This window comes from Cupriavidus sp. MPR-AND1C (genome assembly GCF_058809705.1).
Window position 1 is genome coordinate 1 of sequence record NZ_JBXASU010000014.1, and the last position, 56,250, is coordinate 56,250.

At 65.7% G+C, this 56,250-nt stretch carries 52 protein-coding genes, 1 tRNA gene and 1 other RNA gene (1 of these 54 only partly in view); 32 read left to right on the top strand and 22 right to left on the bottom strand.

Annotated elements, in window-relative coordinates:
- The 3 genes from AC1RWI_RS10615 to AC1RWI_RS10625 all read left to right on the top strand — a co-directional run.
- Positions 1-1,459, top strand: a 1,459-nt coding sequence (locus AC1RWI_RS10615) for an NAD-dependent succinate-semialdehyde dehydrogenase (RefSeq protein ID WP_492866227.1), incomplete at its 5' end; no start/stop codon positions are given.
- Positions 1,460-1,505: 46 nt separating this feature from the next.
- Positions 1,506-2,309 (top strand): 4-hydroxy-2-oxoheptanedioate aldolase, encoded by an 804-nt coding sequence (gene hpaI / locus AC1RWI_RS10620; protein WP_043354412.1) that lies wholly within the window; start codon positions 1,506-1,508, stop codon positions 2,307-2,309.
- A gap of 123 nt (positions 2,310-2,432) precedes the next feature.
- Positions 2,433-3,833, top strand: coding sequence for an FAD-binding oxidoreductase (locus AC1RWI_RS10625; RefSeq protein ID WP_492866356.1), 1,401 nt, complete (start codon positions 2,433-2,435; stop codon positions 3,831-3,833).
- A gap of 161 nt (positions 3,834-3,994) precedes the next feature.
- Here the strand turns inward: AC1RWI_RS10625 and AC1RWI_RS10630 are convergent, their stop codons facing one another.
- A complete protein-coding gene (locus tag AC1RWI_RS10630) occupies positions 3,995-5,314 on the bottom strand; it encodes an MFS transporter (RefSeq protein ID WP_492866229.1) in 1,320 nt (439 codons plus the stop codon).
- Between AC1RWI_RS10630 and AC1RWI_RS10635 the strand changes: the two genes are divergently transcribed.
- From AC1RWI_RS10635 to AC1RWI_RS10675, 9 genes are all read left to right on the top strand, one after another.
- A complete protein-coding gene (locus AC1RWI_RS10635) occupies positions 5,231-6,043 on the top strand; it encodes an aminotransferase-like domain-containing protein (RefSeq protein WP_492866358.1) in 813 nt (270 codons plus the stop codon). The genes AC1RWI_RS10630 and AC1RWI_RS10635 overlap by 84 nt on opposite strands.
- A 13-nt stretch (positions 6,044-6,056) precedes the next feature.
- A complete protein-coding gene (locus AC1RWI_RS10640; RefSeq protein WP_492866231.1) occupies positions 6,057-6,695 on the top strand; it encodes a DUF1697 domain-containing protein in 639 nt (212 codons plus the stop codon).
- Positions 6,696-6,733: 38 nt separating this feature from the next.
- A complete protein-coding gene (locus AC1RWI_RS10645; RefSeq protein ID WP_492866233.1) occupies positions 6,734-7,327 on the top strand; it encodes a thioredoxin domain-containing protein in 594 nt (197 codons plus the stop codon).
- A gap of 69 nt (positions 7,328-7,396) precedes the next feature.
- Positions 7,397-8,206 carry a YbaY family lipoprotein gene (locus AC1RWI_RS10650; RefSeq protein ID WP_492866235.1) on the top strand — a complete coding sequence of 270 codons (810 nt, stop codon included), beginning with the start codon at positions 7,397-7,399 and terminating at the stop codon, positions 8,204-8,206.
- Between the two features lie 116 nt (positions 8,207-8,322).
- Positions 8,323-8,634, top strand: a complete 312-nt coding sequence (locus tag AC1RWI_RS10655) for a hypothetical protein (RefSeq protein ID WP_043354404.1) — start codon at positions 8,323-8,325, stop codon at positions 8,632-8,634.
- A 538-nt stretch (positions 8,635-9,172) separates the two neighbouring features.
- Positions 9,173-9,625 (top strand): hypothetical protein, encoded by a 453-nt coding sequence (locus tag AC1RWI_RS10660; RefSeq protein WP_043354402.1) that lies wholly within the window; start codon positions 9,173-9,175, stop codon positions 9,623-9,625.
- A gap of 163 nt (positions 9,626-9,788) precedes the next feature.
- The gene (locus AC1RWI_RS10665) at positions 9,789-11,678 is read left to right on the top strand and encodes a Fic family protein (protein WP_492866237.1); all 1,890 of its coding nucleotides are present in this window, start codon (positions 9,789-9,791) and stop codon (positions 11,676-11,678) included.
- A gap of 142 nt (positions 11,679-11,820) precedes the next feature.
- Positions 11,821-12,195, top strand: coding sequence for a DUF2946 domain-containing protein (locus tag AC1RWI_RS10670; RefSeq protein WP_492866239.1), 375 nt, complete (start codon positions 11,821-11,823; stop codon positions 12,193-12,195).
- Between the two features lie 84 nt (positions 12,196-12,279).
- Positions 12,280-14,598 carry a TonB-dependent receptor gene (locus AC1RWI_RS10675; protein ID WP_492866241.1) on the top strand — a complete coding sequence of 773 codons (2,319 nt, stop codon included), beginning with the start codon at positions 12,280-12,282 and terminating at the stop codon, positions 14,596-14,598.
- A gap of 150 nt (positions 14,599-14,748) precedes the next feature.
- On the opposite strand, the gene ssrA is transcribed toward AC1RWI_RS10675, so the two are convergent.
- Both ssrA and AC1RWI_RS10685 read right to left on the bottom strand, forming a co-directional pair.
- Positions 14,749-15,107: a transfer-messenger RNA gene (gene ssrA, locus AC1RWI_RS10680) on the bottom strand.
- Between the two features lie 175 nt (positions 15,108-15,282).
- Positions 15,283-16,185 carry a LysR family transcriptional regulator gene (locus AC1RWI_RS10685; protein ID WP_492866243.1) on the bottom strand — a complete coding sequence of 301 codons (903 nt, stop codon included), beginning with the start codon at positions 16,183-16,185 and terminating at the stop codon, positions 15,283-15,285.
- Positions 16,186-16,334: 149 nt separating this feature from the next.
- Here AC1RWI_RS10685 and AC1RWI_RS10690 point away from each other — a divergent pair, with 149 nt between their 5' ends.
- The gene (locus AC1RWI_RS10690) at positions 16,335-17,510 is read left to right on the top strand and encodes a serine hydrolase domain-containing protein (protein WP_492866245.1); all 1,176 of its coding nucleotides are present in this window, start codon (positions 16,335-16,337) and stop codon (positions 17,508-17,510) included.
- 135 nt (positions 17,511-17,645) lie between these two features.
- Here AC1RWI_RS10690 and AC1RWI_RS10695 read toward each other — a convergent pair whose 3' ends face one another.
- Entirely contained in the window at positions 17,646-18,452 is an 807-nt protein-coding gene (locus tag AC1RWI_RS10695) for a 5'-3' exonuclease (protein ID WP_043354389.1), read from the bottom strand.
- 166 nt (positions 18,453-18,618) lie between these two features.
- Between AC1RWI_RS10695 and AC1RWI_RS10700 the strand changes: the two genes are divergently transcribed.
- A complete protein-coding gene (locus AC1RWI_RS10700) occupies positions 18,619-18,858 on the top strand; it encodes a hypothetical protein (RefSeq protein ID WP_043354387.1) in 240 nt (79 codons plus the stop codon).
- 269 nt (positions 18,859-19,127) lie between these two features.
- Positions 19,128-19,203 (top strand) — tRNA-Met (locus tag AC1RWI_RS10705).
- A gap of 235 nt (positions 19,204-19,438) precedes the next feature.
- Here AC1RWI_RS10705 and AC1RWI_RS10710 read toward each other — a convergent pair.
- The 5 genes from AC1RWI_RS10710 to AC1RWI_RS10730 all read right to left on the bottom strand — a co-directional run bounded on the left by AC1RWI_RS10710 (position 19,439) and on the right by AC1RWI_RS10730 (position 24,168).
- Positions 19,439-20,383: an SMP-30/gluconolactonase/LRE family protein gene (locus AC1RWI_RS10710; protein ID WP_043354386.1), complete on the bottom strand. Its 945-nt coding sequence runs from the start codon at positions 20,381-20,383 to the stop codon at positions 19,439-19,441.
- 3 nt (positions 20,384-20,386) lie between these two features.
- Positions 20,387-21,370 (bottom strand): Bug family tripartite tricarboxylate transporter substrate binding protein, encoded by a 984-nt coding sequence (locus AC1RWI_RS10715; RefSeq protein WP_492866248.1) that lies wholly within the window; start codon positions 21,368-21,370, stop codon positions 20,387-20,389.
- Positions 21,371-21,459: 89 nt separating this feature from the next.
- Positions 21,460-22,395 (bottom strand): NAD(P)-dependent oxidoreductase, encoded by a 936-nt coding sequence (locus AC1RWI_RS10720; protein WP_043354382.1) that lies wholly within the window; start codon positions 22,393-22,395, stop codon positions 21,460-21,462.
- Positions 22,392-23,075: an RraA family protein gene (locus tag AC1RWI_RS10725; RefSeq protein ID WP_492866250.1), complete on the bottom strand. Its 684-nt coding sequence runs from the start codon at positions 23,073-23,075 to the stop codon at positions 22,392-22,394. Before AC1RWI_RS10725 ends, AC1RWI_RS10720 begins: the two co-directional genes overlap by 4 nt.
- Before the next feature lie 118 nt (positions 23,076-23,193).
- Entirely contained in the window at positions 23,194-24,168 is a 975-nt protein-coding gene (locus tag AC1RWI_RS10730) for a Bug family tripartite tricarboxylate transporter substrate binding protein (RefSeq protein WP_043354379.1), read from the bottom strand.
- A gap of 106 nt (positions 24,169-24,274) precedes the next feature.
- Here AC1RWI_RS10730 and AC1RWI_RS10735 point away from each other — a divergent pair, with 106 nt between their 5' ends.
- Together AC1RWI_RS10735 and AC1RWI_RS10740 are read left to right on the top strand one after the other, a co-directional pair.
- Positions 24,275-25,051, top strand: coding sequence for an IclR family transcriptional regulator (locus tag AC1RWI_RS10735; protein ID WP_043354378.1), 777 nt, complete (start codon positions 24,275-24,277; stop codon positions 25,049-25,051).
- A gap of 201 nt (positions 25,052-25,252) precedes the next feature.
- Positions 25,253-25,879, top strand: coding sequence for a LysE family translocator (locus tag AC1RWI_RS10740; protein ID WP_043354377.1), 627 nt, complete (start codon positions 25,253-25,255; stop codon positions 25,877-25,879).
- A 650-nt stretch (positions 25,880-26,529) separates the two neighbouring features.
- Here the strand turns inward: AC1RWI_RS10740 and AC1RWI_RS10745 are convergent.
- Complete coding sequence (locus AC1RWI_RS10745) at positions 26,530-26,853, bottom strand: hypothetical protein (protein ID WP_144409960.1); 324 nt, start codon at positions 26,851-26,853, stop codon at positions 26,530-26,532.
- A gap of 554 nt (positions 26,854-27,407) precedes the next feature.
- Between AC1RWI_RS10745 and AC1RWI_RS10750 the strand changes: the two genes are divergently transcribed.
- Both AC1RWI_RS10750 and AC1RWI_RS10755 read left to right on the top strand, forming a co-directional pair.
- Complete coding sequence (locus tag AC1RWI_RS10750) at positions 27,408-28,208, top strand: OmpA family protein (protein WP_492866253.1); 801 nt, start codon at positions 27,408-27,410, stop codon at positions 28,206-28,208.
- A gap of 33 nt (positions 28,209-28,241) precedes the next feature.
- Positions 28,242-28,601, top strand: coding sequence for a hypothetical protein (locus AC1RWI_RS10755; RefSeq protein ID WP_492866255.1), 360 nt, complete (start codon positions 28,242-28,244; stop codon positions 28,599-28,601).
- Positions 28,602-28,713: 112 nt separating this feature from the next.
- Here the strand turns inward: AC1RWI_RS10755 and AC1RWI_RS10760 are convergent, their stop codons facing one another.
- The 8 genes from AC1RWI_RS10760 to AC1RWI_RS10795 form a co-directional block, all read right to left on the bottom strand.
- Positions 28,714-29,883 carry a xanthine dehydrogenase family Fe-S subunit gene (locus AC1RWI_RS10760; protein WP_492866257.1) on the bottom strand — a complete coding sequence of 390 codons (1,170 nt, stop codon included), beginning with the start codon at positions 29,881-29,883 and terminating at the stop codon, positions 28,714-28,716.
- A gap of 8 nt (positions 29,884-29,891) precedes the next feature.
- Positions 29,892-30,719, bottom strand: a complete 828-nt coding sequence (locus tag AC1RWI_RS10765; RefSeq protein WP_043354371.1) for an FAD binding domain-containing protein — start codon at positions 30,717-30,719, stop codon at positions 29,892-29,894.
- A gap of 6 nt (positions 30,720-30,725) precedes the next feature.
- Positions 30,726-33,134 carry a xanthine dehydrogenase family protein molybdopterin-binding subunit gene (locus AC1RWI_RS10770; RefSeq protein ID WP_492866260.1) on the bottom strand — a complete coding sequence of 803 codons (2,409 nt, stop codon included), beginning with the start codon at positions 33,132-33,134 and terminating at the stop codon, positions 30,726-30,728.
- A 252-nt stretch (positions 33,135-33,386) separates the two neighbouring features.
- A complete protein-coding gene (locus AC1RWI_RS10775; RefSeq protein WP_492866262.1) occupies positions 33,387-34,016 on the bottom strand; it encodes an isochorismatase family protein in 630 nt (209 codons plus the stop codon).
- On the bottom strand, positions 34,013-35,059 hold the full coding sequence (locus tag AC1RWI_RS10780; protein WP_492866264.1) for a 2,5-dihydroxypyridine 5,6-dioxygenase NicX family protein: 1,047 nt from the start codon (positions 35,057-35,059) through the stop codon (positions 34,013-34,015). Before AC1RWI_RS10780 ends, AC1RWI_RS10775 begins: the two co-directional genes overlap by 4 nt.
- 39 nt (positions 35,060-35,098) lie before the next feature.
- The gene (locus tag AC1RWI_RS10785) at positions 35,099-35,944 is read right to left on the bottom strand and encodes an alpha/beta fold hydrolase (RefSeq protein ID WP_043354362.1); all 846 of its coding nucleotides are present in this window, start codon (positions 35,942-35,944) and stop codon (positions 35,099-35,101) included.
- A 1-nt stretch (position 35,945) separates the two neighbouring features.
- Positions 35,946-36,698, bottom strand: coding sequence for a maleate cis-trans isomerase family protein (locus AC1RWI_RS10790; protein ID WP_043357979.1), 753 nt, complete (start codon positions 36,696-36,698; stop codon positions 35,946-35,948).
- Positions 36,699-36,721: 23 nt separating this feature from the next.
- Positions 36,722-37,684, bottom strand: coding sequence for an amidohydrolase family protein (locus tag AC1RWI_RS10795; protein WP_492866266.1), 963 nt, complete (start codon positions 37,682-37,684; stop codon positions 36,722-36,724).
- Positions 37,685-37,939: 255 nt separating this feature from the next.
- Here AC1RWI_RS10795 and AC1RWI_RS10800 point away from each other — a divergent pair, with 255 nt between their 5' ends.
- From AC1RWI_RS10800 to AC1RWI_RS10845, 10 genes are all read left to right on the top strand, one after another.
- Positions 37,940-39,544, top strand: coding sequence for an MFS transporter (locus AC1RWI_RS10800; RefSeq protein WP_492866268.1), 1,605 nt, complete (start codon positions 37,940-37,942; stop codon positions 39,542-39,544).
- 258 nt (positions 39,545-39,802) lie between these two features.
- Positions 39,803-40,975, top strand: a complete 1,173-nt coding sequence (locus tag AC1RWI_RS10805) for an ABC transporter substrate-binding protein (RefSeq protein ID WP_492866360.1) — start codon at positions 39,803-39,805, stop codon at positions 40,973-40,975.
- A gap of 46 nt (positions 40,976-41,021) precedes the next feature.
- Complete coding sequence (locus AC1RWI_RS10810) at positions 41,022-41,798, top strand: ABC transporter ATP-binding protein (protein WP_492866270.1); 777 nt, start codon at positions 41,022-41,024, stop codon at positions 41,796-41,798.
- Positions 41,798-42,553 (top strand): ABC transporter ATP-binding protein, encoded by a 756-nt coding sequence (locus AC1RWI_RS10815; protein WP_492866362.1) that lies wholly within the window; start codon positions 41,798-41,800, stop codon positions 42,551-42,553. The genes AC1RWI_RS10810 and AC1RWI_RS10815 overlap by 1 nt, the downstream gene beginning before the upstream one ends.
- A gap of 12 nt (positions 42,554-42,565) precedes the next feature.
- Positions 42,566-43,450, top strand: coding sequence for a branched-chain amino acid ABC transporter permease (locus AC1RWI_RS10820; RefSeq protein ID WP_043354354.1), 885 nt, complete (start codon positions 42,566-42,568; stop codon positions 43,448-43,450).
- The gene (locus tag AC1RWI_RS10825; protein ID WP_492866272.1) at positions 43,450-44,508 is read left to right on the top strand and encodes a branched-chain amino acid ABC transporter permease; all 1,059 of its coding nucleotides are present in this window, start codon (positions 43,450-43,452) and stop codon (positions 44,506-44,508) included. Before AC1RWI_RS10820 ends, AC1RWI_RS10825 begins: the two co-directional genes overlap by 1 nt.
- 74 nt (positions 44,509-44,582) lie before the next feature.
- A complete protein-coding gene (locus AC1RWI_RS10830; protein WP_492866274.1) occupies positions 44,583-44,900 on the top strand; it encodes a non-heme iron oxygenase ferredoxin subunit in 318 nt (105 codons plus the stop codon).
- 9 nt (positions 44,901-44,909) lie between these two features.
- Positions 44,910-46,196: an NAD(P)/FAD-dependent oxidoreductase gene (locus AC1RWI_RS10835; protein ID WP_492866276.1), complete on the top strand. Its 1,287-nt coding sequence runs from the start codon at positions 44,910-44,912 to the stop codon at positions 46,194-46,196.
- A 14-nt stretch (positions 46,197-46,210) separates the two neighbouring features.
- Complete coding sequence (locus AC1RWI_RS10840) at positions 46,211-47,500, top strand: aromatic ring-hydroxylating dioxygenase subunit alpha (protein WP_043354349.1); 1,290 nt, start codon at positions 46,211-46,213, stop codon at positions 47,498-47,500.
- Positions 47,501-47,538: 38 nt separating this feature from the next.
- Positions 47,539-48,054 (top strand): aromatic-ring-hydroxylating dioxygenase subunit beta, encoded by a 516-nt coding sequence (locus tag AC1RWI_RS10845; RefSeq protein ID WP_043354347.1) that lies wholly within the window; start codon positions 47,539-47,541, stop codon positions 48,052-48,054.
- A 43-nt stretch (positions 48,055-48,097) separates the two neighbouring features.
- Here AC1RWI_RS10845 and AC1RWI_RS10850 read toward each other — a convergent pair whose 3' ends face one another.
- The 4 genes from AC1RWI_RS10850 to AC1RWI_RS10865 all read right to left on the bottom strand — a co-directional run bounded on the left by AC1RWI_RS10850 (position 48,098) and on the right by AC1RWI_RS10865 (position 51,461).
- Entirely contained in the window at positions 48,098-48,628 is a 531-nt protein-coding gene (locus tag AC1RWI_RS10850; protein ID WP_492866278.1) for a MarR family winged helix-turn-helix transcriptional regulator, read from the bottom strand.
- 74 nt (positions 48,629-48,702) lie between these two features.
- Positions 48,703-49,908 (bottom strand): glycosyltransferase family 4 protein, encoded by a 1,206-nt coding sequence (locus AC1RWI_RS10855; protein WP_492866280.1) that lies wholly within the window; start codon positions 49,906-49,908, stop codon positions 48,703-48,705.
- The gene (locus tag AC1RWI_RS10860) at positions 49,905-50,645 is read right to left on the bottom strand and encodes a polysaccharide deacetylase family protein (protein WP_492866282.1); all 741 of its coding nucleotides are present in this window, start codon (positions 50,643-50,645) and stop codon (positions 49,905-49,907) included. The genes AC1RWI_RS10855 and AC1RWI_RS10860 overlap by 4 nt, the downstream gene beginning before the upstream one ends.
- A 54-nt stretch (positions 50,646-50,699) precedes the next feature.
- Positions 50,700-51,461, bottom strand: a complete 762-nt coding sequence (locus AC1RWI_RS10865; protein WP_492866284.1) for a MipA/OmpV family protein — start codon at positions 51,459-51,461, stop codon at positions 50,700-50,702.
- Between the two features lie 504 nt (positions 51,462-51,965).
- Between AC1RWI_RS10865 and macA the strand changes: the two genes are divergently transcribed.
- The 3 genes in view from macA to AC1RWI_RS10880 are tightly spaced (each overlapping or abutting the next) and all read left to right on the top strand, a layout consistent with a single transcriptional unit that may run on beyond the window.
- The gene (gene macA, locus AC1RWI_RS10870) at positions 51,966-53,099 is read left to right on the top strand and encodes a macrolide transporter subunit MacA (RefSeq protein WP_492866286.1); all 1,134 of its coding nucleotides are present in this window, start codon (positions 51,966-51,968) and stop codon (positions 53,097-53,099) included.
- Positions 53,096-55,096, top strand: a complete 2,001-nt coding sequence (locus AC1RWI_RS10875) for a MacB family efflux pump subunit (RefSeq protein ID WP_492866288.1) — start codon at positions 53,096-53,098, stop codon at positions 55,094-55,096. The genes macA and AC1RWI_RS10875 overlap by 4 nt, the downstream gene beginning before the upstream one ends.
- Positions 55,089-56,250 carry the 5' portion of an efflux transporter outer membrane subunit gene (locus AC1RWI_RS10880; RefSeq protein ID WP_492866290.1) on the top strand. 263 nt of this gene lie beyond the right edge of the window, so only the first 1,162 of its 1,425 coding nucleotides appear in the window; it begins with the start codon at positions 55,089-55,091; its stop codon lies beyond the right edge, outside the window. The genes AC1RWI_RS10875 and AC1RWI_RS10880 overlap by 8 nt, the downstream gene beginning before the upstream one ends.

The window sequence follows — 56,250 nt, forward strand, 5'->3', positions numbered from 1 at the left end:
CCACCCAGCCCTGCTCCGCACCAGCAACCTGATCGGCCAAGCGTGGTCAGCCGCCCACACCGGCCACCGCCTGGATGTCACCAACCCTGCCACCAACACCGTCTTCGCCTGCGTGCCCGACAGCGACGCCCGGGACGCCAGCCAGGCAACCGATGCCGCAGCGACAGCCTTCCCAGCCTGGAGCCGCCGCACCGCGCGCGACCGCGCGCAGATCATCAAGCGCTGGCACGCCCTGATCCTCGAACACCAGGAAGACCTGGCCCGGATCATCTCCACCGAACAGGGCAAGCCCATCAAGGAGGCCCGCGGCGAAGTGCTGTACGGCGCCTCCTACGTAGAGTGGTTCGCAGAGGAAGCCACCCGCATCAGCGGCGAGATCGTCGCCGAGTCCGTCCCCGGGCGCAAGATGCTGGTGCTCAAGGAACCGGTTGGCGTGGTAGCCGCCATCACGCCGTGGAACTTCCCGCTCGCCATGATCGCGCGCAAGATCGCGCCCGCGCTGGCCGCCGGCTGCACCGTGGTGGCCAAGCCGGCGGAAGACACGCCGCTGACCGCGCTGGCGCTGGTCTACCTGGCACAGCAAGCCGGCCTGCCCGCCGGTGTACTGAACATCGTCACCGCCTCGCGCGCCAAAACACCCGCCGTGGTCGATGCCTGGCTGGCCGATAGCCGCGTGCGCAAGATCACCTTCACCGGCTCCACCCCGGTGGGCAAGCACCTGGCCCGCGAATCCGCCGGCACGCTGAAGAAGCTGTCGCTGGAGCTCGGTGGCAATGCGCCGTTCATCGTGTTCGACGACGCGGACATCGATGCCGCCGTCGATGGGCTGATGGCCTCCAAGTTCCGCAACGGGGGCCAGACCTGCGTCTGCCCGAACCGCGTCTATGTACAGGCTGGCGTGCACGACTATTTCGTCGCACGCCTGTCGCAGCGGGTGGCCGCGCTGCAGGTCGGGCCTGCCACCGAGGACGCATCGCAGATCGGCCCCATGATCAACGCGCGCGCCGTGGAAAAGATCGCCCGCCATGTGGCGGACGCCGTCGCCAAGGGCGCCGTGGTGATGACCGGCGGCGAACGCGTGCGCCTGGCAGACGGCCCGCATTACTACGCGCCCACGGTGCTCACCAACGCCACGCCGCAAATGGCGCTGTCGTGCGAGGAAACGTTTGGCCCGGTAGCCGCCGTGTTCCGATTCACCGATGAAGCCGAGGTGATCCGCGACGCCAACGACACGCCCTTCGGCCTGGCCGCCTACTTCTACTCCAATGACGTGCGCCGCATCTGGCGCGTGGCGCAGGCGCTGGAAACGGGCATTGTCGGCGTCAATGAAGGGGCCATCGCCTCGGAGGCCGCGCCCTTCGGCGGCGTCAAGGAATCCGGCTACGGGCGCGAGGGCTCGCGCCACGGGCTGGACGACTACATGCACACCAAATATATTTGCCAGGGCCTGCTCGGCTAAGACCCGGCGGCATCCCACCCACGCCCACGACATTCTTCGGAACACCATGCCCGCACAAAACGCATTCAAGGCCGCGCTGGCGGCCAGCCAGCCCCAGATCGGCCTGTGGCTCTCGATGGCATCGCCTTATCTCGCCGAAGTCTCGGCCACGGCCGGCTTCGACTGGCTGCTGATCGACGGCGAGCACGCGCCCAACGACCTGCGCGGCACGCTAAATGCGCTGCAGGCGATCGCCCCGTACCGCTCACAACCGGTGGTGCGCTGCGTGGCCGGCGAAGTCCCGCTGATCAAGCAGTTGCTGGATATCGGCGCGAAGAACCTGCTGGTGCCCATGGTGGATACCGCCGAGCAAGCCGCCGCGCTGGTATGCGCCACCCGCTACCCGCCGCAGGGCATTCGCGGTGTGGGCAGCGCCGTGGGCCGTGCCTCGCAATGGAGCGCACGCGCCGATTACCTGGATGTGGCCGACGATGAGATCTGCCTGCTGGTGCAGGCCGAAACCGTGAAGGCCCTGGCAAACCTGGATGCCATCTGCGCTGTCGACGGCGTCGACGGCGTCTTTATCGGCCCCGCCGACCTGGCCGCCTCCATGGGCCATCGCGGCAATCCGGGCCACCCCGAGGTGCAGGCCGCCATCGAAGGCGCCATGCGCACCATCGCCGCCAGCGGCAAGGCCGCGGGCACGCTGACATCCGACCCCAAGCTGGCGCGCCGCTACCTGGATCTGGGCTGCACCTTCGTGGCGACAGGCGTGGATGTGCTGCTCTATGCCAGCGCGGCACGCCGGCTGGCCGCGGACTTCATCGGCACCGGCACCGCGCCCGCGGCAGGGCCATCTGCCGCATACTGATGCCCGCCACCGCAATCGCAATCGCAATCGCAGAACACGACAAAGCACGCCAACATGCCGACTGATTCCCACACCGCCCCTGCCACCAGCCCCACCAGCGCCACCAACGCCACCCTGGCCGCGATGCAAGCCATCGTCGGCGCCGGCGCCTGCCTGAGCGGCGACGCCGACACCGAGTCCTACGTCACGGACTACCGCCGCATCTACCGCGGCAAGGCCCAGGTGGTGGTCATGCCCTCCACGACCGAACAGGTCAGCCAGGTCATGGCCTGGTGCCACGCGCATGATGTGCCGGTGGTGCCGCAAGGCGGCAATACCTCGCTGATGGGCGGCGCGGTGCCCGACGACAGCGGCACCGCGGTGCTGCTCAGCCTGGGCCGCATGAACCGCGTGCTGGCCGTGGACACCATCAACGACACCATGACGGTGCAGGCCGGCGTCACGCTCAACGCGGCCCGTACCGCCGCCGAGCAGGAGCAGCGCCTGTTTGCGCTGCGCATCGGCTCGGAAGGTTCCTGCCAGATTGGCGGCAACCTGGCCACCAACGCAGGCGGCACCGCCGTGCTGCGCTACGGCAATATGCGCGACCTGGTGCTGGGCATCGAGGCCGTGCTGCCCGATGGCCGCATCTACTCGTCGCTGCGCGGCCTGCGCAAGGACAACACCGGCTACGACCTCAAGCAACTCTTCGTCGGCTCCGAAGGCACGCTCGGCATCATCACGGCGGCCGTGCTCAAGCTGATGCCGCAGCCGCGCGCCAATGCCGTGGCCTTCGTGGCCGTGCAAAGCCCCGAAGCCGCCGTGCGCCTGCTCGGCGTGGCCAAGCAGCATGGCGGCCAGGCTGTCACCGCGTTCGAGCTGATCTCGGCGCCCGCGCTGGAACTGGTGCTCGAATACCTGGGCGATGTGACCTCGCCGCTGCCCGCGCGCCACGACTGGATGGTGCTGATCGAGCTGACCTCCGGCGGCAGCGACGAAAGCCTCAACGCCACGCTGATGGAAATCCTCGAAGCCGGGCTGGCGCAGGAACTGGTGCTGGACGCCGCGGTGGCTGCCAGCCTGGCCGACGCCCAGCGCTTCTGGCGCATCCGCGAGGAAATCTCGGACGCGCAGACCCGTACCGGCGGCAGCATCAAGTGCGACGTGTCGGTGCCGTTGTCGCGCATCGCCGCGTTTATCGGCGACGCCTCGGCCAAGGTACTGGCACTGGAGCCCGCAGCGCGCATGGTGATCTACGGCCATATGGGCGACGGCAACGTGCACTTCAACCCGCTGCGCCCCAAGGACCGCAGCGCCGCGGACTTCCTCGGCCAGTGGTACGCACCGATCTCCGAGGCGGTGGACAACCTGGCCCACGCGGAGAACGGCTCGATCTCCGCCGAGCACGGCATTGGCGTAGCCAAGCGCGACGACCTGAAGCGCTACAAATCGCCGGTGGAGCTGGAGCTGATGTGGCAGGTCAAGCGGGCCCTGGATCCGAAGAACCTGCTCAATCCCGCCAAGATGCTGCCAAGGCTGGACTGACGCGCGCCGACGCAAAGCGAGAACCGGGGGCCCACCGCCATGCACTGGCACTTGCCGGTGCGGCACGCATTGCGGTGGTCGGCGCGAAGTTCTCGCGCGCCACTCCCCTTCCATAGACAGCAAGGCCGCGCAACGACGCCAGGATCTTTTTGAAATGGCCCCTAGATCGTCCGATATCTCCTGATAGACGATCGCAGCACCATCGACAGCGCGAGCAAAGCGGTCGCCACAAGGATTGCGCCGTCGAAGATCCAGAGGGCCGAATGCACGCCGACCCGATCCGCCAGCGCACCACTCGCGATGACCGGCACGCTGAATCCGAAATAGGCGAAGAGGAAATAGCCGGACGTTGCCCGAGCCCGGTTGGCGTCGGTGGAACAGGTTGAATTCGCGGCGAGGCCTGCGAGATAGGTAAAGCCGTAGCAAGCCGCGCTCGCGAGCATCGCGCCTGACAGCAGCAAGGGCAACGACGAGTAGACGACACCCGCGATCAATACGGTGAAACCGCAGGGTACGAGCAGCATGCCCAGGCGCAACGACCGCGCAGGCGATAGCTTGCGCGCCACGGGCTGGACAATGAGTCCGGTTGAAATCACGAAGAACGTGGAGAACCCCGTCCACGCATCGTGCCCATGCGCGGCGAGCGCCACCGGGACCAGCGCGATCACCATCCCGACAGTCGACCAGGCAATGAGAATCGCAACGCCATAGATGAGCGTCTGCCTGGGAAAGACGGGCATGCGAAGCCACGCCGACGAACGCGGGAACGACGGCTCCCGGATCATGGCGAGCAAAACCACCCCGCAAGCGGCGCAAAATAGGTAGGCACCGTAGGTCGCGGGGGTCTGTTGATACGGCGCCGCCAGCAGACAGAGGCCGGTCGCCAGCGCGCCGCAGCCGAAGCCCAGCGAGGTGGCGGCCGCGACGATGCGCGCGGCCCGCGCGGCCGCCGCTGGCCGCGGCCCGATCAATTCGACAAGGAACTGCGTGCCGCTTCCAGCCATCAGCCCGGTCGCGATGCCGCACAATCCGCGTGCCGCTGCTAGCGCCTCCAGCCGGGGCCACATCATCGGCAACGCGGTTGCCGCGGATGTCAGCAGCAGCGCGCCGATCAAAGGCAATTTCCGCCCTGCGCGATCCGATAGCCCGCCAAGGAAAACCAGCGTGGGCACCAATCCGGCCACGTAACAAGCAAAGGCAAGCGTCTGCGCCCCAGCGCCCATCTGGCTTGCCCGTGCGTAAGTCGTGTAAAGCGGCGCCTGCAGATTCACCGCACCGGTAATCAGGAACAGCGTCAGGGCCACCACCCGGACGGGCCAGGGGAAAGCCTTGTCACGCGGCGTGATCTGGTTGCCGTGGAATCCCTGACTTACCCCGGTTTCAAGAGCGCCGCAAATCTGTTGGGCGTCCCCCTGGTCGGCGTTCCGATCGACGACGATGGCATCATGCCGGACGCGCTTGACGCGGCTTGCCGCAAGCATGCAGGCCGGGGGCGCATCGTCTACACCATGCCCACGGTTCACAACCCCACCGGGGGCGTGATGCCACTCGCGCGCAGGCTCGCCTTGATCGAGGTCGCGCGTCGCCACGACTTGCTACTGGTCGATGACAGCGTGTACGGCTTTCTCGAAGCTTCTCCTCCGCCAACGCTGCGCAGCCTGGCGCCAGATTGCGTGATCGAAATTCACAGCCTGTCGAAGAGCGCGGCCCCCGGGTTGCGAGTGGGCTATATGGTCGCGCCCGAGCGGTTCAGGGAACGGCTCCACGAGGGACTTCGCGCCACCGTGTGGTCCGCAAGCGCCATGACAGCCGCACTGGCCACAGCATGGATGCGGGATGGCACACTGGCGCACTGGATCGTGGCAAAGCGCGACGAGGCGCGATTGCGGCAAGCGCTCGCGCGGCGCATCCTCGGGGCGTGGCCCATCAAGGCGCACCACACCAGCTTCCATCTTCTGCTCGACCTGCCGAAACGCTGGAGACCCGATGACCTCGTTTTCGCGTTGGCACGGCAGGGCGTGACAATCCCCCCCCTGGCCGCCTTTGCCGCGCCCGATGTGCCGGCAAGCCGTACGATAAGAATCGCCATGGCGGCGCCTGCCACAATCCGGCAACTGGAGGCCGGGCTCGTGGCCGTGGCGCAGACGTTGAACGGACCACGCCAGCGTGACGCGTTGCAGACGGCCAGGAACGCACGCCCCAGCCCTTGACGCGGGCCTCGATGTGATAGCGCTCGGTCAGCCGGGCCACTATGGTTGGCTCCTACATGGAAGCGACGCAGTCTATACTTGGCGTTTAGCAGCCGAGACATTCACGATGGCGTCGAACCATGAAGACAAGATCATTCTGTTGCGCGGTGTGATGCCGACGGGAAAGAACAAGGTGCTCATGGCACCGCTGCGCGCGGCCCTGGAAGAAGCGGGGCTGCGCAACGTGAGAACCTACATCCAGAGCGGCAACGTCATGGCTTCCACGAACCTGAACCAGTCCGCCATCGAGGATCTGGTTCACGATGTCATCAAGGAACGGTTTGGCGGCGATATCAAGGTCCTGGCAAGGTCGGCGCCGTACTTCAACGAAGCGATGGAGAACAACCCGTTCAAGGGCGCCGATCCCGCCAAGCTCTATTTCACGCTGCTTGCGTCCGGGCCTGAAGATGCGTTGCTCGAAGCGTTCCATGCGCTTGGACATGCGCCAGACCAGGTGCAGGTGGTCGGCGACATGGCGTATGTCTTGTGCGCCACGAAATACAGTGACCTGAAGGCCAACAACAATTTCATCGAGAGAAAGCTCAAGGTGGCCGCGACGACTCGCAATTTCAATACGATCTCGAAGCTCATTGCGCTCGGTGCTATCGGCTGACGGCTATCTTGCTGAATCCTACTTGAAACGATATCCATATGAAAAGAACGTTACTGCTGCCGATCTGCGCAGCGCTCATCGTCCAGATTTATGGTTGTGGAGAGAAAGCCAAAGTCGATGCGAATCCCGCGCCGTCTGGCGTCGTCCAGCAACCGGCTGTCACGCTGTCGATCGAGTCCGTGGCAAGCAACACGCACGGGTTCAATGCCGGCAATGTGCTCAGCGCCAGGAAGATCTATATCTTCTTTGATCCGCAGTGCCCCCATTGCGGTGAGCTCTGGAAGGCAGCGAAGCCACTGCTGTCGTCCGCGCATTTCATCTGGATCCCAATCGGACTGCTGACCCCGGAAAAATCCGCGCAGCAGGGCGCCTACCTGCTCGGTAGCCAGAACGCCGTCAGGGAAATGGACAATCATGAAGCCTTGCTCGATGCTCGCAAAGGCGGGCTTGAGGTCTCCGCCGCGCAGACCCCGGAAAATGCCGTGAGCCAGGTCAAGGCCAACACCGAGTACTTTCTACGCTTGAAGCTGGACAGCGTGCCATTTGCCGTATATCAGGGCCCTGGGGGCGAGATGTTGACGTTTTCGGGGGCGCTGACTACCGATGCACTCAAAGAGCGGCTTGGCATATAGTCAGCCGTTGTTTCCCAGCCTGGCAAACTACCTGATCGCGATGGCGCGAACGCTTCACGATTGCACCCAATGAACCTGAGAACGGACAAGACCATGTGGAAGAACCCCGCACGCCAAACCCTTGCCGCATTCGCTGCCACCCTGGCGTTACCTGCGCTGGCCGGTATCGTGACGGGCACGGCGACCTATCGCGAGCGTATCGCGCTGCCTCCCGATGCCGTGTTCGAAGTCACGCTGCAAGATGTGTCGCGCGCTGGCGCGCCAGCCCTGGTTATCGGCCGGTCCACGCTGGATCCGGCGGGCCAGCCGCCCTTCCATTTCGGGGTTGCCTACCAGGACCAGGCGATCGAGCCTGGCCATCGATACGCCGTGCGGGCGGTGATCCGGCAGCATGGCCGGTTGCTGTTTACCACCGACACGCATGTCCCGGCGCTGGACGGCAACAACGCGCCGCTCCAGTTGCGGCTGGTATCGGCTTCCAGGGGCGAGGGGAAGGCATCGGAGAAGCCAACGGCACAGGTGCCTGACAGCCCGTTGCGCGGGACCTACTGGAAGCTCACGCGGCTGGGCGATGCGCCGGTCAGCGTGGCGGAGCGCCAGCGCGAACCGCACCTGATCCTCGCCACGAACGAAGCGCGGCTGTCAGGCAACGGCGGCTGTAACAGCCTGATGGGCGGCTATGAAGCCGATGGCGACCAGCTTCGCTTCAAAGGCCTGGCCGGCACCATGATGGCCTGCGCGCAGGGCATGGCCCAGGAAACGCAGTTCCTGCACGCTCTGGAAACGGTACGGCGCTACCGCATTACGGGCCGCCAGCTCGACCTGCTCGGCGCCGGCGATGCCGTGGTGGCGAGCTTCAAGGCGGTAGCGCTGCGGTAGAAGAGCGCTGTCCATCGAAAAGTTCGGATTCGTTAAATATTGCTGAATTTACAATTTTTGACGATTTACCGACAGAAAATTGGGTAGATTGCTGAATTCCGGCCGATGCGCAAGTCATGGGCGGTACGCTCAATGCCCACATACGCATGGATCCCACTCTTTACTTCGTTCTCGTTGTTCCTATTTTTGCAGGTATCCTCGCCGGCTTTCTGATCAAAGGGGCGGCCCATCCAATCATCGAATCCATTGGTCTGTCTGCAGTGTGTGCGAGCCTCCCTGTTCTTTGGTGCGTGACACCGAACTGGGCACACTCCGGCGGCTGGGATCTCGGCGACTTGTGGCCCGTGATTTTTCTGGGCATCTTCGTGCCGATGAGCGTGACGTCTGTCCTGACCGGCTGGTTTATCCGGCGTGCGTCCCGGGGGTAACTTCCGTGCTCCCGGCAATTTCCGGGAGTTGCACACCCTGACGCAGCGCGATCCATTGCTCGCCCGAGTGTTGCCATGCAGGACTCACGCTGAAGTCCAGGCCTGGCTTGCGCGCAGGTGACTGCGGCCGCCTCGCAGCGGATACGGGCCTGACCGGTGCTGGGCGCGCTGCGCGACCTGCCGCGCGCCGTGGTGGCGACGGACGATGAGGTCGACCGGATGATTGGCGGCCAGCGCACTAGCCACTGATCGGCGCCCCCCCCGCCGAGAACCATCAAGAAAACGCCCCTTTTTGCAGACAAGCCACACAGCCCAGGGGTAAAGTGCATCTTTCGCCGCGTGTTACCACGCCACGTGCCGCTCGCATCACCCATCACCCCGTCAACCGGATCGGCGGATTGCCGTCGTGGGCGGTAGCGCTCAGCTCTCACTCAAACAAGCTTTCCGGCCTGCTTTCCGACCTGTTACCTGTTACCTGTTACCTGTTACCTGTTACCTGTTACCTGTTACCTGTTACCTGTTACTCCGGAGCGTGACAATGAATCCAGATTCCGATTCAATTTTTTCCAACCTCGACAAGGCGGCCGCGGAGGCTCGAGCACAGGGTGACAAATGGATTGTTATCGATCGCATCTACGAACACCTGGATGCGCTCGAAAGCCAAGACTATCAAGATGTCCTGGCGCGCATATTGGCCCTGATCGAAACGTATCCCGAGCTGGATTATGGTGGCCCTGGCCCCTTCGGGTCGCTGATTGAGCGCCAGCCCGTGGGCGCCTATGCAGCGCAGTTGCTGGCGTCGCTAAAGCGGCAGCCGAGCACGCAAGTGGTAGCGTTCCTGGACCGCATGATGCGCATGGACGAAGCCGAGCGCGAGGCGCAAGGCGGCCCAACCGTTGCGGCCTTCGTGGATGCGCTTGACGCGGTGCTGCGACATCCCGCCGCGAACGACGATTGCAGAGAGTTTGCACGGATGTGCCTGACGCCGTGAGGGGAAAGAACAGGATTTGATTGCGAGAAATGTGCGCCGGATTGATCGAAACCGGGGCGGCCGCTGAGACTGCGTCTGCCGACACCCTCCAGCAATAGCTGAGGAAAAAGCATAATTCCTCGAACTGCAACCCGGGGCATTGGCCGCTTTCGAGCCAGGTTTCGTGGCGCACGTAGCTCCGGCCGTGCACTCTTGCCTCGTCTTACCGGGCGGCCCGCGCAAGGAATGTGGGATCGGCACCGCCGAACATGGAAATTCCCCGCGCTTCGAGTCGCCGCCCCGACTCGCCCCGACGGATCACAAAGTCGGCCGCGCCCTGCTCTGCTCGATTCGTCACGAACCCTTGTTTCGCTGCCCACAGGCTCACGTCCTGCTTCTGGATCGCTTCAGCTCAGCAATTGCCATGCTGGCGGCACCGCTGTCTGGCGCGAGCGCCAGGACCTGCTGTTCGGAAAGCTGCATATCTGCTACGCGGGCTCATTGCGAAAAATGCCTTATAGATCATATTAATACAGCTTTTTTGCCGTTGGACGCCAGAATGACCCAGATCCGTGCGGTGGCGCGGTTTCGGTCATCGCGCCACAATCGCGCCACAATCGCGCCATCGAAATGGCGCGATTGGAAAAATCGCGCCACAATCGCGCCACCGACTGAACCGAACGCCCAACCTCCCATGTCCGCAGACCACGAAATACTGAAGAGCATTCAAGCCTCCCCGGCCGGACTGACTCTGGCGGAATTACTGGCGGCTCACCCCTTGGTGGCGCGCCGGACAGCGCAACGCTGGCTAAGCCAATGGGTCGATGCGGGCATCATCTGTCCGGCAGGCAAAGGCCGCGCCCGCCGTTACCTTGTGGTGGGATCCGCAGCGCCAGCCGCCCTGGCCATCGAGCAAGACCGCTTCCCCGGGTTCATCCCACTGTCAGCCGACAGCCGGGATATCCTGGCATACATCGATCAACCGCCGCAGGCACGCAAGCCAGTCGGTTACCAGCACGATTTTCTTGACGCCTATCAGCCCAACGTCACCTGGTACCTGTCGGAATCGCTGCGCCGCCAGTTGCACAAGATGGGCAAGACCGCACAGGCTGACGCGCCCGCGGGCACATACAGCCGGGCCATCCTGAGCCGGCTGCTGATCGATCTGTCTTGGGCGTCGAGCCATCTGGAAGGGAATACCTATTCCCGGCTCGATACCCTCGAGTTGATCGAGCATGGCAAGGCTGCGCAAGGCAAGCCGGCCATCGAAACCCAGATGATCCTCAACCACAAGACCGCCATCGAGTTGTTGGTGGAGAACATCGGGACAGCCAGGTTCGATCGCTACATGCTGATGAACCTGCATAGCGCCTTGTCGGAGAACCTGTTACCCAACCCGACCGATGAAGGCCGGATCCGGCAACATGCCGTGGACATCGGCAAAAGCGTGTATCGGCCGCTATCGGCGCCTCAACAGCTCGACGAGGCACTGGATAACCTGCTGGACAAAGCGAATCGCATTACCGACCCTTTCGAGCAATCCTTCTTCGTGATGGTGCACCTGCCTTACCTGCAACCGTTCGCGGACATCAACAAGCGGACCTCGCGGCTGGCCGCCAATTTGCCGCTCTTCCGCGCAAACCTATGTCCGCTTACCTTTCTTGATGTACCCGATCACGCTTACAGCCGGGCCATCCTCGGCTTGTATGAAATGACACGCGTGGAATTGCTGCGCGATCTTTACGTCTGGTCCTACGAGCGATCGACGCAAGAGTACCTGGCCATCAAGCAAGCCCTGGCGGAACCGGACCCGGCACGCCTGGCCTGGCGTGAACTGATCAAGCAGACCATCCGCGAAGTGGTAACCCATCCCGGCCAGGATGCGCTCTCGCTGATTCACCTGGCCGTCATGGCCAATGTGCCGCAAGCCGAGCGCAGCAATGTACAGGCGCTGATCGTGGAGGAGCTGCGGCGGCTGCACGAGGGTGTGCTGGCCAGGTACGGTCTGCGGCCGTCCGAGTTCGCCGCCTGGCAAACGGCGCATTCGGCGCAACCGGCGAGGCCAGCTCAATGAGCGGAACCCTACGATTTCGCTGCTTGACGGCCATACCCCGCCCATCCCCAGGTCCTTGCCTGTGTCAAAATGACGCGCAGCCTGCCTGATCGCACCTCGGCTTGGCTGGGGTAGACTGCGCCGCGCCCGCTCGCCTATAACAATGACGCTTATCCGCCGCATCCGCTTGACCGCATGGCTTGGCCTGATCGCTATGTGGCTCATCGTGCTTGCGCCGGCAGTCAGCCAGTTCGTGGCCGCGGCCCAGGCCAGCGATCCCGAAGCCGTCATCTGCTCGGTCGCCCACCCGGGCGATGCGCCGCATGACATGCCGGGCAGCTCGCTGAACGCCTGCGGCTATTGCGATCTGCTGGCGGACCATGTGCCGCTGCCTGCCCTTGCGCCCGCGGCGCTGTCGGCAATCCCGCTGCTGGTGGTCGCCACGCCGCATGTGCTGGTCACCCGCTTCACGCCACTCGGGGCCTTTCCTTCAGGACGCCCCAGGGACCCTCCGGCCCTACCTCAATCCAGTCTGTAAGCAACGCACGCCCTTTGGCGTGATCGTGGCGTCCGCACGCACCTGCGCGTGGGCGCCGGACAACGATTTGAGGTAGACCCAATCATGCGCACACTGCTGCCCCTAGTCATCCTTGGCACCATCGGCACGCTGGCCGAGGCCGCCGACGAACAGAGCCTGCCGGCGGTCCAGGTGACCGAGACCCGTTCGTTTGCCGAGAAGAACCAGTTGCCGCAGACCACCGGGAGCATCACTGGCGAACAAGCCGCGCAGGCCATCAACGTGATGGGCGCGGAAGATGCCCTGAAATACCTGCCCGACGTGCTGGTGCGCAAGCGCTTTATCGGCGACACCCAATCCCCGATGGCAACCCGTACCACCGGCATCAACGCCAGCGCGCGCAGCCTGATCTATGCCGACGGGGTCTTGCTGTCGACCCTGATCAACAACAACAACGGCAACGGCTCCCCGCAGTGGTTCATGGTGACGCCGCAATCGATCGACCGGGTCGACGTCATGTACGGCCCGTTCGCCGCGGCGTATCCAGGCAACTCCTACGGTGCCGTGACCGAGATCACCGCGCGCATGCCGAAGACGTTCGAGGGCAGCCTGGAAGTCACGGGCGCCATCCAGCAGTTCAGCAAATACGGCACCGACCAGAACGAGCCGGCGCAGCAGGTCGGCGCCACACTGGGGGACCGCACCGGAAAGTTCTCGTGGTGGTTCAGCGCGAACCACCTCAACAGCTTCAGCCAGCCGCTCAGCTTCGCCACGGTCGGCCAGTCGACGACCGCCGCCGCCGGCGCCGGCCTGCCGGTCATCTCGGGCGCGTACGCCGAGCGCAACCGGACCGGTGGCGCCATCCAGGTAATCGGCGCGGGCAATTTCATCCATACGCTGCAGGACGACGCCACCGTCAAGCTGGGCTACGATTTCACGCCGACGTTGAGCGCGGTCTACACGCTGGGCTATTGGCAGAACAGTTCGAAAGCGAGCGCGCAAACCTACCTGAGCACGGCATCCGGCTCGCCCTTCTACGGCGCGTCGGGCGGCAACGTCAATATCGGCGGATTCGCGTACAGCGCCAGCACCATCGCGGGCCAGTTTTCCAGCAACAACGTCGATCAGGAACACCTGATGCAGAGCCTGAAGGTCGGGACCCGGACGCAGGGGCTGTTCGACTGGGAGGCCATTGTCAGCAATTTCTACTATCTGCAGGATTCGAGCCGCTTGTCCACCGGGCTCTATCCGGCGGCGCTGACGGGTGGGCCGGGCCGGACCACCGACATGAGCGGCTCCGGCTGGTCCACCCTCGACGTCAAGGGCATCTGGCGGCCGCAGGGCATCGCCGGCGCGAACATCGTCAGCTTTGGCGCCCACTACGACCAGTTCAAGCTGAGCAGCCCGACCTACAGCACCACCAACTGGGTCTCCGGTGGCAATGGCGCGCTGTTCAGCACCTCGCAGGGCAAGACGCAGACCGGCGCGCTCTGGCTGCAGGACGTCTGGCGCATGACACCGAGCCTGCAGGCTACGCTGGGCGGCCGCTATGAGATGTGGCGCGCCCATGACGGGTTCAACTACGCCATTGGCAGCAACGGCGTGGGGGTGCCGATCCAGCAGCCCAGCCTGGACAAATCCGGCTTCTCCCCCAAGGCGTCGCTGACTTGGGAGGCCAGCCAGCTGTGGTCGGTGACCGGCTCGTTCGGCAAGGCGCTTCGCTTCCCGACGGTCGGCGAGCTCTACCAGAGCGTGCAGACCGGGACGACGTTCACCCAGGCCAATCCGTTCCTGCAACCGGAGCGCGTCCTGTCGGGCGAACTTGCCATTGAGCGCCACACCAGCGAGGGCAAGCTGCGCGTTTCCGCCTTCAGCGAGTACGTCAAGAACGCGCTGATCTCCCAGACCTCGACCATTGCCGGATTCGCCACGCCTGTCTCCTTTACGCAGAACGTGGGCAAGACACGGCAACTGGGGCTCGAGCTGGCCGGCCAGCAAGACCATGTGCTGATCAACGGCCTGACGCTCTCGGGCAACGTCACCTATGTCAACTCCCGGATTCTCTCGGACGACAGCTATGTGCCTACCACGCCCGGCGCGACGGCGGTCGGCAAGCGCGTGCCCTACGTGCCCACGTGGCGCGGCACGGTGGCGGCAACCTATCGGCCTGACAACAAATGGGCTTACACGCTGGCAGCGCGCTATAGCAGCCGCGTGTACGCGACGGTCGACAACACCGATATCAACCCCGCGACCTACCAGGGCTTCGAGAGCTTCTTCGTGATGGATGCGCGCGTGCACTACCAGCTAGACAAGCATTGGAGCGGTGCGCTGGGCGTGGACAACCTGAACAATCACAAGTACTTCCTGTTCCACCCCTTCCCGCAGCGCACGTTCTACCTGAGCCTGAAGTACACCCTTTGACATCGGTGGGGGAAAAGATACCTGGAGGCGATCTAAAAGTGTAGCAATCGGTACTTTTTGGAGTGACTCGAATCGCTACGCAAGCGCTCCATCGAACTGGACGAGTCACGCGATGAGCGCTCAACCACCCGCAAGGTGCCGACGCCAAAATGAACAAGGGCCCCCGAAGGAGCCCCTGTCAGTAACTTTTCTGTTTCGAGGTCAGTTACAACCCAAGGCGGCAATTAAGCGGCCAATGCGAACTTTTCGTCGTTAGCATTTACTTCGATTTAGTTTTAGCGTCTTCTCTGACGAGTTGCCTCACGACCCTATCTCCCCCTGTCGAAACCAGGTCAGGCCCATCAGAAGCGCACTACCCGTGCAATGTGCTTCTGGTGGACCTGGGCGGAATCGAACCGCCGTCCAGAAGGCCTTCAAGAAGAAGGTTTACAACCATTATTGGGAACCTTGCGGCCCCAACCTTCAAGATTTTACGCCTCTTGCCGGCGGCGTCAAGATGGGATTTGGCAACATCGCGCGCGGCTTGGTGCCGAATGCCGCGGGTGAACTGTTCGCCGCATTTTCCAAGCGCTCGCTACAGGACATCGAACGCGTGGCAGGCGCTATCCAGGCCTTGCGTGGCCTGCGCTACGCCAAGAGCAGAACGGCTACACGCGCTGGGGCGCGACGACGTTGATTCAACCCTCAGCGCGCAATGCCGCCGCCCGGAAACACCCGTTCGCCCAGGAAATCGATGAACACGCGCAACTTGGGCGACAGGTACCGGCTGGCCGGCCACAGCACGCGGAAGGTGCCGCTACGGTCCACGTAGTCATCCAGCACGGTGCGCAGCCGGCCGTCGGCCAGCGCCTCGCGGATGGCAAAGTCCGGCAAGCAGGCGATGCCGAGACCCTGCAGCGCAAAGCTCACACGGGTCTCGATGTTGTTGCAGATCATCGAGGTGGGCAGGTCCAACTCCGGATCAACGGCTGCGCGGCGCAGCGGCCACGCTTCCAGCTTGCCGCTGTTCGGGAAGCGGTATTGCAAGCAGGCGTGCACGGCCAGGTCCGCGGGCTGCATGGGCTCCCCGCGCTGCGCGAGATACGCCGGCGACGCCACCAGCAGGACCCGGAACGCGCCGAGGCACCGCGCCGATAGCCGGGAGTCGCCTGGCTCGCCGGTGCGCACCACGGCATCGAAACCCTCCTCGATCACGTCCACCATGCGGTCGGTGAAATCCAGGTCCAGCTCGATCTCCGGATACTGCCGCATGAAGTCGCCCAGCACCGGCAGCACCAGCGAACTCACCAGCGGCAGGCTGACGCGCAAGCGCCCGCGCGGCGCTTGCGCGGCGCGCGACAACTCCTGCTCCGCCGCCTCGATCTCGGCCAGGATGCGGCGGCTGCGCTCCAGGAACAGCGCGCCTTCCGCGGTCAGCGTGATACTGCGCGTGCTGCGGTGAAACAGCCGCGTGCCGAGCTTTTCTTCCAGCCTTGCCACGCTCTTGCCCACGGCCGACGCCGACACGCCCATCTGGCGGCCGGCCACCACGAAGCTGCGGGTCTCGGCAACCTGCACAAACACCGTAAAGCCACTCAGGCTGTCCATTGGCTTTCCCGCCATTCCAGGCGCCTTGATCTTCGATTACGGACAAAGCTGTCCGGATAACCAGGAACTCTAGCCTACTTTTTCCCGAGTCCAGTGTTTCTTATCGTTTGCTTGATCCCATTCCTGTCTTGCGACGAAGGAAAACACGCATGTCGTCCCCCTTGTCCGCCCTGCCCACCCTGTCCGCCCGCGTCGACGCGGTGATTGAACAAGCCCTTGCCGACCACCGCCTGGTCGGCGCCGTCGTGCTGGTTGCCCGCCACGGCGAAGTCATCCACCGCCGCGCCGCGGGCCTGGCCGACCGTGAGGCCGGCCGGCCCATGCGCACCGATACGCTGTTCCGCCTGGCGTCGGTATCCAAGCCCATCGTGTCGAGCGCAGCGATGGTGCTGGTGGCGCGGGGCCGCCTGGGGCTCGACGAGGCCGCGGCGCGCTGGCTGCCGGATTTCACGCCCCGCCTGGCCGACGGCAGCCCCGCCATCCTCACCGTGCGGCAACTGATGACCCATACCGCCGGACTGGGCTACCGCTTCTTCGAAGCCGACGAGCACGGGCCCTATGCCCGCGCCGGCGTCTCGGACGGCATGGACCAGCCGGGCATCACCCTTGCGGAGAACCTGCGCCGCATCGCCAGCGCTCCCTTGCTCTACAAGCCAGGCAGCGCCTGGGGCTATTCGCTGGCCACGGACGTGCTTGGCGCCGTGATCGAACGCGTTTGCGACGCGCCGCTGGCCGAAGCGGTGCACGCGCTGGTCACGGGTCCGCTGGGCATGAGCGACACCGGCTTTGCCGCGGCCGACGCCAGGCGGCTGGCCACCGCCTACGTCAACGACACGCCGGTGCCGCGCCGCATGCGCGCCCACGATGTGGTCCCCGTCGTCGACGGCACGGCTGGCATCCACTACGCGCCGGCGCGCGCATTGGACACCAGTGCCTTCCCCTCCGGCGGCGCCGGCATGATTGGCAGCGCCGGCGATTTCCTTCGCTTGCTGGAAGCCCTGCGCCAGGGCGGCGAGCCATTGATGCCCGCGGCCTGGGTGGATGAAATGGGCCGCAACCAGACCGGCGCATGGGGCCCGCCGGATGCGCCAGGCACCGGCTTCGGCCTGGGTTTCTCGGTGCTGCATGATCCGGCCGCGGCCGGCTCGCCGGAGTCGGCCGGCACCTGGCGCTGGGGCGGCGCCTACGGGCACTCGTGGTTCGTCGACCGCGCCCGGGGCCTGAGCGTGGCCGCGTTCACCAACACCCTGTATGAAGGCATGTCCGGCCGCTTCGTGACGGAATTGCGTGATGCCGTCTATGGGCACGAGTCGGCGATGCGATGAGCGATATGGCTGCCCAACTCCCCGCCGACCACCGGCTCGGGAATGCCGCAGGTTTTCAGGAGCGGCGTGACGGCGATCAGCGTGCGGCCGGGGCCGCCATTCCGCACCCCTATTCGGCGCCCCTATTCGGCGCCCCTACTCAGCCGTGTCCCCCACCCGCAGCATGTTCCACGTCAGGCCAAGCTGGGCATCGGTCTTCAGCGAGAGCAACTGGCGGGAGAGCCGGGCCAGGTGCGCCTGTTCCGCCAGGTTCTTGCCGACCACGCCTTTTTCCTCGGCGGCGTTGGCAAGCACGCCCTCCAGGTCCCCGTAGCGCTGCAAGAGCTTGGCCGCGGTCTTCGCCCCGACCTTCTCGACGCCGGGGATATCGTCCGTGCTATCCCCCAGCAGGGCGAGATAGTCGGCAAGCTGGTGGCTGCCCACGCCGAACTTGTCCATGACGTAGCGTTCATCGAACCAGGATGGCTCCCCGTTCTTCGCGGTGGCAAAGTGGTTGCGCACGATAGCGCCGTCCGCGATGAGCTGCAGCACGTCCTTGTCCGTGCTCACCGGGATCACTTGCCCCTCCTTGCTCGCGGTCCAGCGATAGAAGGCCGTGGCGATGATGTCGTCGGCCTCGTAGCCTTCGATCATGGCGGTCTGCAGCCCGAGCACTTCCGTCAGCGTCAGGCGGAAGTCAGGCAGAACCTCCGCCAGCTCCGGATCCATGGGCTTGCGGTGCTGGCGGTACTGGGGATACAGCGCGTGGCGCCAGGTCTTGCCGCCGGTATCGAACGCCGCCAGCGCGTGCGTCGGCTTGCATTCGGTCAGGGCACGGCGGAACGAGGCCAGCGCCGAGAGTACGGCGCCTTCGACCTTGGCCGGAATGTCCTCAGCCGGGTTGGCTTCGTAGACCCGGCGCAGGATGTTCAGGCCGTCGATCAGCAGTAAAGTGTGCTTCATTGTTCTTGCGATTCTTGCAATTCTTGCGATGCGTGCGATCAGACCCTCTATTTTGACGTGCGAAGCCCGTCGCGCAACCTTTTCGGTCGGGAGGATCAGCAAGAATGCGGGGTTGCGCCGGCGGTCCGCCTCGTCTAGTCTGAGCAGACTCAACCTACGCCCGGAAATGAACAACAATCACGACACTCGCCAGGCAGTAATCGACGCCCTGCAAAAGACGGGCACCCCAATGGATGCATATCAGGTCGCGAAGGCCACGGGCGTCAGCCCGATCCAAGCGGCGCGGACACTCACGAAGCTCGCCGCGAAAGGCGTCGTGCAGACCGACGCCCAGCTTGGCGCCGAGGCCGACTTGTCCGCGCAGTTCCGCCTGGCTCCGGTGCCGAAGGATGCCGCCGGAGGGTAAGCGCGAAGGTGGTTGCTGCCAGGCCGGCGCCAGGATCCGGAACATGTGCGCCGCCGAGCCCACGGGCGATCGTGTCCGCGGATGCTGCGCGCATGGCGAATACGTTACCCGGCGACGTGGCCGGCCAGCGGCCGGGTACCCGGCAAAGCGCGGATGCCATGCTCATTTTTGCGGCAACAGCATTGATTCTGGCAATGCGCCGAGACCATTTCTGGAAATAATCCCAATCAGGACTATCCATGGCGCACCAACCCGCGTATATTTCGGCCCGCGGGGTGGAGCAGTTGGCAGCTCGTCGGGCTCATAACCCGAAGGTCGCAGGTTCAAGTCCTGCCCCCGCAACCAGATCCTGAAAAGCCCGTACGGTTCACGCCGCACGGGCTTTTTGCATTGCCGGGGCCGGGCCCTCAAGCCAAGCCGAAGGGCCCGACCAGGTTGATGGCTGCCGTTCTTGAACACGCAATGCGCGTGCAGTGACAGGCGCGGGCCGCGGATCGGCGACGGCGTCAGCGGCTTCGGCACCGCCAGTTCCACCGCCGGGTTGCCCGCCTGCAAGCAAGCCTGGTGTCGACAATCCAGTTCAGCCGCTTGCTTTGTCCCCCGTCGCATTCCTGCTTGGGCCGATCGGCAGCCCCGCCACATCCATCTCGATGCGCAGGATGTCACCCGCCGTGGAGTCCGTCACGAACAGCGTCTTGCCAGCCGCGCCGCCAAAGGCGAGATTGGTCAGGGAATGCCCGGCGGGGCCACGCAGCACCTGCAGCGGCTCGGCGCGGTGGTTCAGCACCCAGACATAGCCCAGCCCCGGGTTCGCCACCAGCAGCCGGCCGCAGGCATCCATGGCCAGCCCGTCCGGGCCGCTCGGGCCGTATGACGTAAAGAACTGGCCCGCCTTGGAGACGCCGCCATCGGCAAGGATCGGCATGCGCCAGACGCAGTTGCCGCGGGTCACCGCCACGAACAGGAACTTCTCGTCGGGGGACAGCACGATGCCGTTGGGGCTGGGCACATTGGACAGCAGCAGCTCCAGCCGGCCAGCGGCACTCAGCCGATAGACGCGGCCGGTAGGATCGTGCAGCCCGGTCTGCCCCTGGTCCGTGAAGTAGATGTTCCCTTGCGTATCGATGGTGAGGTCGTTGACGCCCTTGAAGCTCTCGGTATTGCGGCGGGCCAGATACGGTCTGGCGCTGCCGCTGCGCACGTCGACGAGCATCAGCCCGTTGCGGTAGTCCGTGACCAGCAGTTCGTGCGCGTTGAGAAACTTCATGCCGTTGGGCTCGCCGTCCCATTGCGCCACCATTTCCCAGTCGCCCTTCGGGTCAATACGAAAGATGCGGCCATAAGGGATGTCGGTGACGTAGAGATTGCCGGCGCCATCAAACACGGGCCCCTCCAGGAAGGCATCGATCTCGCGCCCGCCCTGGTTGGCATCGGCCCAGACCGTGCGCCTGGGCTGGCGATAGCGTGCGGGCATGCGGGTGAACGGATCCAGTTCGCGGACTTCCGGGGCGTTCAGCAGGAACATGGCTTATTGCCTCTCAAACGCGGTATTGGCCGCCACCTTGCCCCAGAACGCCGTGCGCTCGGCAAGCTGCCTGGAGAATGCGGAGGCATCCCAATAGCCCGGCTCCGCGCCAATGCCTTCGGCAAAGGTCTTCATGTCCTGGGAGGCCATGGCCGCGGCCACTTCCTTTTGAAGCCGTTCCAGTACCTTCGGCGGCGTGCCCTTGGGCGCCCACAGGCCGGTGAAGTTGACCACGCCATAGCCCATGACCCCTGCCTCGGCAAAGGTCGGCACATTGGGCAGCGCGGCAAGGCGCTTGTCACCGCTGACCGCCAGCAGGCGCAGGCTGCCGCCTTTGACTTGCCCGATCAGGCCGGGCGTGGAGGCGATCTGGTAGTCGACGGTGCCGCCGAGCAACGCCAGCGTGGCCTCGCCCGCGCCCTTGAACGGCACATGCATGAAGTGCACACCCGTCGCCACGCCCAGGGCCTCGCTGGCGAAATGCGGCGTGGTGCCGGCGCCGCCGGAGCCATAGCTCACCTTGCCGTCGCCCGCGCGCGCGGCGGCGATCAGGTCGCTCATGGTCTTGTATCTGGCGTCGGCCTTGACCGCCACGGCCATCGGCGCGAACACGAAGGCGGCCACGGGCTGCAGGTCGTTGGCGTAGTTGAACGGCAGCTTCTTGAAGATGTGCGGCAGCAGCGAGTACGTGGTGTCGTTGGCGAGCAGCGTGTAGCCGTCGGCCGGGGCGCGGGCGACTTGCGTGGTACCGATGGTGCCGGTGGCGCCGGCCTTGTTCTCAACGACGAAGCTCTGGCCGGTTTGCTCGCTGAGGCGCTGGGCCATCTTGCGGGTGACTGCATCGACGGCGCCGCCCGGGGGGTAAGGGACGACGATTCTGACGGGCTTTTCAGGCCATGTCTGTGCGTGCACCGACATGGCGATGAAGGCGATCGCTGCCAGCGCGCATCGGCGCGGAACCGATGCGCGGGTTGATCTGGTGTTCATGGTTGTCTCCTGCTGTTTGTTTCCTGGGGCCAAACGCGCTTTCGTGCGTCTTGCCCGGCTGTCGTCGCCGTGCGCGACGTTGGCCCTGCTCAGCCGGCTACGCTCAACGCGGCCAGCACGCCTAGCGTATTCTGCGCCGCCGCCACGCCCATATTCACGTAAGCAGCGCTGGTCACGCCACCAATATGCGGGCTGAGCAGAAAGCCAGGCTGGCCGTGGAAGATGTGCGGCACCGTCATTGGCTCGACTGCGAAGCTGTCCAGCCCCGCCACGGCCACTTGCCCTGACTGCACCGCGGCCAGCAACGCAGGTTCGTCGATCAGCCCGCCACGCGCGGTGTTGACCAGGATCACGCCCTGCTTGCACTGGGCCAGCGTTTGCGCGTTGATCATCGCCCTGTTCCCGGGGGTCAGCGGGCAGTGCAGCGAGATCGCATCGGCTTCGCGCCAGATCGCGTCCAGGTCCACCGGCTCGATGTAGCCGGGCAGATCGGCGGCGAACGGATCGAAGCCGATCACGCGCATGCCCATCGCATCGCACATCCTGGCAAATCGCCGTCCAATGGCGCCGAGGCCGATCAGGCCAATGGTGCGGCCCGCCAGCTCGACGCTTTTGTGCGTGGCCTTGTCCCAATGGCCGGCATGCATGCGTTCGTTGAGCTGCACCAAGGATTTGGCGCAGCCCAGCAACAGGGCCATGGCCTGTTCCGCCACCGCGGCCGCGTTGGCGCCAACCGCAGCCGTGACCGCGATGCCGCGCGCGGCGGCGGCGGGCTTGTCGATGGTGTCGGTGCCGCTGCCGTGCTTGGAGATGACCTTCAGGGCCGGCGCGGCGTCCATGATCTCCGGCGTCACGGCGCCGTAGCGCACGATGATGCCGACCGGGTTGTGGCGCTGCGCCAGCGCCACCAGATCGGCGGCCTGGGGCGTCTTGCCGGCGTAGACGATCTCAAAATCGCCGAGCAGTGCCTCGGCTTGCGGCGCGAGGTCGGCCGCGGTGACCAGGATGGCTGGCTTGGTGCTCACAGCGTCTCTCCCTCTTTCAGCACGCCGGCGGTGACGAGCGAAGCGAGCAGCCACGGGGCGCTGGTCTTGCCTTCCTTGATCTGCGCGATGCGGCGGGCCTCGGCGGCTTCCTTGTGCTCGGCGAGCGGCAGCAGCGATGCGATCTTTTCACGCTCGACCACCACCAGGCCATCGGCGTCGCCGCAGATGAAGTCGCCAGGGTGCACGGTGACGCCACCGACCGAGACCGGGTGGCCGATGCGCCCGCCCACTTCCTTGGTCGGGCCGTTGGGATTGGTGCCCACCGAGAACACAGGGTAATCCATTTCGTCGATCTCCAGGCTGTCGCGCACCGCGCCGTCGATCACCACGCCGGCGATGCCGCGCTGGCGGCATGCATTCATCATGATGGTGCCCATCAGCGCGCTGCTCTGGTCACCCTTGCCGTCGATCACCAGCACGTCGCCGGGCTGCGCCAACGCCATCGCGGCATGGATCATCAGGTTGTCGCCGGGGCGCACTTCCACGGTGAAGGCGGTGCCGGCCAGCTTCATATGCGGGCGCAGTGCCCTGATGCGGCCGTGCAGCGCGCCGCGGCGGCCAGCCACGTCGGCCAGGATCGCGGGCTGGAATTTCGCGGCCTGGGCGACGATGTCGGCGGGTACGCGGTCGAAGGATTTGACGATGTTGGGCAGGCTCATGGCATGACTCCTTGGATTCGGGAATGGCAACGGGTAGGTGCGTACGCGGGTAAGCGGGTAAGCGCGTAAGCACGTAAGCACGTAAGCGGGTAGAGAGGGATGGCGACGGATGCGGGAATCAGTCGACCTGTGCGCCGGATGCCTTGACGGCGGCCGACCAGCGCACGGTGTCCTTCTTCATCAGGGCGCCGAACTGCTCGGGGGTGCCGCCCAATACGTCGGCGCCCTGGTCGCTCAGCTTCTTCCTCAGTTCAGGCACCTGCAGCGCCTTGTTGAACTCGGCATTCAGGCTCGCCACAATGTCCTTGGGCGTGGCGGCGGGCGCCACGAAGCCGAACCACGTCACGGCCTCAAACCCGCCGTAGCCGGACTCGGCGATGGTGGGCACGTTGGGCAGGTCGCCCATGCGCGTGGCCGAGGTGACAGCCAGCGCGCGCATCTTGCCGTTGCGGATATGGCCGATCAGCGTCGGCACCGACGACAGGTACAACTGCACCTGCCCGCCGATCAGGTCGTTGACGGCCTGGGCCGCGCCCTTGTATGGCACGTGAGTGAGCTTGATGCCGGCCGCCTTCTGGAACAGCTCGCTGGTCAGGTGCGCCACCGTGCCGTTGCCCGGCGAGGCCATGTTGATGGTGCCCGGATGCGCCTTGCTGGCAGCCACCACATCGGCCAGCGTCTTGTAGGGCGAATCCACGTTGGTCACCAGCACCAGGGGCGCGCTGGCGACCAGGCCCACCGGCGTAAGGTCCTTCGCCACGTTGTAGGGCAGCTTGCGGTAGAGCGTGGGGTTGATGGCCAGGTTGCTGGTCTGGCCCAGCACGATGGTGTAACCATCGCCGCTGGCCTTGGCCGCGGCATCCACGCCGAGGTTGCCGCCGGAGCCCGGCTTGTTGTCCACCACGAAGCGCCAGCCGCGCGCCATCGCCACCTTGTTGGTGACCTCGCGGGCAATGATGTCCGTGCCGCCGCCGGCCGGGAACGGCACGATCACGCGGATGGGCTTGGCGGGATAGGTTTGAGCCTGCGCCAGGGCCGAAATGGCCAGGGCGCAAAGGATGGCGGTGGTCAGGCCGCGGCGCAGCAGCGTCATTGCTTGTCTCCAGATCTCGTTGATTGTTGGATTTGTTGGAACGGATTCTGGATGGTCGTTGCACGTAGTACAATACAGTTTCACTGTACGCAACCCATTCCACACCATGGACTCCTCCAATCCCCCCGTCGCCGGCGAGGCGGCTGACGACGCCGGCGGTGGCGTCATCGCGGTACGGCGGGCGCTGCGCGTCCTGGAAGCCTTCGGTGTGAGCGACGCACAACTCACATTGGCCGAGCTCAGCCGCCGCACCGGCTTTCATAAGACCACCGTGCTGCGCCTCGCGCGCACGCTGGCAACCGACGACTACCTGGTCCAGAAGGAGGACGGCAGCTGGCGGCTCGGACGCGCCGCCGGCTGGCTGGGCGCGTGTTACCAGGCCACCTTCAACGTGTACGAAGTGGTGGAGCCGGTGCTGCGGGAGCTGACGATCAAGACCGGGGAAAGCGCCTCGTTCTACGTGCGCGAGGGCCAGCAGCGCATGTGCCTGGTGCGCGTGGAAGGGCCGCAAGCCATCCGGCACCACGTGCGCATCGGCTCCGCGCTGCCGCTGGACAGCGGCGCGCCGGGGCGCGTCATCCTGGCGTTCTCAGGGGAGCCGGGCGAGCCTTATGAATCGATCCGGCGGCGGGGCTATCACCTGTCGATGGGCGAGCGCGAACCGGAAGTCTCCAGCGTATCGGCGCCGGTGTTCGGGCTGCACTGGAAGCTGCTCGGGTCGGCCTGCATCTCCGGCCCGTCCTCGCGCCTGAGCGAGCAAAGGCTGCTCGCGCTGGCACAGACCGTCATGGATGCGGCCAACCAGCTCTCGTATGCGATGGCGGGAAGCCATCGGCCGGCGCCGCAGGCAGCCTCGGGCAGTCCGGCGACCTGGCACCCTTGACTGGCCTGCCGGCGCCCGCCAGACCCAGCCAGAGCCCGCCAAAGCGCCTGGCTGACACAAAACGCTGTCTGGCTGGCAATATTCGGTGGGCGCGCCGGATGCTCCGGCCATGCCTTTTGCCCGATCGTGCCCGGTACCGGGTACCAGGTATCGGGCCTGACCCGACAACGCGATATCCGCGACAGCAAAGGAGTAAAGCGCATGCCCCCGTTCGAGACACTATTGCCATTTTTCGGCATCGCCGTGGTGCTTGGACTGACCCCGGGCCCGGACAATGTCTTTGTCCTGCTGCAATCCGCCATGCGGGGGCCCCGCGCGGGCATGGTCGTGGTGCTCGGCCTGTGCACCGGGCTGCTGGTGCATACGGCCGCGGTCGCGCTTGGCCTGGCCGCGCTGTTCGCCGCGTCCAGGCTCGCATTCATGGTGCTCAAGATCGCCGGCGCGCTATACCTGGCCTATCTTGCCTGGCAGGCGTTGCGCGCCCCGGTGGGCGCGATGGGCCAGGGCAACGGCGACAAGGCTGGCGTGGGGCATATGTACCGGCGTGGCGTGGTAATGAACCTGACCAACCCCAAGGTGGTGATCTTTTTCCTCGCGTTCCTGCCGCAGTTCGTCGCGCCGGACCGTGGCCATGTCGCGCTGCAGATCATGGTGCTCGGCGTGGTCTTCATCATCGCCACCCTGCTGGTCTTTTCCGTCATCGCCTGCTGCTCGGCCATGTTCGGCGCCCTGCTGCTGCGCTCGGCACGCGCGCAGCGCGCGCTGAACTGGTTTGCGGGGGTGGTCTTCCTGGGGCTGGCCGCGCGGCTGGCGTCGTCGAGGATGTAGGGCAGAGCTGGGGGGGCAGCGTTTCAGTGTCCCGTTCCGCTGATTCGTACGCAAGGTCTGTTGGGCTTGGGGCAGGCACCGTAGGCCGGGGGCAGTGTGCGATGTGTATTGCATGCAAATTGTCTACAAGCGAGCAATATCCACCATCCAGGTGCCGAGCGGCGTCCGTCAGTCAGGTTCAGGCGCTCGCCCCGCAAGGGCGAACGAACTTCGGCGGTGAGTCGAAAGAAGGTGTTGCTGTCACGCGAAAGCGCCGAGTCACCGGGGCCGATGGCGGAAGCGCGTAGCGCCTGACTCAGCCGGAATCCCAGCTGCGAGTGGGCAGACTACCGAGGATCGCTGAGAGAAATATGGGCGAACCAGCGTGGCGCCTAGCACCTCGCGGCCGCTGCCGCCCCAGGAACCACGGCCACACGATGGCTCCCGGACGTTAGCTAGTCGTACCGATGCCGCATTCTCGGCCCAATTGCCCATTTTGATTGGCCGCTAACGTAGTAGTTAGGAACGAATTGCGTCATAGCCAGTTTGTGGATATATGAGCGCAAGCTGTTGGCGATGCACGTTTAGGCTTTGCCCGGTAACTCCCAACCATTTCCTCACCCTCGGACGGTTCCGCAAGTTAAGGAGCTTCCTCGGTGAGGTTTCCTTTGTCACTTCTGCTTTGTCTTGCCTCGGGAAGAAGGTGGAGCCTCTGGCGCCACCAGGAAGGATGCATTTTTCAGTAGGCCAGGTTCCGTTTTACGCGACTCTTCTGGCTTGAGGGCAGGGAGTTCTCGTGTTTCGTCAGTTGGCAGTGTTTGTGCACCTTGTGTGTTTTCATAGCCATGGGCGACAGATTCCAGGTAGCCAGGAGGAAAGTGTTGCTCAGGTGTAACCGCAGACTCGGCAAGCGTAACGCCGGTGATACACATCGTCGTGATGCCAAAGGCAAATCGCCACGTCGACTGTGCGGGAAAATGGCGTTTAAGATTCATGAGTGGCTCCTTTTCAAACATGGAAACTGGGTCACTGAGGAAACATGGAGCAGAACTCCGTAGCACAGGATGTGCGAGTTACCTAACTTGCGGCGCTCAATGATTGGCGCTGCGCTCGGCCGAACTGCGTCAACGATCCTTGGATGGGTTCCGTGATGAAGGAAGCAAAATACGGGCCATGAAAAGCAACTCATTGATTATTAAATGAATTTGCAAAATCAATAAATGGCATGTACGTTCGCTTAATAAAAAAGTTTCATTTTTGAAACAACCCGCGGCGCTGTTTTTATAAATAATTCCTCGCCTAAAATAATTATCTTTGCCTGGCACTTACAGTGCGGATTGGCTTGGCCACTGCCAAGGAAGCGCTGACGGCGCGTCACCCCCCTTTTTGCCGTGGCCTTCTGCTTGCGCCAAGCTGATCTGCCGCTTCATCACCGGACCTGAATCATAGATACACCTATGACAACGCACTCAATACCGCGATGACTCGCGCACCGATTTAATCAGCATTTCCCCAGTGTCCTGAGTCTGAAATTCGTTGAAGAAATAAGTTGTCCGAGAAGGCGTGCGAGCCTGGGAGCGAGGCGCAGCAAGGCTGGTGCCTTGCGAGCATTCGTGACGACGGATCGTGCGTCTTATCGGGCGACTTACTCAACGAATTTGTGATTCAGAGCACTAGCCCCGCGCCGCAGCAAGGGCGGCCGGCGCCCGGCTCCTCCGCGAAGCTGGCCGTGACGGGCCAGGAGAAGCGGGAGCCCAACCCGGCGTCCCTGCCCGCGGGCGAGACCATCGAGGCCCGCGTCGCCGCGATTAACGGCGCGATCGGCAACATGAAGCCACCGCCGCCACCGACGGCGCTGCGCCTGGCCGAGTTGCCGAAGGATGAGATTGCGCGCAGCGTGGTAGCCGTCAAGGACGACGACCGCCGCAGCACCGTGATATTCCGGGGCGACGCCATGTTCGGCGCCGGCAAGGCCGAGGTCAGCGCAACGCTGCTGCCAACGCTGGACAAGGTGGCGCCCGAGATCAACAAGGTGCAGGGCAAGGTGCAGGTGACCGGCCACAGCGGCAACCAGCCGATCAAGAGTGCCCGCCATGCTTCGAACCAGGCCCTGTCCGAGGAGCGCGCCGCAGTGGTCAGTGAGTACCTGGCCCGCAAGGGCGTCGACAAAGGGCGCCTCGAAGCTATCGGCAAGGGCGACACCGAACCGCTGACGGACAACAAGACCCCTGGGGCCCGCGTGGCAAACCGGCGCGCGCGTCGAACTGAACCTGGAAACCTTTGCCGGGATCGAGATAGCCGAACCGTGGGAATTCCTCGGGCGAGAGCAAATCAGCATCGCGGGCATTGACTCGCGCGACCTGCGGTTCCTGGACGGGGGCGTGTGCAATACGCCATCAATTCACGGGGCCAGCTGGTCGATTTCCGCGCCGAGGGCGTGACGGTTCGGGTGTCGCCCGACAATCGCGTGATCCTGCTGACGACACGCCCCGACAGACAGACCGGTATTGCGGCCTGGTGCGCGGCTCACCGGCAATCGCAGGTGGTCGGCGGTGGCCTGGTCCTCGCATTCGCACTCGGACGGCTGACGGCGTCGCTGCGGGCAATCTCCGGACCGTTCGCTGCCGGCTCGCTGCTGAAACCCGGCTTGGTGGCGTCCGCTGCCGACCAGAATTCACACCTTGTGATCTCCGGGAACAAGTCACTGCTGACACACACCGCAGACACCGCACACGCCGTTTGAAAATAGGGCCATCCGATGCCTGCATCATCAAATCGCTGCCGCATGCCGCATCTCTCTGGCTATCACCGCTGCATAGGCAAGCGCTGCCACCCTCCATCCCTGCCCCGGGGCCTTAATCCCGCCCGCCGCCAAACAGCCGCTTCACCCTCTCCCACATCACCCCCAGCATCATCGATACCGGGTTCATCTGCGTGGCCTGGCTGCGCTCGCTCTGCGACAACGACGGGTCCATCTTGCGGGCGACGTTCTTGCCGAAGTCCGCCATCATGCGCCGCACGAAATCGCGCACCAGCCCCGAGCGTGAGAACTGCGCCAGCGGGCCTTGCAGGGCGTACTGCAGGTCGATCAGCACTTCGGTCTCGCCCGCCGATATCGCCTGCAGCACATAGGTGATATCGCCGGCGGCCTTGGAGTTGCTCAGCGAATCCTGCCCCGCGCCCTTGAGCACGCCGCGCCGGTTCGCGTCGTCGCGCTCCAGCCGCGCCGCGCCGTTGAAGCGCGCCGCCATCGGCCCGAACTTGATCGCCACGTGCCCCTTGACGCGATCGCCGTCCTGCTCGGTGAGCGCCGCGCCCGGCAGGCAGCTTGCCACCGCCGGCAGGTCCGCCATGAAGCGCCACACGTCATCGGCCGGGAACGGCACCTTGAAGCTGCCGTCGATGCGCGACCAGCCCTTTTTGTCGGCGCTGCGCTCGGCTTCTTCCCTGGCGGCAGGCTCGGCGTGGGCCTGGACGGCGCTGTCGGCCGCAGGCGTGAAGCAAGCGAATTCGCGTTTTACGGTCGCAGCTACGGCTTGCGCCGCCTTGCCCGCTGCAGGCGGCTTGCGCAGTGCCAGCACCGAGCTGATCGCGGCCACGATCCCCATATAGCCCGTGCAGCGGCAGAGGTTGCCCGATAGCTCATGGCGGATGGTGGCCTCGTCGGCATCCGGCAGCCGCAGCACGATGTCGCGCGCGGTGGCCAGCATGCCGGGCGTGCAGTAGCCGCATTGCAGCGCGTGGTGCTGGTTGAACGCGGTGCGCAGGTCGCGCATCACGGGGTCGTCGTCATAGCCTTCGATGGTCACCACGTTGCTGCCGGCGCAGGCGCTGGCAAAGGTGATGCACGAGCGCACGGGCTTGTCGTCGACCAGTACGGTGCAGGCGCCGCAAACCCCGTGCTCGCAGCCCAGGTGGGTGCCGGTCAGGCATTGTGCGTCGCGCAGGAAGTCGCCCAGGTGGGTGCGGTGCGCGCAGGCGCCGGCAGCGGCGCGGCCATTGATTGTCAGTGTGATGGTTTCCACCGCGGCCCTCAGTTGAATAGTTGTTCGATGCAGCGAGTAACCGCTGCGCAGCACAGCTTGCGGTCGATCGCATCCTTGGCCGGCGTGGCTTGCGTCACGGCGGCCAGCACGGCCTGCGGCGTGAGCGCGGCGGGGCCTTGGGCGGCAATGTCGTTGGCGAGGCCGCGCAGCAGCGCCGGCGCGCCGTCGAGCGCGCCCAGCGCTATGCGGGCGAAGCGCGTGGACGGATCGAAGTACGCGGCGCAGCTGGCCTCGGCGAACTCGCCGGTCTTGCGGCACAGCTTGTGGTAGCCCCAGCGTGCCGTATCGGGCTGGCTCGGCACGTGAACAGCGCAGATCAGCTCGCCTTCGGTGAGCGCGGTGGTGTACGCACCCAGCATGAACGCCGTCATGGGGACGATGCGCGTGCCGGCCTTCGATGCCAGCTCGATCTGCGCGCCGACGGCGGTCAGCACCACCACCCAGTCCGCCGCGGGATCGGCGTGCGCCAGGCTGCCGCCGATGGTGCCGCGATTGCGGATGGCGCGGTAGGCAATGCCGCTCGCCACCGATTGCAGCATGCCGCCGCGCAGTGCCGGGAATTCGCCATCCTCGATCTGTGCATGGGTGACCGCCGCGCCGATGCGCACGCGATCCTGCAGCAGGGTGACCGTGCGTAACTCGGCTAGCTTCGACAGATCGTAGATGGCATCGGGGCGCGTCAGGCGCAGGTTAAGCATCGGGCCCATGGACTGCCCGCCGCCCATGACCTTGGCGTTGTCGGTGCGGTCCGCCAGCTCGGCGCAGGTGGCGGCCAGCGTGGGGGCCGCGTGATAGGTGAATGCAGCTGCTTTCATGATGGTTCAGGCCGCCTCTCTGGTTGGCGTGGCTTGCGGCTCGCGGGCTTGCTCGGCGCGGGCCAGCGCTTCGAGCACCTTGCGCGGCGTGAGCGGGGTCTCCAGCAACTCCACGCCGAAACTGCCCAGCGCGTCGTTGACCGCGTTGAAGATGGCCGCGGGGGGCGCGATGGCGCCGCCCTCGCCCATGCCCTTGGCGCCGAATTCCGTATGCGGCGACGGCGTCTCGAAATGGTGGATGCGGATCGAGGGGATTTCGGTCGGGCCGGGCAGCATGTAGTCAGCCAGCGTGGAGGCCAGCGGCTGGCCGTTGCCGTCGTAGCGCATCTCCTCAAACATGGCCGTGCCGATGCCCTGCGCCACGCCGCCATAAGTCTGCCCTTCCACCACCATGGGGTTGACCATGGTCCCGCAGTCTTCCACGACCACGTAGTCGAGGATCTCGACGTGGCCTGAATCGGTGTCCACCTCCACCAGCGCGGCGTGGGTGGCGTACGTGAAGCTGCCGGTATCCACGCTGGGCTTGTAGCCCATGGTGGTTTCCAGCCCGGTGGGATCCACATTGGCGGGCAGCCGCTGCGGGTTGATATACCAGGCGTTGGCGATTTCGCTGATCGGCACGGCGGCGTCGCCCGCCTTGACCGAGCCACCAGCCAGCGTCGCCTCGTCCTCGGGACGCTGCAGCATATGCGCGCCGATCTTCAGCAGGCGCGGCACCAGCGCCTTGCAAGCACGCGATACCGCGCCGCCCGACATCACCAGCGAGCGCGAAGCATAGGTGCCGGTGGAGAACGGCGTCACGCCGGTGTCCCCGTGCACGACCTTCACGCGCGACACATCGATGCCGAGGATCTCGTTGGCGATCTGGGCAAAGGTGGTTTCCATGCCCTGGCCATGCGAGTGCACGCCTACGCGCACTTCCAGCCCGCCATCCGGCGTGATGCGCACGGTGGCGGAATCGAAGCCGGGAATCACCGGCGTGCCCCAGGCGGCGAACACCGAGGTGCCGTGCGCCGATTGCTCGGTGTAGGTGCCAAAGCCCACGCCGAGATAGCGCGAGCCCGCCGAAGGATCGTTCAGCCTTTGACGCTGGCGCTCACGGATGCGCGCCAGCCCGATCATCTGCGCGGCCTTGCGCACGCTGGCCGGGTAGTCGCCGCCATCGAAGTGCTTGTTGGTGACGTTGACATAGGGCATGGATTCCGGCTGGACCAGGTTCTCGCAGCGGATCTCCCACGGCTCGCGCTTGACCTCGCGCGCCAGCGCATCCATCAGCAGTTCCATGGCAAAGCACACGCCCGTGCGCGCCACGCCCCGGTACGGGACAAAGCCGGGCTTGTTGGTGGCCACGCATTCCGTGATGCAGCGGTAGCCGTCGAAGGCGTACGGCCCCGGCAGGTTGCCGATGGCCTGGCCGGGTTCAAGACCGATGGTGAAGGGCCACACCGAATAGGCGCCGCCATCGATGGCGATCCTGGCGTCCAGCGCCAGCAAGCGCCCGCGCGCGTCGGCGTAGGCCGTGACCTCGTAGTGGTGCTCGCGCGAGTTGGCGCCCGCGGTCAGGTGCTCGCGCCGGTCTTCGATAAAGCGGAACGGCTTGCGGTACGTCATGGCCAGCCAGGCGATGCACAACTCCTCTTGCTGCAGCACGCATTTGTAGCCAAAGGCGCCGCCCACGTCGGGCGAGATCACGCGGACTTTTTCCTGCTCCAGGCCCAGGCAATGGCTCAGCACCGTGCGGATCATATGCGGCACCTGGGTGGCGCTGTAGACGATCAGCTGGTCGAACTGGTGGTCCCAGTAGGCCAGCACGGCCTTGCCTTCCATCGGCACCATGCACTGGCGCGCCAGGTCGATCTTGCGGCTGACCACCACGGAGGCCGTCTTGCTGAGCGTGTCGAAATTCTTGTCGGCGGTGAGCGTGAGGAAATGGTTGTCCTTCCAGTGCTCGTGCACGCGCGTGGTGCCGCTGGCCTGCCGTGCGCCATCCACATCGGTAAGCGCCGGCAGCTCATCCAGTTCCGCGACGATGCGCTCGGCGATGTCCTCGGCCTGCGCGCGGGTCGGCGCGAAGGCCATGGCGATGGGCTCGCCGACAAAGCGGACCTTGCCGGCGGCCAGGGGCGGCTGCGCCGACGGCTGGTATGACGGGAAAGCCGAGTCGGCCACGATATCGAGCGCGCCGTGCATATCGTCCCGCCCGATCACCGCATGCTCCAGCCCTTGCGGCTTGTGCAGCGCCAGCAGCCGCGCATGCGCCATGGGGCTGCGCAGGAACGCGACCTCCTGCAGGCCGGGCATGGCGATGTCGGCGACGAAGCGGCCCTTGCCATGCAGGTGGCGCGCGTCCTCCTTGCGCGCCACGCGCGCGCCTACGCCCTGCCCACCTTGCTTCTCGATGTGGTCTTTGTCCATACATTGCTCCAGCCCGGGCTTGCCGCCGTCCGTGACTGCTTCGTGGGGTTCGTGGGGTTCGTGGGTAGCCGATAGCCGGGCAACCAGCAGGCCGGCAAGCAATTTCCGCGCACCTGCCTGATTGCACATCCAGCGGCACATATTCAGTGCACTGAGCTTATCGACACATTGGCAAAACAGGCCGCGCCCGTCAATTGGGGCTTCAGCCGATGCACGCGCATGGTGCGCATCGGCGTGCGCACCGGGCGCCGCTCAGAGCCGGGCCAGCGCCGCCAGCGCCTGCTCGCGCGGCATCACCGCGGCGTACTTCTGCTCCATGTCGAACAAACTGGCCGCGTGCGGCTGGAGCGCGCGGTCGCCCACGCAGTCCGACACCACCAGCGGGCGAAATCCGTGCGACATGGCATCGACCACGCTGGCGCGCACGCAGCCGCTGGTGACCGCGCCGGCCACCACCAGCGTGCGCACGCCGCGCTGCGTCAGCCACGCCGCCAGCGACGTGCCGAAAAATGCGGACGGCACGGTCTTGCGCACCACCAGCTCGCCATCGCGCGCAGCCAGCTGCGCAACGATCGCGCTGGCCGGCCCTTGCTCCTTCAGCGTCAGCAGGCCGGGCACCTTCAGCGTGAAGATGTTCTGATCGCCGTCGTCGTCGGCAAACACGATGCGGCTGTGCGCGACCGCCCAGCCCTGTGCCCGCGCGTGGTCCAGCAGCGGCACCGTGTTGGCGATGGCCTCGGCGATATTGCCGCCGCCGAACATCGCCGGATCGGCGAAACCGTTGACGAAGTCGACGATCAGCAGGCCTGCGGGGCCCTGCAGCGGCAGTTGCGTGCCAAAGCCCTGGCGCTCGTAGGTGGCGAGTTCGCCATGTCTCGTCATTTGCGGCTCCATCCGTCCAGTACCTTGCCTTGCCTGACCACTTCCTCGCCGTCCAGGCTCACGGTGCAGTTGCGCAACGGGATATCGATATGGCAGGCGGTGGTGTGGCGGCCGCCTGCCTCGTTGTTGGGGCCGAGCGAGAACAGGAAATTGCCCTCGTAGGCACGCGCGTCCATGCCGATCGAGGCCTCCCTGTCATACAGGCCCAGCGTGGACCACCGCGCGCGCGGTTGCAGGCCCCAGCCGATGTGCGAAATGGCGTAGGCTTGCGGATCGTTGAACGACGCCATGTAGTCGTTCAGCAACTCGGCGTCCAGGCCACCTTCGATGCGTGTGGCAAAGCCGCGTTCCACCGTCAGCGCCACCCGGTCCGCCACGTAGCCCTTCTGCGGCAGCAGGATGTCGCCACGGTCCAGCACGATGCGCCCGCTCGCGCCGCCCTCGTTCGGCCAGGTCAGCACGAAGCCGCTGGGCCAGTGATCCCAGCGCCCCGGCTCGTCGACGAAGCCGTACTCGCTGATGGCGGGAAACTCGCCGAGCGGGCAGCGCAGGTCGGTGCCCGCGTCAGATGTCACCGTCATCTCCTTGGCGCGCGACAACCGCGCGTTGGCGGCGCTCACACGCTCGCGGTCGGCTTCGCTGGGCACCATGCGCACCAGCACTTCGGGCGGCTCCACCGCCAGCAGGATCTTGGTGCCGGTCTTGAGGATATCGTGCTGCTCGGGCGAGAACAGCAACGTCATCAGGTCCAGCACCAGGTCGCTCTCTTTGAGCGCGGCAATGGCCGCGCGGTTGCCGGTGAGCGCCGTCGTGCCCAGGTAAGCCAGCGGATCGCGGCTCAAGGCCTTGTCCGCGTTGACGGGCGGCAGGTCCAGGCGATTGACGATGGCGCCCATCGCCTGAGTGGCAACCAGCGCGCAAGACAGCGTCTGCGGATGCGTGGCGGCACTGGCAAGAATGGTGACGGTCTGCCCGGGCGCGAGCCGGGACAGCGTGAGGACCTGTTTCCAGGCCTGGATCAGGGCGTGGTCACTGACTGGCATGTTCTCTCCTCATGATCGGTAGATCGGTAGATCGGCAGTTCAGGCCGCGGCCTGTTGCCGGGGGACAATTTCGGCGCCGAGGAAGGCGCCCAGCGCGTTGTAGAAGCCGTCCTCGTCGTCCCAGGGAATCATGTGGCCGGCGCCCGGCACATGGCTGACTTCAAGCTGCGGCAGCAGCCCGCGAATCTCTTCGATATCCTCCGTGCGCACCACATCGCCACGGCCGGCCACCATCAACAAGGCGGGAATGCCAATGCCCGGCAAGTCGGCGTGCACATCGTCGGTGTGAAAGCCCTGGAAGCTGGCCAGCACGGCGCGCTCGTCGCAGGTGTGCAGCCATTCGGCGCGCAACGCCAGTTGCTCGTCGGTCCAGGTGGGACAGAAGCGCCGCATGGTCTCGATGTCCACGCCGTGGCGCGCCACCGCCATGGAGTCCACATACCAGGCGAGCTGCGCGGGATAGCCGCGCCGGCCCGGACCGGACACCGGCGGATCCACCATCACCAGCCGCGCCAGCCCGGCAGGCTGGCCGCGTGCGGCACGGATGCCGATGCGCGCGCCCATCGAATGGCCCACCACGCTGTAGCTGGGCAGGTTCATCGCCTGCGCGAATGCCAACACGTCGGCCGCCTGGGCGTCCAGGCTGTAGTCCAGCGTGTCAGACGCAGACGACAGGCCGCGTCCGCGCACATCCAGCACATAGGTATCGAACTGCTCGCCCAGGCGAGCACCAACGAAGCCCCAGGTGATGGCCGGGCTGGTGATGCCCGGCACCACGATCACCGGATCGCGCGTCACGCGCTCGCCGCAGCGGCCGCCATAGCGGAGATAGTGCTGGCGGATGCCGTTGGCGTGTACGTTGCCGCCGCAAACAAAGGTACTCATCTCAGTAAGCGCCCGAGAGCAAGGCGCCAGCGCCCGGCACCACGGGCTCCAGGTCGAGCTGCTTGAGGATGGCGTAGGTGGTGGCGATGGCGGCGGTGATGACCGGCTTGCCAGTCATCGCTTCGACCTTGGCTACCGCCGGCAGGGATGGCATCTGCACGCAGGCGGACAGCACGATGGCGTCCACATCCCTGGTGTTCATCTGCGCGACGATGCCGGGCAGCCTGGCGGGGTCGTGGCGGCCGACCTCAAGGTTGTCGGGGATTTCCAGCGCGCGCCAGTCCACCACTTCGTAGCCTTCGTTGCGGATGTAGTCCACCACCAGTTCGGTCAGCGGCTTCATGTAGGGCGCGACCACGGCGATACGCTTGGCGCCGATCACCTTGAGCGCGTCGATCAGCGCACCGGCGCTGGTGACCACCGGCGCGTCGGCGCCGTTGGCCGCCGTATGGGCCTGCAGGCGCTTCTCCGAGACGCGGTGATAGCCGTGGCCCATCGCCATGATGGCCACCAGGCAGGCATAGCCCAGCACATCGACGCGGGCGTCGCTCAGCTCCAGCGCGCAGCGGTCGGACTCGCCGTCCATCGCGGCAAGCTCTTCCTTGACCACCTTCTTCATGCGCATGCGGCTGGAGTGGAAGGTGAACCGCTCGGGCCGCACCTGCTGGCGCGCGAGCAGCATCGCGGGGATTTCGGTTTCCATCGTGGTGTTGGAACTCGGCACGATCTGGCCGATCCGGAAAGTCTTTTGCACGGGGCGCTCCGTTGTTTCGGGGTTCAAAGCTTGAGAATGCGTTCGGCATTGCCATGGCAGACAAGGCGGCGGGTGGCCTCGTCCATCGGCGCCTGCTCGATAAAATCCGCCGCGATCGCCGTGGATTCGTAGGGATAGTCGACCGAGAACAGCACGGCCTCCGCGCCCATCTCGGCAATGGCGCCATTCAGCGCAGCCGGCGAGCACACGCCCGACGTGGTGATCACGATATTGCTGCCGATGTATTCCGACGGTTTCTTCGCCAGCTTGATGCCATGCGAGTACACCGCAAAGCGGCTGTCGAAGCGCCAGCGCTGGAACGGCAGCCCTTCGCCCATATGGCCAAGGATGAGCTTGAGCCGGGGGAAGCGGTCGAACACGCCGCTGAACACCAGGCGCAGCGCGTGGCTGGCCGTCTCCACGCCCCAGCCCCAGGCCGCGCCGCTGATTTCCGGATGGCCCGAATACACATGCGGCGCGACAAACGCATCGGCCGGATGCAGGTACATGGGCACGTCCAGCGCTTGCATGCGCTCCCAGAACACGTCATAGGAAGGATCGTCGTAGTACACGCCCTGCGTATGGCCGTTGACCAGCGAGCCCTTGAAGCCAAGCTGCGTCACGGCGCGCTCCAACTCCTGCGCGGCGGTCGCGGGGTCATGCATCGGCAGCGCGGCAAAGCCGGCGAAGCGCGTGGGGTGGCGCGCCACCTGCGCCGCCAGGAAGTCGTTGTTCTCACGGGCGCGGCCAATGGCGGCGACGCGATCCGTCTCGCCCTGCACGCCCGGGCCGGTCTGCGACAGGATGGTGATATCGATGCCGGCGCGGTCCATCTCGCCAATGCGGATGTCGTCGAAATCCGCCAGGCGCCTGGCGAGATCGGCCATGACCGCTGCGTCGATGTGCTGGAGGTATCCCTTCGAATAGGCCTGGAAGCCGGGGGCCATGAAGTGCTCTTCCAGGGCAATCTTCCGAATTCTCGTCATGCTGTGGCGACTCCTGTCTGGGTGGGGGCTTGCTGGGGGGCTAGCACGGGTCTAGCTCGGGTCTAGCTAATTGATCAGTATGCTGAGCATTTTTAATATAGCAACGAGGTTGAGGAATGTCTAGCCGGAGCCAAAAGGGTTAACCCCCATAACACTGACAAATTCTGCTCAGTACACTGATTGAAATTATTCAGCATGCTGACAGTGTGGAGCACACACACGGGCAGGCTGACCTGCCCCCGGAGAGAAACGACCATGACGATCAGCCTGGCCAATGACGGTGCCGCCGTGCGCAAGCAGGGCATGACAAGGGAAGAACGCAAGGTGATCCTCGCGTCGTCCTTCGGGGCGCTGATGGAGTGGTACGACTTTTACATCTACGCGGCGCTGGCGGTCTACTTTGGTGCATTGTTCTTCCCGCCCGGCAACGAGACCACGGCCTTCCTCGCCAGCCTTGCCACCTTCGGCGCGGGCTTCCTGGTGCGCCCGGTCGGGGCGTTGCTGTTCGGCCGGCTGGGCGACAAGATCGGCCGCAAGCACACCTTCCTGGTGACGATCCTGCTCATGGGGATCGCCACGGTGGGCGTCGGATTGTTACCCACCTATGGCCAGATCGGCATCACCGCCACCATCCTGCTGGTGGTGCTGCGCCTGCTGCAGGGGCTGGCGCTGGGCGGCGAAGTGGGTGGCGCGGTGACCTACGTCGCCGAGCATTCTCCGGTGGAAAAACGCGGCCTCTACACCAGTTCCCTGCAGACCACGGCCACGCTCGGCCTGCTCTCGTCGCTGCTGGTCGTGTACCTGCTCAAGACATTGCTCACCGAGGCGCAGTTCCGCGAATGGGGCTGGCGCTTGCCGTTCCTGGTCTCGTTCCTGATGCTGGTGGTGTCGGTCTACATCCGCGGCAAGCTGCATGAGTCGCCGATCTTCGCGCGCATGAAGGCCGGCAATACCACGTCGAAATCCCCCATCCTGGACAGCTTCACGAACTGGGCCAACCTGAAGTACGTGCTGCTGCTGTTCGTGGTGGCATCCGGGCTCGGCGCCATCTTCGGCACTGGTCATTTCTACACGATGTTCTTCGTCAACAAGACGCTGCACGTGCCGCTGGAGCTGGTGCACCTGCTGATCGGCATCGCACTGGTGATCGCCACGCCCTGCTACCTGTTCTTCGGCTGGTTGTCGGACCGGATCGGCCGCAAGCACATCATGATGGCCGCCTGCCTGCTGGCGGCGCTGACCACCCAGCCCATCTTCGGGGCGCTGACGCACTACGCCAACCCGGCGCTGGAGCAGTTCCAGCAGCGCAACACGGTGCAGCTGCGCGCCGGCGATTGCCACTTCCGCCTGTTTGCCGAGCCGGTGTCGGCGTGCGACAAGGTCAAGGGCTACCTGACGGATCTTGGCGTCGGCTACGAATTCACGCAGATCGATGCCGGCGCGCAGCCTGCTTTGCGCATCGGCGGCACCACGCTGCAGGGCTTTGACAAAGCGGCGATCAAGCAGGCGCTGGTGGCCGCCGGCTGGACAGAGCATGCAGACCCGGCCGCCATCAACCGCCCGATGCTGTTCCTGATGTTGCTGATCCCCATTCTCTTGCTCGCCATGGTGTACGGCCCGCTGGCGGCGTTCATGGTCGAGCTGTTCCCGGCGCGCATCCGCTACACGTCGCTGTCCCTGCCCTTCCACCTCGGTGCGGGCTGGGTGGGCGGCATGCTGTCGTTCGTCGTGACGGCGATGAACGTGTCCAGCGGCAATGTGTACTTCGGCCTCTGGTATCCGGTCTCGATCGCCGCCATCGCCTTTGTCGTCGGCATGGTGTTCGTGCCCGAGACCCGTGGCCGCAACCTGGATACCTGAGCCCGCCGTGCCCCCTGTAGCCCTTTAGCCCTGTAGCCCTGTAGCCCTGTAGCCCGGCTTCGTCCTCTGGCGCGAAATTTGCTCAGTACACTGTATTTAATAGTCAGCATACTGAACGCTGCACCAAGACGAAGCCATCTGGTTTTCCACCCCGGTTCCCGAACCCCAATTCACCCTGTCTGGAGCGCCCCCATGAAGTCTCTGCACAACGCACGCCATACCCCGGTTTCTGCCCCGGTTTCTGCGCTGATCCCCGCCCTGATCGCCCTGCTATGCAGCAGCGCCGCGCTGGCGGATGCCAACGGCGTCAAGGTTGGCGTGATCACCGATATGTCCGGCTCCTACGCCGATCTCTCGGGCCGCGGCTCGGTGCTCGCGGCGCAGATGGCCGTGGACGAGTTCGGCGGCAAGGCACTCGGCAAGCCGGTCACGGTGCTCTCCGGCGACCACCAGAACAAGGCGGACATCGCCTCGTCGCTGGCGCGCCGCTGGTTCGACACCGATGGCGTGGACATGGTGATCGATTTCCCCAACTCCTCCACCGCGCTGGCGGTGCAGGAAATCGCCAGGCAAAAGCAGAAGATCAATATCGTCTCCACCGGCGGCGCCATGGCGCTGACCAACCAGAACTGCTCGCCCACCGGCTTTCACTGGGGCTGGGATACGTATTCGGTGTCGGCGCCGCTGGTCAAGCGGCTGATCGCCGACGGCAAGAACAGCTGGTACTACATCACCGTGGATTACGCGCTGGGCCAGTCGCTGGAAGCGGATTTCCGCAAGGAGGTGGAGGCCGGCGGCGGCAAGAACGTGGGCAGCACCAAGCATCCGCTTAACGCCAGCGATTTCAGCAGCCCCATCGTGGCCGCCTCTGCGTCCAAGGCCAAGGTGGTGGTGCTGGCCAACGCCGGCAACGACATGATCAACGGCGTCAAGGCCGCGGGCGAGTTCGGCCTGATCAAGGGCGGACAGACCGTGATCACGCCGTCGACCTTCATCACCGACCTGAAGAGCCTGGGCCCCGGCGTGGCGCAGGGCCTGACCTATGTGGACCCGTTCAAGCTCGACCTCGACGCCAGGTCGAAGGCCTTCGTGGAGCGCTTCTACGCCAAGCACAAGGCTTACCCGACGCACGGGCAGATCGGCGTGTATTCCGGTGTGCTGCACTACCTGAAGGCGGTTGAGGCGGCCAGGACGGTGGATGGCCCGGCGGTGGCGGAAAAGATGCGCGCCCTGGCCGTCAACGACGACTTCGTGCATGCCGGCAAGGTGCGCGTGGATGGCCGCATGGTGCATGACATGTACCTGGCGCAGGCCAAGACGCCGGCGGAGTCGAAAGGCCCGTGGGACCTGGTCAAGTACATCGGCACCATCCCCGGCGACTCGGCATTCCGCCCGCTGTCCGCCAGCGAATGCGCACTGGTGAAGAAGTGAGCCGCGATGCAGAACCAACCTGCCAAGACCCAAAAGCGGAGCACGCATGAGCCAGGCTGACGTCATCCTTGAAACCCGGGGGCTCACCAAGGCGTTCAAGGGCTTCACCGCCGTCAGCAAGGTCGACCTGCGCGTTCGGCGCGGCGCCATCCACGCCCTGATCGGGCCCAATGGCGCCGGCAAGACCACGTGCTTCAACCTGCTGACGAAGTTCCACTCGCCCTCCGCCGGGACCATCCTGTTCAACGGCGAGGACATCACGCGGGAGCGCCCCGCACAGATCGCCCGCAAGGGCGTGATCCGGTCCTTCCAGATCTCGGCGGTGTTCCCGCAGCTCACCGTGATGGAGAACGTGCGGGTGGCGCTGCAGCGCAAGCTCGGCACCGCCTATCACTTCTGGAAGAGCAAGCGCTCGCTGGACGAGCTCAACGACCGCGCGGTCGCGCTGCTCAAGGCCGTCGGCCTGGAAGGCTTTGCCGACCTGCCGGCCGCCGAGCTGGCCTATGGCCGCAAGCGTGCGCTGGAGATCGCAACCACGCTGGCCATGGACCCCGAGCTGATGCTGCTCGACGAGCCCACGCAAGGCATGGGGCACGAGGATGTGGAGGTGGTGACCGCCTTGATCAAGCAGGTTAGCGCGGGACGCACCGTGCTGATGGTGGAACACAACATGAGCGTGGTGTCGTCCATCGCCGAGCGCATCACCGTGCTCCAGCGCGGCGCCATCCTGGCGGAGGGGCCGTACGAGGAAATGACGCGCAACCCGCAAGTGATGGAAGCGTACATGGGCACGGCCGACGGCGCTCTGACGGAGGCCGCATGATGAGCCAACCCACGAACCAACCCACGAGCCAGCCCACCCCGGCCCTGCAGATCCAGGACCTGCACGCCTGGTATGGCGAATCCCACATCCTTCACGGCGTGGACCTGCGCGTCAACCCGGGCGAGGTCGTCACCGTGCTGGGCCGCAACGGCGCGGGCCGCACCACCACCATGCGCGCCATCATGGGGCTGGCCGGCGCCCGCAAGGGCTCGATCCGCGTCAACGGCACCGAGACCATCGGCATGAAGACACACCGCATCGCGCCGCTGGGCCTGGGCTATTGCCCCGAGGAGCGCGCGATCTTTTCCAGCCTGTCGTGCGAGGAAAACCTGATGCTGCCGCCGGTGTTCAAGCCTGACGTTGCAACGTCAGGCCGCGAGCCGATGCCGCTGGACGAGATCTACGCGATGTTCCCCAACCTGTGGGAACGCCGCAAGAGCCAGGGCACGCGCATGTCGGGCGGCGAGCAGCAGATGCTAGCCGTCGCCCGCATCCTGCGCACCCGCGCGAGCGTGCTGCTGCTCGATGAAATCTCCGAAGGCCTGGCCCCCGTCATCGTCCAGACCCTCGCCAGCATGATCACCACGCTCAAGAAACGCGGCTACACCATCGTCATGGTGGAGCAGAACTTCCGCTTCGCCGCGCCACTCGCTGATCGCTTCTACGTGATGGAGCACGGGCGCATGGTGGAGTGCTTCGACGCCAGCGCGCTCGCGCGCAAGATGCCCACGCTGAACGCCCTGCTTGGCGTGTAAGGAACCATCGTCATGGAATTTTTTGGCATACCCATGCCCGCCCTGCTGAGCCAGTTGCTGCTCGGACTCGTCAACGGCTCGTTCTACGCCATCCTGAGCCTTGGGCTGGCAGTCATCTTTGGCCTGCTCAATATCATCAACTTTGCCCATGGCGCCCTGTTCATGCTGGGCGCCGTGCTGGCCTGGATGGGCCTGGCCTACCTGGGGCTGAGCTATTGGCTGATGCTGATCCTCGCCCCGCTCGTCACCGGCGTGCTGGGCGTGGTGCTGGAGCGCACCATGCTGCGCCGGCTCTATCGCTTCGATCACCTCTATGGCCTGCTGCTGACGCTAGGCATCTGCCTGCTGATCGAAGGGCTGCTGCGCTCGGCGTATGGCGTCTCCGGCCTGTCCTACGCCACGCCCGAAGCGCTGACGGGCGCCACCAGCGTGGGCTTCATGGTGCTGCCCAACTACCGAGCCTGGGTGGTGGCGGCCTCCCTGGTGGTGTGCTTCGCCACCTGGTATGTGATCGAGAAGACGCGGCTTGGCGCCTACCTGCGCGCCGGCACGGAGAACCCGCGCATGGTGGAAGCATTCGGCATCAACGTGCCGTTGCTGGTGACGCTGACCTACGCCTTCGGCGTGGGGCTGGCCGCCTTTGCCGGCGTGCTGGCCGCGCCCGTGATGCAGATCTCGCCGCTGATGGGCCAGAACCTGATCATCACCGTGTTCGCCGTGGTGGTGATCGGCGGCATGGGCTCGATCCTTGGTTCCATCTTCACCGGGCTGGGCCTGGGCGTGTTCGAAGGCATGACCAAGGTGTTCTACCCGGAAGCCTCGGCAACCGTCGTCTTCGTGGCCATGGTGTGCGTGCTGATGGTGCGCCCCGCCGGCCTGTTCGGAAAGGAAAAATAATGACCTCTGACTCTCGCGCAAGACTGACCGGCGCCCTGCTGATGGCGGCCGTCGCGCTTGCACCCTTGCTCGGCGCCTACCCGGTGCTGGCGATGAAACTGATGTGCTTCGCCTTGTTTGCCTGCGCCTTCAACCTGCTGCTGGGCTTTACCGGGCTGCTGTCATTCGGCCATGCCGCGTTCTTTGGCGGCGCGGCCTACGCCTGCGGCTACGTGATGAAATCCCTGCACGCCACGCCGGAGCTCGGGCTGCTGGCCGGCACGGCGTTCGGCGCGCTGCTCGGCCTGGCCTTCGGCGCGCTGGCGATCCGGCGCCAGGGCATCTACTTTGCGATGGTGACGCTGGCGCTGGCGCAGATGTTCTACTTCTTCTGCCTGCAGGCTCCGGTGACGGGCGGCGAGGACGGCTTGCAGGCGGTGCCGCGCGGCAGCCTGTTCGGGCTGCTCTCGCTGGAAGGCGACCTGACGATGTACTACGTGGTGTCCATCGTGGCCGGCGCCGCACTGCTGCTGATCGCGCGGGTGGTGAACTCGCCCTTCGGCCAGGTGCTGCGGGCCATCAAGGAAAACGAGCCGCGCGCCATCTCGCTGGGCTATGACACGGACAGGTTCAAGCTGCTGGCCTTTGTGCTGTCGTCCGCGCTGGCGGGCCTGGCAGGCGCATTGAAGACGCTGGTGCTCGGCTTTGCCACGCTGACCGACGTGCACTGGGCCATGTCCGGATCCGTCATCCTGATGACGCTGGTGGGCGGCATGGGCACCTTGTCCGGGCCGATCCTGGGCGCGCTGGTGATCGTCGCGGTCGAGAACAAGCTCGGCGATGCCGGCAGCAGCCTGGCCGCGATGACGGGCGTGGACTGGTTCAATACGCTGGGCGAGTCGGTCAGCATGGTCACAGGCCTGATCTTCGTGGTCTGCGTGCTCACCTTTCGCCGCGGCATCATGGGCGAGGTGCAAGCCCTGCTGGAGCGCCGGGCCGCGCTGGCGCGCCCTGCCCCGGACAGCGCCGCCACGCCCCTGCACGGCCATTCCGCCACCTCGGCGACACTCAAGGGTTAACGCTGATTCAGTCGGCAATTTAAATCAGTACACTGATCATTAATACTCAGCATACTGATCAAAGGAGATGCATCATGGCTTGGACCAAGATCGCCACCACCGGCCAGCTTCAGGACGATGAAGTGATGCCGCTCACGCTTGGCGAAGCGCAGCTGGCCCTGTACCGCAGCGAAGGGGAGTACTTCGTCACCGACAACGTCTGCTCGCACCAGTACGCGCTGCTGTCCGACGGCTACCTGGAGGATGGCTGCATCGAATGCCCGTTGCACCAGGCGCGCTTCGATATCCGCACCGGCCAGGCCATGTGCGCGCCCGCCACCCAGGGCATCAAGGTCTACCCGGTCAAGATCGTGGACAGCGATGTCCTGGTCGATGTCATGGTCACCGCCTGAGCGCCGGCCATGTCACAGGACGCTCCCATCCTGATCATCGGCGCCGGCCAGGCTGGCGCCACGGCCGCAGCCGCGCTGCGCGCGCTGGGCCATGACGGCGGCATCGTCATGGTCGGCGGCGAGGCCCATGCGCCGTATGAGCGCCCGCCGCTGTCCAAGGCCGTGCTGGCGGACGAACAGCAAGACGAGCGCATCGGCGTGCACGCGCCGGGCTTCTATGCCGAGCAAGGCATCGACTTGCGCCTGGCCACCACCGTGGCCTCGCTCGATCCCGCCAGCGCCACGGCGCATTGCGCCGATGGCCAGGCGATTTCCTTCAGCCGCTGCCTGCTGGCTACCGGTGGGCGTGCCCGCGCCCTGCCCGCCCTGCCCGAGGGGCAGCCCCGGGTGCATTACCTGCGCTCGCTCGCCGATGCGCGCGGCTTGCGGGCTGCGCTGCGCCGTGAGCGCGCGGTGCTGGTGATCGGCGGCGGTTTCCTTGGACTGGAAACCGCATCCACCGCCCGCGCCATGGGGCTGGCGGTGACGGTGGTCGAAGCCGCGCCGCTGTTGCTGCAGCGCGCCGTGCCGAGCGTGTTCTCGGACTGGCTGGCGCAACGCGTGCGCGGCCTCGGCATCGACCTGCGCCTGGGCTGCGGGATCGCGTCGATCCCGCCGGCCGCGGACGAGGTTGCCGTCATGCTGGCCGACGGCACCGCGCTGCGCGCGCCGCTGGCGGTGGTGGCCATCGGGCTGCACCCCAATGTGGGCCTGGCGGAGGCCGCCGGGCTTGCGCTCCACCCGGGCAACGGCGGCATCCAGGTCGACGCGCACTGCCGCACCAGCGCGCCGGGTGTGTTTGCCGCCGGCGATTGCGCCAGCCAGTACCAGCCGTTGTTTGGCCAGGAGATGCGCCTGGAGTCGTGGCACAACGCCAATGAGCAGGCCCGCATCGCCGCGGCCGCCATGCTCGGCGTGCCGACAGCCCCTAGCGCCTTGCCCTGGTTCTGGACCGACCAGCTCGGCTGCAATATCCAGATGCTGGGCGCCATGGACCCCGCGCTGCGCTACACGCTGCGCGGCAGCATGGAAGCCCCCGGCGCCGACACGCCCCCCAGATTCCTGCTGCTTGGCATGGCCGGCGCACAACTGCGCCACGCCATCGCCGTCAACGCGGGCGGCGACCTGCGCCCGCTGCGCAACCTGATCGAACAAGGCACCGCCTGCGATATCGGCTTGCTGTGCGACACCGCCCTGCCCTTGAAGCAGGCGGCGCGCGAAGCCACCGCCGTGCGCGCGAGCGAAACCCAATCCTGAACGAGGAACGAAACATGTACCAGACCCATGCGGTCATCAACCGCACGCCGCGCGCCAAGGATGCCGAACTGGCCGCCTGCCAGTGGCCGGAGGACGCCCTGCATTTCATCCCGGACTGGGTGTACACCAGCAATGCCGTGTACGACCTGGAACTGGAGAAGATCTTCCGCGGCCGCTCATGGAATTTCGTCGCGCTCGAGGCCGAGATTCCCAACCCGGGCGACTTCAAGCGCTCTTACGTCGGGCCGACACCCGTGGTCGTGGCGCGCGCTGAAGACGGCAGCGTCAATGTCTTCGAGAACCGCTGTGCACACCGCGGCGCGGAGTTCTGCCGGCATGGCCAGGGCAACGCCAAGGAGTTCGTCTGCCCGTATCACCAGTGGTCCTACGACCTGAAAGGCAACCTGCAGGGTGTGCCGTTCAAGCGCGGCGTGAATCGTGCCGGCGGCATGCCCAAGGACTTCCGCAATGAAGACCATGGCCTGGTGAAGCTGAACGTGGCCACGCGCAACGGAGTGATCTTCGCCTCCTACGCCAACGACATGGAACCGCTGGACGTGTATATGACGCCGGAAATCCTCAAGGATTTCGACGTGGTGTTCAACGGCAAGCCGCTCAAGATCCTCGGGTACTACAAGAACGAGTTGCCCTGCAACTGGAAGATGTACCACGAGAACCTGAAGGACCCGTACCACGCCACGCTGCTGCACTCCTTCCTGGTGGTGTTTGGCCTGCTGGTCGCCGGCAACGACTCCGCCATGATCGCGGACCCGGTGCACGGCCGCCACGGCACCATGGCCTCGGCCAAGAAGGAAGACAAGTACGCGGCGGTGAGCGACGAGAACAAGAAGGAGATGCGCTCCTACCACGAAGGCATGCGCCTGCAGGACGACCGCTTCCTGGAGTACATCAAGGAGTTCGATTCGCCGTGGTCCGTCACCATGCAGACCATCTGGCCGAACCTGATCGTGCAGCGCGAGATGAACACGCTGGGCGTGCGCCAGATCGTGCCCAACGGCCCGGACAGCATGCTGATGCAGTGGACCATGTTCGGCTATGAGGACGACACCGAGGAGATGACGCGCCACCGCCTGCGCCAGGGCAACCTGATGGGCCCGGCCGGCTTCCTTGGCCTGGAGGACAACGAGGCGATGAAGTTCGTGCAGGAGGGCGTGCGCCGCTCCAGCACCGAGCGCAATGTGCTGAAGCTCGATCCCGGACACGTGGGCACCGCCAACTCGCTGATCTCGGAGTCCGCGATCCGCGCCATGTACCAGTACTACCGCAGCGTGATGGGGTTCTGAGCCGCATGACACTGACAATCACCCCAACCATGACACCGATGGCCCATAGCCTCTTTCGCCCCTGCAAGCTGGCCCCCGCGCGCGCGCAAGCGCTGCGCATGGAGATCGACGCCTTCCACAGCGAATACTGCGCCGTGCTCGATGCCGGCATGGTGGAAACGTGGCCCGAGTTCTTTACCGAGGATTGCATCTACCGCGTCACCGCACGGGAGAACGTGGAACTCGGGCTGCCGGTGGGGCTGGTCTATGCCGAAGGCCGCGGCATGATGCACGACCGGGCGGTGGCGATTGCGCGCACCCAGATGTTCGCGCCGCGCTATATGCTGCACCTCGTCACCAATACGCGCGTCACCGATGAAAGCGAGTATGGCGAGATCCAGGCGCAGGCCAGCTTCCTGCTGCTGCAAACGCTGGTCGAGGGTCCCACCACCATCCACATGGCGGGCACGTATCACGACCGCTTCGCCCGCATCGAGGGCAAGCTGCTGCTGGCCGAGCGCCAGGTCGTGTACGACACCACCATCATCGCCAACGACCTGGTCTATCCGGTATGAGCAGGTGTAGTCCAGGCGCCGGCGCCATGCCGGCGCGCTGTCCCTACATGATGCGCAACACGGTGCGGCTATAGTCGTTGTTGGCCTCGACCAGCGTCGACAGCAAGTCCATGAACACCTTGCGCTGCGCCGGGCGCAGCGGTGCCAGCATGCGCTCCTGCGCACGCTCCATGTCCGCGCGCAGCGACGCCACCACGGTTTGCCCTTCCTTGGTCAGGTGCACGTGGCGCATGCGGCGGTCGGCCGGATTGTCCTTGCGCTCGACCAGGCCACGTTCTTCCAGCCGGCGCACCACGTCGGCGGTAGTGGTGCGGTCAAAACCAACTTCCTGCCCCAGCGCGGTCTGGTCCAGCCCCGGCAGCACGGACAATACCGTCAGGATGGCGTACTGCACCGGCGTGATGCTGGGAGACTTGCATTCCTCGAAAAACATGGCCACGTGGATCTGGTGCAGGCGACGCACCAGGAAGCCGGGCCGCGCCCAGAGCAGCTCCTTGGCCGGGTCCGCTTTGGACTGCACCGGATCCTCGATCGGAGCAGCGGAGCGCGTCGTTTGACGTTTTGCAGAGGACATTCAACTCACCAAACTTGTTAGCATGCTGACAAGTATAGACGACTGTCCCCACCCCGGTGCCGAAACGCACCGTTTCAGGTCCGCTCCGACGTTGCCCGCGCGGCCTGCCCGCTTTGCGCGATGCGCGCCCTGTCCCGATGCCGCGCCGCCGTCACGCAGTCCCGGTACAACTGCACGGTTTCGCGCCCGAGCGAGGCCAGCGAGAAGTTCACCTCCACCCAGCCGCGCCCGCGCCGCCCCATGCGGGCCGCGCGCCCGGGGTCCGCCGCCAGCTGGCACATGGCCTGCGCCAGGGCATGCGTGTCGCGCGGCGGAACCAGCACGCCGTGCGCACCGTCAAGAAAGGTCTCGGGGATCCCGTCCAGCGCGGTGGCAATCACTGGCTTGCTGCAGCTCAGCGCTTCCAGTATCACCAACCCCAGCGCCTCGCTGCCCACGGCCGGATGCACCAGCACATCGATCGCCTGCATCAGCGACGCCACATCATGCTCGAACGGCAGGAAGTGGATGTGCCCGGCCAGACCCAGCGCCTGCGCCTCGTGGCGCAACTGCGGGATCAGGTCGCCTTCGCCGACGCAAAGGAAATGCGCATGCGGATGCCGTGCCAGCACCTTCGCCGCAGCCTTGACGAAGTAGAATTGCCCCTTTCCGTCGGGCCGCTGCGCCCCGCCGATCATCGCGTAGACCCACGCGTGCTGCGGCAGCCCAAGGGCCTCGCGCACGCGATCGCCGCGCATGGCGATGCGGCGAAAGCGCTCGGTGTCGATCCCGCAGTAGATCCGCCGCAGCCGCAGGGCACGCTCCGGATCGACCCGGCGCAGCGACTCCTGCACCGCATCGGACACCGCGATCACGTTGGAGAACGCCGCCAGGTAGCGGCGCGTGCGCTCCTTGAGCTGGGTCATCAGGTGGCGCGTCACCACCACCGATGCGGTTCGCCCGGACAGCATCCAGGCCGCGATCGCTACCCAGTAATCGCGCCCGTGATGCGCGTGGATGACATCGATGCGCTGCTCGCGGATATAGCGTGACAGCGCCAGCGGCCAGACCGCTCGCCCGGCATCCAGCGCGAGCACCTGGATGCCGGGCATGGCCTGCGCCGCGTCGATCCAGCGGGCGCGCGCCGGCGCGGCCAGGCTCACCAGGCAATCCTGCATCCGCAGGGCCCGGCACAGCGACAGCGTGTGCGAATCGATGCCGCCGCCATCCAGCCGGGAGTTCAGCACCAGCACCCGCAGCTGGCCGGCGGACAGCGCGGCGACCCGGTCAGCATGCATCATGACACTACCTCCGCGCCGCGGCGATCTTCATAGGCAGTCGCCAGCTTCAGCAAGACATGCCCGGCATGCGAGGACCGCGCGACCAGCACGCGCGGCAGGCCGAACAGGTTGCCGCCGATCGCGGCGCGGCCGCGCTGCGTGGTCACCGCACTGTGGTAGCCGGCTTCCCGCACTAGGTCGGCGACGGGTTGATTGAATGCACCATAGGGATAGCAGAAGTGCCGGACCGGCACGCCGAGCGCATCTTGCAGCGCGAGCTTGCTGCCCGCGATCTGGTCGCGCGCGGCATCGCCATCCATCCTGGTCAGGTCCACATGGGTGCGCGTATGCGCGCCGACTTCCATGCCCGCACGGGTCCAGGTGCGCAGTTCCGGCACGGTCATCAGCGGCGTCTGCGGCACGCCAATGGCCGTGTCCCAGGCATTGGTCCTGCCCACCAGGCTGCTGACCGCATAGCAGGTAGCGCTGAACCCGCAACGCTGCAGCACTGGCAGCGCATGCTCCAGGTTGTTCCGGTAGCCGTCGTCCAGCGTGATGCCCACCACCTTGCCGGCCTTCTCGCCGCGCAGGTAGGGCAGCAGGTCGCGCAAGGCCAGGCCGCGATAGCCCATCAGCCGGAGCAGGCGCATCTGCCAGGAGAAATCGCGCGCGGCCACCACAAGGCTGCGCATCGGTGTGCCGCGCGGCGGCGGCCCATCGATCTGGTGGTACATCAGGATGGGGATTCGCGGTGTCATGTCTTCCCTCGGCGAACAGGAGCAAAGCAGAACGGAGTTACGCAGCCGGTGCGGCTAGAAGCGGTACTTGAGCGCAGCCAGGCCAACGAACGACTGTTTCGACTGCACGATCGGGCTGTTGGCGCTGTCACCCAGCAAGCGGGTCACGGCCACCGTGCTGTTTACCGACCAGGAGGGCGATATCTCGTATTCCCAGGACACGGCCACGCTGGCGCGGTCGAATCCCGCCTTGGTGGTGTAGGGGCGGAACTGGCTGTTCGCGGCTTGCGCATCGGTCACGCCGTAGAAGGACTGGGTGTATTTGCGCGAGCCGAAATGCAGGCTGGGGCTGACACTGACGAGGTGCTTGCCGGCCTTGTACACCGGCACGGACAGGTCGATATGGCCGCTCAGGCCACGGTCGCGGTTGGTCATCGGCGCGTCGAGCGTCACGCTGAGCACGGCTGCGCCGTACACCGGCATGCCGACCTGCAACGCCCCCACCAGGGAACCCGGGATCCGCCCCATGCCTTTCAGGTGATCGGAGCCCGGCAGGTCGAAGCGTTTGCTGTCGGTGCGGCCCAGGTCGTAGTCGAGGCCAAACGACGCGAACATGCCGTTGGAGAACGTGTGGCCGTAGCCAGCGCCGCCGCGCAGCGGACTGATGAAGAACCCATTGCCGAACTCCGCGCTGAACAGCGGGCCGCCGATCAGCCGGTACTCGTTGCTGCCCTCATAGCGCGGCGCGGCGCCCAGGCCCAGTCCGACCGTGTAGACATTGTCGGCATACGCGCTGGCACAGCCAAGGCCGCTGGCCAAAAAAGCGCCGGCCCACATTGATCTCTCCAATCTTCTTCTCAACATGCGATTCACCTGAGCCCCCATGGATCAAACCCCAGAGTCTAGGGACAGGGCCTAGCGGTGTCTGTTGGAAAGTGACGCGAAACTGTGCGTAATTGTGCGCAATTGTCTTGAGTTGATTTTCGCGGCTCCAGGGCAATCGTTGGCCTCCAGAATCGATTCGCATTGGCCGGGCAAGACCAATGCGATCCACCCGGCGAGATCCGTCCGCCCGCCGCCAAAGCGCGCCCGGATCTTCGAGCCACCGCCCCGCGCGCGCCGCCAACACAGGCGCGAAGACAAAGCCGCACATATCGCCACACTTTCATACAAGCGGGGATAGATTGCCCACAGATGCGGCAGGCCTGTCCGTTCACAATCTCCTCATGCATCGCCACAGCCTTTGATTTCAAGAATAAGCCTCTACGCCTGTTCCCCAAGACATCCGCCGCAGATTGCCTCCTGACCTTGATCCTTTTTCCGTAGATCCCCGCAACGCTAATGGCTCATCCCCCAAACCGCCGCAGGCACGGCCTGATCATCGCCGTGCTCACCCTGTCCGCCATCATTGCGTTGGCGGCCTGGCGCCTGACACCCGGCAAGCACCCCGAGTACATCACCGCCACCGTCACCCGCGGCGACCTCGAAGTCACCGTGCTGGCCAATGGCGTATTGCAGCCCATCCGCCAGGTTGAAGTCGGCGCGCAGGTCAATGGCCAGCTCAAATCGCTGAAGGTGAAGCTCGGCGACAAGGTCAAGCAGGGCCAGTTGCTGGCCCAGATCGACCCGGTGCTGCTGGAGAATGCGCTGCGCCAGGCAAATGCCGCCGTGGCCAGCGGCAAGGCCCAGCGTGACGCCAAGCGCTCGCGCCTGCGCCAGGCCCGCCTGAACTGGCAACGCCAGCGCGAGCTGCAGTCGCAGGAGGCGGCCTCGCGCCAGGACCTTGAAATCGCCGAAGCCGACCTGCGCTCGCTGGAGGCAGAGCTGCTCGCCCTGGACGCCGATATCGCGCAGCTCAGCATCAAGGCAGAGTCCGCCCGCATCGACCTTGGCTACACCCGCATCGTCGCGCCGATGGACGGCGAGGTGGTGGCGCTCACCACGCTCGAGGGCCAGACCGTGGTGGCGTCCTACCAGGTACCGACCATCCTCAAGCTGGCCAACCTGGATGCCATGACCGTCAAGGCGCAGGTGTCGGAGGCCGATGTGATCCGCATTGCCGACCGGCAGGCGGTCTACTTCACCATCATGGGCGAGCCGGACCGGCGCTACCACGCATCGCTGCAGGCCATTCAACCGTCGCCGGAGAAAATCAACAACGCCGTGTTCTTCAATGCGTTGTTCGACGTGCCCAATCCGGGCCGCAGGCTGCGCATCGATATGACGGCGCAGGTCGCCATCATGCTGGGCGAAGCCAGGAACACGCTGCTGGTGCCCCTGGCCGCGCTGGGGCCGCGCGGCCGGGACGGCAGCATGGAAGTCCGCGTGCTGCGCCCGGACCAGCGCGTGGAGACGGTGCAGGTGCGCACCGGCCTGAGCAACAACGCGCACGCGCAAGTGCTCAGCGGCCTGACGCAAGGCGACCGCGTCATCACCGGCGATGCCGGCGTCGTCAACGCGGAGACCAGGCCATGACGCAAGCCCCGCTCTTGCTGCTGCAGCATGTGGAACGCACGTTCCGCGCCGGCAACCAGGACATCCCCGTGCTGCGCCAGGTCAGCCTGGCCATCTGCGCGGGCGAGATGGTCGCCATCGTCGGCGCGTCCGGCTCCGGCAAGTCCACGCTGATGAACATCCTGGGCTGCCTGGACCAGGCCAACGCCGGGCGCTACCTGGTGGCAGGCCAGGACGTGGCGGCCCTGGACGATGACGCACTGGCCCGCCTGCGCCGCGAGCGCTTCGGCTTTATCTTCCAGCGCTACCATCTGCTGGCCCAGCTTTGCGCCGCGGACAACGTGGAAATGCCGGCCATCTACGCCGCCACCGACCGCGCCGCGCGCCGTGCCCGCGCGCTGCAACTGCTGGAGCGGCTGGGCCTTGGCGAGCGCGCCGGGCACCGCCCATCCCAGCTCTCCGGCGGCCAGCAGCAGCGCGTGAGCATTGCCCGCGCGCTGATCAACGGCGGCCAGGTGATCCTGGCGGACGAGCCCACGGGCGCGCTCGACAGCCATAGCGGCAAGGAAGTCCTGGCCATCCTGCGCGAGCTGCATGCGCTCGGCCACACGGTGATCATCGTCACCCACGACATGGGACTGGCGCGCAACGCCGAGCGCATCATCGAGATCGCCGACGGCCGTATCGTGGCCGACCGCGCCAACCGGCCGCCGCAGGCCGAGGATGAGCCGGGCAGCGGCCTCGTGCAAGCCAAGCCGGCCACTCAGGCCCCGGGGGCCGGCGGCAACGCCGAGGCCCCGCTGCGGCGTGCACGCGCCTGGCAGGGCTTCACCGAGGCCTTTTCCATGGCCTGGGGCGCCTTGATGGCGCATCGCATGCGCACCGCGCTGACCATGCTGGGCATCATCATCGGCATCGCCTCCGTGGTGTCGATCGTGGCCATCGGCGAAGGCGCCAAGCGCTATGTGATGGCCGATATCCGCGCCATCGGCGCCAACACGCTCGAGATCTTCCCCGGCAAGGATTTTGGCGACGACCGCGCCGCCGGCATCCGCACCCTGGTGGCCGCCGATATCGAGGCCCTGCACGCGCTGCCGTATGTGGACAGCGCCACCGCGATCACCAGCAAGGTCCAGCGGCTGAGGTACCGCAGCGTCGACGTCAACGCCACCGTGCATGGCGTGGGCGCCAGCTTCTTCCGCGTGCGTGGCCTGGGCCTGACGCAGGGCGCGGCCTTCCTGCCGGACGAGCTGCGCAGGCACGCGCAAGTGGCCGTGATCGACGAAAAGACCCGCCGCAAGCTGTTCGGCAATGCGTTGAGCGCGCTGGGCCAGGTCATCCTGGTGGGCAACCTGCCTTGCGTGGTGATCGGCGTGGCGCGCGAGAAGAAGACCATGTTCGACGACAACGGCAGCAGCCTCAATATCTGGCTGCCCTACACCACCGCGGGCAGCCGCATCTTCGGCCAGTCGCATTTCGACGAGCTGTCCGTGCGCATCCGCGACGGCCAGCCCAGCGCGGCGGCCCAGCAAGCCATCGAGCGCCTGCTGACGCTGCGCCACGGCAAGAAGGACTTCTTTACCTACAACATGGACAGCATCGTCAAGACCATGGAACGCACCGGGCAAGCGCTCACGCTGTTCTTGTCGGCGGTCGCCGTGATCTCGCTGCTGGTCGGCGGCATCGGCGTGATGAACATCATGCTGGTCTCGGTGACCGAGCGCACCCGCGAGATCGGCATCCGCATGGCCGTGGGCGCCCGGCAGCGCGACGTGCTGATGCAATTCCTGACCGAAGCCGTACTGGTATGCCTGCTGGGCGGGGTGATCGGCACCGCCGTGGCCTACCTGGTCGGGCTGGCGCTGGCGCTGCTGATCCCGCAATGGCAGATGGTGTTCTCCGCGGGCGCGGTTGCCGGCGCCTTCCTGTGTTCGACACTGATCGGCGCGGTGTTCGGCTATATGCCGGCGCGCAACGCCGCGCGCCTGCAACCGATCGAGGCGCTTGGCCATGAATAGGCGCAGTCCGCATTCGCCACGGCGACCAGTGCGCCTGCTCGTCGCGCTGCCGGTGATTGCCGTTGCCCTGAGTGCTTGCAGCGGACTGCGCACGCCGGAGGTGGATCCCGCGCTGGACGTGCCGCAGCACTGGCAACATGCGCCCCGGCAGGACACGGCCGGGCAGCCGGGCACGGCGCTGGCGCCGCACGCCTGGTGGGAGGCATTTGGCGATCCACAGCTGAGCGCGCTGGTCGCGTCCGCGCTGGCAACCAACAACGATCTCGCCATTGCCGCGCTGCGCTTCGAGCGCGCCCGGTTGCGCGCGGGGCTGGCCGCCACCAACCGCGCGCCCGAACTGAGCGCGCAGGCCAGGGGCACGCGCCAATGGAGCCTGGATGGCCCCGGGCGGCGCGACGAAGGGGGGATCAATGCGACAGTGAACTATGAGATCGACCTGTGGGGGCGGCTGGCCAGCCTGCGCGGCGCGGCGGACTGGGAAGCGCGCGCGAGCGCGGCCGACCTGGAAGCCGCCACCATCGCCCTGGCGGCCACCGCGGCCACGCTGTACTGGCGCGCCGGGCTGTTGAACGAACTGATCGACATCTCCGGCCAAAGCCTGGTGGACGCACGGCGCACGCTTGGCCTGGTGGCCGCGCGCTACCGCGCCGGCGCGGTGTCCGGCCTGGACCTGGCGCAAGCCGAGCAGCAACTGGCCGCCCTGCTGGCCGAGCGTACCGTGCTGGACCAGCAGCGCAGCGAAAACCGCCAGGCCCTGGCCATCCTGTTCAACCGTCCGCCCGGGCACGGCGTGGCCGAGCCGCAGGCCTTGCCCGTCGAAGCGCTACCGCGCATCGACGCCGGCATTCCCGCCGCGGTTGTCGGTCGTCGGCCCGACGTGCGGCAGGCCGAATGGCGCCTGCGCGCCGCCCTGGCAAACGCCGACGCGACCCGCGCCAGCTTCTACCCCAAGCTGACGCTGACCGGCATCGTCGGCACCGGCAGCGCGGCGCTGGCTTCGCTGCTGCGCGACCCCACCGCCCTGCTCGGCGCCGGGCTGAGCCTGCCCTTCCTGCAATGGAACACCACGCAGCTGACGATACAGGTGTCGCAGAACGAGTACCGGGAAACGGTGGTGCAATACCGGCAGTCGCTGTACACGGCCTTTGCCGAAG

What these genes read in the sequence shown, in the direction of transcription:
- AC1RWI_RS10775 (WP_492866262.1), bottom strand. Translation starts at nt 34,016, where the DNA reads ATGACGAGACATGGCGAACTCGCCACCTACGAGCGCCAGGGCTTTGGC.
- AC1RWI_RS10625 (WP_492866356.1), top strand. Translation starts at nt 2,433, where the DNA reads ATGCAAGCCATCGTCGGCGCCGGCGCCTGCCTGAGCGGCGACGCCGAC.
- AC1RWI_RS10660 (WP_043354402.1), top strand. Translation starts at nt 9,173, where the DNA reads ATGAATCCAGATTCCGATTCAATTTTTTCCAACCTCGACAAGGCGGCC.
- AC1RWI_RS10670 (WP_492866239.1), top strand. Translation starts at nt 11,821, where the DNA reads ATGACGCTTATCCGCCGCATCCGCTTGACCGCATGGCTTGGCCTGATC.
- AC1RWI_RS10770 (WP_492866260.1), bottom strand. Translation starts at nt 33,134, where the DNA reads ATGGACAAAGACCACATCGAGAAGCAAGGTGGGCAGGGCGTAGGCGCG.
- AC1RWI_RS10815 (WP_492866362.1), top strand. Translation starts at nt 41,798, where the DNA reads ATGAGCCAACCCACGAACCAACCCACGAGCCAGCCCACCCCGGCCCTG.
- hpaI (WP_043354412.1), top strand. Translation starts at nt 1,506, where the DNA reads ATGCCCGCACAAAACGCATTCAAGGCCGCGCTGGCGGCCAGCCAGCCC.
- AC1RWI_RS10850 (WP_492866278.1), bottom strand. Translation starts at nt 48,628, where the DNA reads ATGTCCTCTGCAAAACGTCAAACGACGCGCTCCGCTGCTCCGATCGAG.
- AC1RWI_RS10830 (WP_492866274.1), top strand. Translation starts at nt 44,583, where the DNA reads ATGGCTTGGACCAAGATCGCCACCACCGGCCAGCTTCAGGACGATGAA.
- AC1RWI_RS10840 (WP_043354349.1), top strand. Translation starts at nt 46,211, where the DNA reads ATGTACCAGACCCATGCGGTCATCAACCGCACGCCGCGCGCCAAGGAT.
- AC1RWI_RS10810 (WP_492866270.1), top strand. Translation starts at nt 41,022, where the DNA reads ATGAGCCAGGCTGACGTCATCCTTGAAACCCGGGGGCTCACCAAGGCG.
- AC1RWI_RS10855 (WP_492866280.1), bottom strand. Translation starts at nt 49,908, where the DNA reads ATGATGCATGCTGACCGGGTCGCCGCGCTGTCCGCCGGCCAGCTGCGG.
- AC1RWI_RS10715 (WP_492866248.1), bottom strand. Translation starts at nt 21,370, where the DNA reads ATGAACACCAGATCAACCCGCGCATCGGTTCCGCGCCGATGCGCGCTG.
- AC1RWI_RS10730 (WP_043354379.1), bottom strand. Translation starts at nt 24,168, where the DNA reads ATGACGCTGCTGCGCCGCGGCCTGACCACCGCCATCCTTTGCGCCCTG.
- AC1RWI_RS10650 (WP_492866235.1), top strand. Translation starts at nt 7,397, where the DNA reads ATGAACCTGAGAACGGACAAGACCATGTGGAAGAACCCCGCACGCCAA.
- AC1RWI_RS10765 (WP_043354371.1), bottom strand. Translation starts at nt 30,719, where the DNA reads ATGAAAGCAGCTGCATTCACCTATCACGCGGCCCCCACGCTGGCCGCC.
- AC1RWI_RS10725 (WP_492866250.1), bottom strand. Translation starts at nt 23,075, where the DNA reads ATGAGCCTGCCCAACATCGTCAAATCCTTCGACCGCGTACCCGCCGAC.
- AC1RWI_RS10645 (WP_492866233.1), top strand. Translation starts at nt 6,734, where the DNA reads ATGAAAAGAACGTTACTGCTGCCGATCTGCGCAGCGCTCATCGTCCAG.
- AC1RWI_RS10675 (WP_492866241.1), top strand. Translation starts at nt 12,280, where the DNA reads ATGCGCACACTGCTGCCCCTAGTCATCCTTGGCACCATCGGCACGCTG.
- AC1RWI_RS10710 (WP_043354386.1), bottom strand. Translation starts at nt 20,383, where the DNA reads ATGTTCCTGCTGAACGCCCCGGAAGTCCGCGAACTGGATCCGTTCACC.
- AC1RWI_RS10835 (WP_492866276.1), top strand. Translation starts at nt 44,910, where the DNA reads ATGTCACAGGACGCTCCCATCCTGATCATCGGCGCCGGCCAGGCTGGC.
- AC1RWI_RS10690 (WP_492866245.1), top strand. Translation starts at nt 16,335, where the DNA reads ATGTCGTCCCCCTTGTCCGCCCTGCCCACCCTGTCCGCCCGCGTCGAC.
- AC1RWI_RS10785 (WP_043354362.1), bottom strand. Translation starts at nt 35,944, where the DNA reads ATGAGTACCTTTGTTTGCGGCGGCAACGTACACGCCAACGGCATCCGC.
- AC1RWI_RS10860 (WP_492866282.1), bottom strand. Translation starts at nt 50,645, where the DNA reads ATGACACCGCGAATCCCCATCCTGATGTACCACCAGATCGATGGGCCG.
- AC1RWI_RS10795 (WP_492866266.1), bottom strand. Translation starts at nt 37,684, where the DNA reads ATGACGAGAATTCGGAAGATTGCCCTGGAAGAGCACTTCATGGCCCCC.
- AC1RWI_RS10695 (WP_043354389.1), bottom strand. Translation starts at nt 18,452, where the DNA reads ATGAAGCACACTTTACTGCTGATCGACGGCCTGAACATCCTGCGCCGG.
- AC1RWI_RS10685 (WP_492866243.1), bottom strand. Translation starts at nt 16,185, where the DNA reads ATGGACAGCCTGAGTGGCTTTACGGTGTTTGTGCAGGTTGCCGAGACC.
- AC1RWI_RS10780 (WP_492866264.1), bottom strand. Translation starts at nt 35,059, where the DNA reads ATGCCAGTCAGTGACCACGCCCTGATCCAGGCCTGGAAACAGGTCCTC.
- AC1RWI_RS10740 (WP_043354377.1), top strand. Translation starts at nt 25,253, where the DNA reads ATGCCCCCGTTCGAGACACTATTGCCATTTTTCGGCATCGCCGTGGTG.
- macA (WP_492866286.1), top strand. Translation starts at nt 51,966, where the DNA reads ATGGCTCATCCCCCAAACCGCCGCAGGCACGGCCTGATCATCGCCGTG.
- AC1RWI_RS10820 (WP_043354354.1), top strand. Translation starts at nt 42,566, where the DNA reads ATGGAATTTTTTGGCATACCCATGCCCGCCCTGCTGAGCCAGTTGCTG.
- AC1RWI_RS10745 (WP_144409960.1), bottom strand. Translation starts at nt 26,853, where the DNA reads ATGAATCTTAAACGCCATTTTCCCGCACAGTCGACGTGGCGATTTGCC.
- AC1RWI_RS10735 (WP_043354378.1), top strand. Translation starts at nt 24,275, where the DNA reads ATGGACTCCTCCAATCCCCCCGTCGCCGGCGAGGCGGCTGACGACGCC.
- AC1RWI_RS10630 (WP_492866229.1), bottom strand. Translation starts at nt 5,314, where the DNA reads ATGCTTGCGGCAAGCCGCGTCAAGCGCGTCCGGCATGATGCCATCGTC.
- AC1RWI_RS10875 (WP_492866288.1), top strand. Translation starts at nt 53,096, where the DNA reads ATGACGCAAGCCCCGCTCTTGCTGCTGCAGCATGTGGAACGCACGTTC.
- AC1RWI_RS10825 (WP_492866272.1), top strand. Translation starts at nt 43,450, where the DNA reads ATGACCTCTGACTCTCGCGCAAGACTGACCGGCGCCCTGCTGATGGCG.
- AC1RWI_RS10800 (WP_492866268.1), top strand. Translation starts at nt 37,940, where the DNA reads ATGACGATCAGCCTGGCCAATGACGGTGCCGCCGTGCGCAAGCAGGGC.
- AC1RWI_RS10845 (WP_043354347.1), top strand. Translation starts at nt 47,539, where the DNA reads ATGGCCCATAGCCTCTTTCGCCCCTGCAAGCTGGCCCCCGCGCGCGCG.
- AC1RWI_RS10700 (WP_043354387.1), top strand. Translation starts at nt 18,619, where the DNA reads ATGAACAACAATCACGACACTCGCCAGGCAGTAATCGACGCCCTGCAA.
- AC1RWI_RS10865 (WP_492866284.1), bottom strand. Translation starts at nt 51,461, where the DNA reads ATGTGGGCCGGCGCTTTTTTGGCCAGCGGCCTTGGCTGTGCCAGCGCG.
- AC1RWI_RS10655 (WP_043354404.1), top strand. Translation starts at nt 8,323, where the DNA reads ATGGGCGGTACGCTCAATGCCCACATACGCATGGATCCCACTCTTTAC.